Origin of the sequence: Caldibacillus thermoamylovorans, from assembly GCF_000751775.1 — a bacterium.
Lineage (GTDB): Bacteria > Bacillota > Bacilli > Bacillales > Caldibacillaceae > Caldifermentibacillus > Caldifermentibacillus hisashii.
The window spans coordinates 1-49,999 of record NZ_CCRF01000014.1 but is presented as its reverse complement, the minus strand read 5'-3'; the positions used below and the strand labels follow the sequence as shown (position 1 = coordinate 49,999).

Genomic DNA, 49,999 nt, shown 5'->3' with positions numbered 1-49,999 from the left:
GGACCTTATAAAGGGGTTTGCCACTGCATAAAATGTTTAAGACAAGGGCTTTAATCCTTGTTCCGGGTGAGAGATGACAACGAACAGAATCCCATTTGACTAAATCATTAATGGTCTTTTCGAGTTCTATTTCATCACACAGTTTGGATAAAAGCTGAGACGGACCCACATGTAAAGTTAAAATTTGATCTGACATGAATATTCCCTCGTTTTCTCCATAGTTTAGATAATCATTCAATTCTACAAAGAAGAGGAAAATTCCTTTAAAAAAATAAAAAATGTAAAAAATTTACGTGCGGAATATGCGTTAAATCAATATTTTCAGCCTTTGTTTTTTTTTGTAACTGTCAAAGTCGGGGAAAAGTAACCATTCTCAGCACCCCCTCTATCCCATTCCAATCAAGGAACCTAGTCCCTATAAAGTTCTACATTACAAAACAACCCCTATAATAGAAAATCTTTTATAGGAGGTTGTTTTTTATTTAGGCTTTGCCCGAAATTAGGTTTTCTATTAATTTATTTACAACTCTTGTTGCAATTGGGTGTTCCCCATAATTTTTTATTAACTTCCAAGTGGTTAATGTAAGTATACCACTTGAATTGTTTTGTACAATCATGGATGTCCCAAACTGCCCAATCCACCCTTGGAAATAACCTGATAAAATTCTGCTCACTTTTGGAGTATTTTCATTTCCGAACATATACACGATTCTTCCAACAGTTCCACCGAGTTTGTTATAATTACTAATCGGTATAATATAATCCGGAAATATCCCTTCAAGTTCCCATCCCATTTCTTTATTAATTGGTAAACCATCAAAGTAAGAACAATCAACATAATTGAAAGATGAAGTACGATCCCAACTTTCTCCCTCTGGAAGGCGTCTAAATGTAAATAGACCTTTATCAGTGAGTTGATCCCCCTCTTCAGCTAAGAATAGCACCTTACCACCACGTCTATTATAATGGTTAACAGCCGCATCCAATACATTCGTAATTACAACTTCTGCATCTTCAAATTGATTAGTTATCGACATACCATTTAATTTTAACTTTTCGATAAATTGGTTACCCATTTTGTAAGGAAAAACGGTAACCGGATTAACCTCTACCTTGGTGGAGAAGGTTAATTCTTCATAATTCTCCACTTCTACACCATTTTCTAATATTAATTTTAGTTTTAAGTGATAAAAAGAAGCATCCCCTACAACAGGAACAGCAAATTTAATCGCATCCTGAATTTGAATATACGCCTTATTTTCTTCATTTAACGCAATCACACCTGAAATGTTTGTACCCGATATTTGCCAAATCAACTCACCACTAATTGGAAGTAAATCATGGTTGGAAATAATCACATCACATGTAAATATTTCCTCACTCCAAAAGTTGTGTTTCAATACATTTGCCATAACGACTAAGTTACCGTTAAAGTTCTTTGCATTTTCAAACATTTGTTTTACGCTCCGAGTATAATCCATCCAGCCGTTTGTTTCCCACTCAACGTCAGTAAACTCAGTTATCACATAGCCATTAATTTGTGGTCTTTTTCTCATTTCCTCTATCAATGATTTAACAGAACGAAACATTCGTTTTTGGGAAAATTTAGATAAGTTTTCTAAATCTCCAAAGACCTTATTTACTTGATATTTTTTGAAATTTTCATAGGCCGTTAATGGTATTTTAAAATCTTCCCTATGGGTATCATCCCCTAAATTATGGAACCAAATTGGCTCTTCACCATAGTATTCTAACAAGCTCTTAATACTTGGCAGCCCCCAAACTCCAAATTCAGAAATGATAATTGGTTCATCTTTAGGAATATAGCCCGGTACATAATTATTTTCAGGATTATTAATAATATAGTAATCAAGATCGTCCTTCCATTCACTATTTTGCTCTGGTAACGTAAAATATCTATGATAATCATTTATGTCAGTCTTTACGTGGTTCCAACCGGAATTATCACAAATCAATCGGGTTGGGTCCAACTCTTTTAAGTAGGTATACATTTTTATCACATATTCTTGTTTTTCCTGATCGTTCGCTAAATCCCATTCAAGTCCCCACTCTTCATTAAAAATAGACCAAATAATAATCGAAGGATGGTTGAAATCTCGATTAATCATAAAAGACAATTCATTCTGGAATCGTTTCATACTTTGCTTTGACCATTTAATTACATTTGGGACTTCTGCCCAAATAAGCATCCCTAAACGATCCGCCCAATAAAGATATCTCGGTAATTCAACTTTAATATGTTTTCTTAGTAAGTTGAATCCAAATTCTTTAGCCGTTTTAATTTCTTTTTGAATCCACTCATCATCTGGAGCAACATAAATCGTTTTTGGATAATAGGACTGGTCCAATGCCCCTCGAATAAATAAAGGAGCCCCATTCAACAAAAGCTGACCATCTTTAAATTCAATTTTTCTCATGCCAAAATATGTTTTATATTCGTCAATCAATCTATTATTTCCATCTTTTAATTTTATATTTATATCGTACAAGTGAGGCTGATTCGGTGACCAAAGTTGAACATTTGGGATGTTTATTTTTTTTACTAAATCCTTTTCATCGAACTCATCTTCTAAGGTGAGGATATGATTAGTATCCATATGATTGGTTATACTATATTCTACTAATTTTATATTATTTGTATTCCCCGAAATGTTTACATGTACCTCCGCAGTTTCCTCTTCAATATTAGGATGGACATGGACATTATTGATAAAAATACCAGACCGAGATTCAATATAAACATCCTGCCAAATTCCACTTACTCTTGTATACCAGCTTCCTTGCTTTCCAATTGGAATTTCAGCATTATCAGCAGGATCATAAACACGAACAGTTAACCTATTTATCCCGTCAAAAGATATAGCATCCGTGATATCAAATTCAAATGGTGTAAAACCACCCTCATGTTCACCAATCAATTCTCCATTGATCCAGACAACTGAATGAAAGTCAACTGCTTCAAAACACAAAAACACTCTCTTACTTTTAAACGATTCCTGAAGTTCGAATTGCTTTTCGTACCAGGCAATTCCCGTGTAATTAACTAAATCTATTTCCCTTTGCCAAATATGTGGCACAGTAACTTCTTTTTCATAAGCTAGTGCACGGCTAAACCATTGATCTTTTTCACCGATGTCATGTTCATCTAATTTAAAATTCCAATGTCCGTTTAAGTTGTATTTTAATCTCATTTATAGTCCTCCATTATTTTATTCCAGTCATTGAAATGCCTTTAATAATATGTCGTTGGAAAATCAAAAAAACAATGATAGCGGGAATACTTGCCAGCACATTTGATGCCATAGGTACTGCTAAATCTGTCGAAAATGTACTTTGAAAAGTCGGGATTCCAACAGGTAAGGTCATCATTCTTGTTTCCTGTGCTACTAGCATTGGCCAGAGCAAATTATTCCAAGATTGGACAAATGTAAAAATTCCTACCGCTGCCATTGAGCTTCTTGATAAAGGTAATACAACAGTCCACCACATTTTGAACGTACAAGCTCCATCTAATTTTGCGGCCTCAAAAAGATCATTTGGTATTTGATCTATAAATTGTTTTAAAATAAAATATGCTAATGATAAATTCATACCCGGCCAAATCAAAGCGTTAAAAGTGTTCGTCCAATTTAATTCAACTATCATATCGAATAAAGGCACGACAATCGATTCAAATGGAATCATTAACCCTATTAAAAATAAAGCAGTAATAAATTTTTTTCCTTTAAAGGGAATTCTCGATACTGCATAAGCTGCAAGTGAGCTTACTATAACTGTTATAACAGTTTGCACTATAGCAACAAATAAACTATTAAAAGTCCACCTTCCCATCATCGCTGTTTCCCCGGGCATTAGAACCTTTTGAAAACTCTCCAACGTAAAAGGGGGCGTAAATAATTTCGATAATAAGGTTACCGTAGAGCCCGGTGCCTTAAACGCAGAAACAATCATCCACATTAACGGAGCCAACATTATAATGGCCAATAAGTATGCGAAAACATAAGTCCAAAATCTACCTACTAATTTTCTCTTACCCTTCATTTGTTATCCCTCCATCACTAAGGGCTTAATTTTTACTCATCACTTTATATTGAATAATGGAAATTACTGCGATAATCAAGAGTAATACAAATGATACTGCGGATGCGTACCCCATATCCCACTGTCTAAAAGCAATTTGATAAATATAATGAACAATGGGTGTTGTTGCTATTCCCGGACCGCCGTTTGTAATTAAATATGTTTGTCCAAACAGCTTAAAAGATGCAATTATTTGGAATAATACAACAAGGAAAGTAACTCCACGTAATGAAGGAAGTGTAATATAACGGAATTTTTCCCAAGCATTTGCACCATCCATGTCAGCCGCTTCATATAGTTCATCTGAAATTTCTTGTAAACCTGCCAAAAATAGAATCATATTGAAACCTACAGTCCACCAAATTGTTACAATAAGAATAGAGAGCCAACCCATTCCCCAACTACCAAGCCATGATATTTTTAAAGAAGAACCAAGTTGCTTAAATATTTCTGCGAATAAGCCGGTTTCATTTTGGAGCATAAACTTCCAAATACTAGCTATTACAGAAATTGAAAGCATATATGGGATAAAGTAAGCACTTCTTAGAAAAACAGTTCCTTTTAATTTGCTATTAACAATTAAAGCAAAAATTAAACCTAACATAACGATTGTAGGTGTTGATATAAGAATAAAATAAAGAGTATTAATTAATGCACTCCAAAATTTATCATCAGAAATCATTGTTTTAAAATTTTCGAGGCCTGCAAAATTGGAATCAACACCAAAACTCCCCGTTGTAAAGCTGATAAAAAATCCACTAATAATCGGATAGATCCAAAACCAAAGGTAGACAATGAGGAAAGGGAGCAAAAATAAAAATGCGGTAAGGTAATTATTAACCTTTCTTTTTTTTTCAAACACCATATTTGTTACTTTTTTACCTTTTGTAAGACTTATTTGGACCATGAAAAATCCCTCCTTTAAAAAATGGGATGGACAGAATATCCCTTTCCATCCCAGACACACAAATTCATTTTTTTCTATATTATTTTTTTAATAAATCTTCTACTTTCTTTTGAGCTTCTGCTAATCCCTCTTCTATCGTCATATGACCATAGTTAATTTCAACCAATGATTCTAAAATGGCATCATTTATAGAAGTTAATTTATCCGAATATGGCATATATGCAACAGATTTCATTACATCCGCATATTTCGGGCGATATTTCGTCGCTTTGAACTCTTCAGACTCAACAACAGTGGTTTTGGATGGAACATGCCCGGCTTTTGCCCACATGACACCATTTTCAGTAACCCAATTAGCAAATTTTGCAGCAGCTAATTGTTTATCTTTATTTTCTTGAGTAGGAATGACTAAAGTATGAGAATCTCCCCAAGCAGCAGGATGATCAAATAATTGTGGGAAGTCTACTGCCGAGAAATCAAGAGACGATTCTTTTTCAAAGTTACCAGTTGCCCATACACCAGTAAACGTGATTGCAGCCTTTTGTTCTTTGAAAATATCGTAGCTGTTATCACCAATATCAACAGGCATCAAACCTTCATCCAGCCAAGTTGTTAACAACTCCATTGCCTTTTTACCTTCTGGGGTATCAATGGTTGCTTTTCCATCTGTAATATACGAACCGCCTTGTTGGGCAACTAGTGCATGCCAAATCCAGAATGTAAATACGTTGTTACTACCAATTACCATCGGATGCACATCTTCAGGTAACTTTTGCTTCAATGTTCTCAATAAGTTTGTGAAACCTTCAGCACCAGGTTCCATTTTTATATTTCCGGCTTCGTTTAATACTCCCGCGTCACGCAAATATTTATTATTATAGAACATGATTACTGCATGTGTATCTAAAGGAATAGCATATGTCTTGCCGTCACGTTTGACCGATTCAAATTGATTTTTACCAAAAGTGGACCAATCAATACCTGCCTTTTTTGCTAAATCATCAATCTGTTGTAACTTACCAGTAGGAATGAGCTCACCTAATCTGGATACGTGTGCTACTGCTAAATCTGGAGATGTATTAGATACTATGGAAGTTTTTAATTTCGTGTAATAGTCGTCCCATACGTTATTCATGACTTCAACTTCGATTTCATCTTGGGACTCGTTAAATTTCTTCACCATTTCAGTCATAAATTCGCCATCTGTTCCACTAAAAGGTGTCCAAAATGTGACCTTTGTCTTTCCGTTTTTAGAACTTCCCTCTCCATCACCTGAACTTTCTCCAAATGAACAACCAGTAATTAATAAAGTCAGAATAAGTAGAAATGGTAAAAATACTCTTTTAAACTTCATATTTTTGACTCCTTCCTTTTATTAAGTTTCGTTAAATAAAGCGTTTACATTTAATAACTTGAAAATAGCCCGCTCAACCCCCTTCTTATATTTTAACTCTCTTACAAAAGTAGTTGTTCAACTCGCTGACTTTTGGAACTGTTCATATTAAACTGTCAACTTTCAAGTTTATTATAATATATTTTCTTGTAATACTTCAATAAAAATGATAATAATAAATAAAAAAAATATTATTCTTTATCTTTTATTCATATCGAACACTCAAGATAATCCCTTGTTTATAATCGCCAAACTTTGGTCCGAATAAGTTAATTCCTCCTACATTTTTCGAATCCTTTTTCACTTCAATACGCAATGATATAAAAGACGAATCAATTAAATCCAAATCATTAATAGATATATCGGACAATTGAACCCCATCTACGAAACAACCTTTATGTGTCACTTTAAAATTCTTTAATTGCCCATATTGCGTAAAGTGTCGAGACCACCACCTTGGTGTTAATAACCCTCTTCGGTCACCAAAATCGCCAGGGGAAGTCCATGTCCCAATTTCTCGACCATTTATCCAAAAAGTAATATCTGAAGGCCAGTCATTTTTATGATATGGTGCTTCTGAGCAAATTTCCATACTAAATTCAAGTTCTACAATATTTGAACCATATGGTACGCGGTTGGGAAAACGATATTCCACATAACCGGAACGAAAATAAAGTAATTGTGTATCTTTCCTATTTGGTTCGTAAAAAGAACTGGGATCATCCTGAAAACCTATGTAATTTGATTCACTAACTAAACCACAGCTCGGGTCAACAGAGCAATCGTAATATTGTCCGATTGGCATTTCGAAACTAATACAATTTCTCTCTTTTTCCATTTCCTCGGTTTCAAATAAGTCAATGATAATGCGGTCATAATTTTTTGTGTTTATTTTTTGTGTACCCCTGCCAGGTACTAGTTCGGTCGTAATTAAATTTGCATCCTCCAGCTTTTTCACATTTACTGCTGTTGTAGAAAACGGTAAATTTAGCTTTTCTGATAGTTCAATAACATTATGTGGACCAGTCGCTAGGATTTTTAAAATGTCTATCCTTACCTGATTCCCAATAATTTTCCCTATTTCTATAGCTTCATTAAAAGAAATATGTAACGTTTTTATAAAAATACCTCCTTCTTTCTTTGTGCATTACTCTATTTACTATCTTTAACTATTATTATATCACTCAACTTTTGCATACGGAAATATTTAAACAATTCCTCTACTTTCCTCACCAATAGAAAAATTTCCCTAAAATGCCACAAGATGAGGCAAGAGAAGAAAAACGAAAAGTTTTTCTCCTCTTGCCCTCATATTTTTTCCATTTTTCTCTGAAAGTAGCCGGCGGATACCGGCTACTTTCAGTATGTTGTGGGCTAAAGCCACGATTTCAAACTCTACATGAACTTTGTCGAGTCCCCTTATGCGAAATCTGCGGAACGACCGATTTATCTGTTTACCCCTTTTACACGCGGATTGGGATTTTCCAAAGGGTTGCTGCGCAAATGGTTACAGCGATGGGGGCTTGCAATGGACTGATTGACATCTTAGGAAGCTGGCCGGCCGTGTGGTAGGAATGTTCAAAAATAGTGCCATTCCAGTGGCTGGTTTTAAACCACATGGAGCTGGATGCATCAAAGTCCGGGGCCAATCAGAACTTTAAAATTGCAGCGGGCGTGGCAGGAGGCGAGTTGATTTTTTGAGTAAAACGGATGATGTACCTTGATCCCGGCTCAGTGTAAGCAGAAATCATCGGGACGACCGAAAGAATCCAATTTAGAAATTTAAAATAATAATGTGAACAATAAATTGCAAAAAAACACCCCCAACATTTGGTATAAAGGTGTCGAACAAAAACCGAAACCAAAATGGGGGTATCTATCATGCTTAAAGAAAAAGATAATCAATTAAGCATCTATTCCATTAGATACGATAAAATTTCTGAAAATCATACACTTAATTATTTTGAAATGAAATAGAGTTTAGTTTCATCAATAAAATAATTGAAAAACTGTATCATCTAATTATTTTTTCTTTTTATATAGTATATCAAATGTAACTGCTGCCAGTAAAACTAATCCTTTAATGGCTTGTTGCCAGTCAATGCCAATCCCCATGATTGACATACCATTGTTTAGTATACCCATAACCAGGGCACCAATTACAGCACCGAATACTGTACCTACACCACCTGTCATGGAAGCACCGCCGATGACAGCAGCAGCAATTGCATCAAGTTCAAAACCGGTACCTGCCTGCGGAGTTGCTGCGTTTAAACGACCTGCAAAGATTAATCCAGCTAAAGCAGAAAGTACACCCATATTAACAAATACCCAAAATTTTACTTTATTTGAATTGATACCTGACAATCTTGCAGCGTTCTCATTACCACCAACTGCATAAATATGTCTTCCAAGAACTGTCTTATTCATCATTGAAGCATAAATTAGATAGATAAAGAATATTAAAACTAATACGATTGCTATTCCTTCATATTGTGCCAAAACAAAGGTAAATGTATTAATTATTACAGCTGCTATAACAAGTTTGGCAATAAAAAGTGAATTAGATGAAGTATCTACGTTATACTTTTTATCATTTTGTCGATTTCGATATTCAAAGATAATATAAACAATCGTAAGTAATGCACCTACTAAAATTGTTAATATGTGAAGGTCTCCACCATTAAAAATATCTGGTATAAATGCAGTACTTAAACTTCTAAAGCTATCGGGAAAAGGGGCAATAGTTTGTCCATTTAATGCTACTAGGGTCAGACCTCTAAAAATTAACATCGAAGCTAAGGTTACAATAAATGCGGGTATACGAACATAAGCCACCCAAAAGCCATTAAATGCGCCTATTGCAGCACCAATTAATAGCGATAAAAAGATCCCGACAATAACTGGTAAATCTTGGTTGACAAGTAAAATACCTGATATCGCTCCTACAAAAGCAACTACCGAACCAACAGATAAGTCAATTTCACCAGTGATGATTACGATTAGCATACCAAAGGCTAAAAGAATAATATAGCTATTTTGCATGATAATATTGGTTATATTTAACGGTGTCAATAATACACCACCGGTTAAAAATTGGAATAATATTGCAATAACAACTAAAGCTATAACCATACCAAATTGCCTAACATTATTAGATATAATCTTTTTTAAAGTATTCATTTTTTACTACCTCCGGACCGGTTTGTCATATATGTCATTAAAATTTCTTGGTCAACGTCTTCTTTTTTATGTTCACCAGTAATGACACCTTCACACAGTGTATAGATTCGATCAGACATACCAATTAATTCTGGTAGTTCAGAAGATATGATGATAATACTTTTACCTTGTTCAGCCAACTCATTAATAATTTTATAAATTTCAAATTTTGCACCTACATCAATTCCTCTTGTCGGTTCATCTAATATTAAAATATCTGGTTCAGTAAAAATCCATTTGCCCAAAACTACTTTTTGTTGATTTCCTCCGCTTAAATTTACAGTGGTTTGTAAAATCGATGGAGCTTTAATTTTTAATCTATTTTTTATATTCTCCGTTTCAGTGAATTCCAAATTTTTATTTAGAATACTATTATTTGAGATTTTTTGGAGGTTAGCTAATGAAATATTATTTTTTATATTATCAATTAATATTAGTCCATACTCTTTCCTGTCCTCTGATACATAGGCAACGCCATTTTTTATTGCATCTTTGACTGTATGAAACTCTACTTCTTTACCATCTTTATATATTTTACCTGATATTTTTCTACCATATGTTTTACCGAAAATACTCATAGCAAGTTCGGTTCGTCCTGCTCCCATTAAACCTGCAATTCCTACGATTTCACCACGGTATAATTTTATATTAACATTGCGCAAGATTTGTCTTTCAGTGTCTTGGGGATGAAATACATTCCAATTTCTAATTTCAAATACGACTTCTTCTTTTATACTTTTATTTCTTACTGGATATAAATTGGTTATATCTCTTCCGACCATATCTTTAATAATCATATTTTCCGTTACTTTTTCTTCTTTTACTGAATAAGTTCGAATCGTTTTTCCATCTCTTAAAACCGTAATGCTATCAGAAACTTGGAATACTTCATTTAACTTATGGGAGATAAGAATGGTGGTAATGCCTTGTTTTTTAAATTGTAGTAATAATTTTAAGAGATTTTCACTGTCATCTTCATTTAATGCCGCAGTCGGTTCATCCAATATTAATAGCTTAACCTGCTTAGAAAATGCCTTTGCAATCTCAACTAGTTGTTGATGACCAACACCGATATCCTTTATTAAAGTATTTGGATCTATATCAAGCCCTACTTTTTCTAGCAATTCTCTTGATTTTGAAATTGTTCCATTCCAATTAATAAAACCTCGTTTTACTTGCTCATTTCCTAGAAAAATATTTTCAGCTATTGATAGCTCTGGTATTAAAGCAAACTCTTGGTGAACGATAACTATGCCACGTTTTTCACTATCATTTACATTTTTAAATTCACAGTTATTACCGTTATAGATAATATCACCCTCATAAGTTCCAAAAGGGTGCACTCCACTTAACACTTTCATTAATGTGGATTTACCTGCGCCATTTTCACCACAAAGTGCATGGATTTCGCCTTCTTTTATCTTAAAATTTACATTGTCGAGAGCTCTAACTCCAGGAAAAGTTTTCGTTATACCTTTCATTTCTAAGATAATATTACTCATTATCATACACCTGCCTTTAACTCCAAAATAGTGGATGATTTCAGTCTAAACTGAAATCATCCATCAATCTTTATTACTTCAATTCATCCTCAGAATAATATCCTGTATCAACAAGTTCTTGTTTATAGTTGTCTATATCAATAGATACAGGTTCCAGTAGAACTGAAGGAACAATTTTCTTTCCGTTATCGTATGTCTTAGTATCATTAACTTCTGGTTTTTTCTCATTCAAAACATCATCAACAATTTTTACTGCACTTTCTGCCAATTTCCTTGTATCTTTAAATACAGTTTGTGTTTGCTCCCCGGCAATAATTGATTTAATTGATGACAATTCAGCATCTTGACCGGTTACAATTGGCATCGGTTTATCTGCAGAACCATAACCTACTGATTTTAAGGACGAAATTACTCCACGGCTAATCCCATCAAATGGGGAGTATACAACATCAATCAAATCATTTGAATAATGCGCACTTAAAAGGTTATCCATTCTTTCTTGTGCTTTCATTCCATCCCAACGTAATGTTGCACCTTGTTTAAATTCTGTTTGTCCACTTTTTACCACTAGTTTGCCACTATCAATGTATGGTTTTAAAATAGACATCGCACCATCCCAGAAGAAATATGCATTGTTATCATCTGGTGAACCTGCAAAAAGTTCAATATTAAATGGTCCTTTTCCCTCTTTCAAGCCCAGTTTTTCTTCAATATATTGACCTTGTAAAACACCGACTTTAAAGTTATCAAACGTTACATAATAATCTACATTCTCGGTATTCATAATAAGACGATCATATGAGATTACAGGTATTCCTTGTTTTTTTGCTTGATCAACTACATCTGTAAGTGCTTCACCATCGATTGAAGCAATAACTAAGGCATCCACACCTTTTGTAATCATGTTTTCAATTTGTGAAACTTGATTCTCTACTACATCTTCCGCGTATTGTAAGTCGGTTTTGTATCCTAATTTTTCAAGCTGTTTAACCATGTTCTTCCCATCTTTAACCCATCTTTCGGAGGACTTGGTTGGCATTGCAATCCCTATCGTCTTTGTACCCTTACCACTACTTGATTGATTGCCGCCACACCCTGTAAGGACTAAGGCAATCATTAGAATAGCAACTAGGAAAATGCTAAATTTCTTCATTACATTCCCTCCAATGTTCTTTCTTTTAAAATATTGGGCACGCTTACAAAACTAGGCTCTATTTTTACCCCCTTTTATTTATAATGGAATAACAGATTATTAGTCATATTCTTAAGCCTAAAAATGAAAGCGCATACCATTTGTGCTTTATGTATTTAGTATAATTTACTTGTTCGGATATGTCAATCAAAAATTCAATTGATTTTAACAAGATTAAAATTAATTTATGTAATAGCAAAAATAGATATACGTATAATCTTGTTGATAAACTTTCCACGAGAACAACAATATGTGTTGTAAATGCTATTTAAGCAAGACGATCCCACATTTACATTATATATTTGTCTACTAAAACAGCAATTATATATCCGTACAAGTTTAGGCTTATTTATTAATAAATTATATCTCATTTCATATTTTACCTTAACTTCCCAAGGGCTAGTCTTACTTTTCTAGTTGAAATTAGCTTTAAACCTCACTTTGGTTGTCCATACGAGTAGTGAGGTGAGAGTTTGGACCGCTTTAAAGAAATGGTCAGTCAGTTTAAATCCATATTATTTGCTTAGTAAAGGATATATGATGGGGGCTCCTAGGTTAGAAAAAATATTGGGGCAACATTTATGGACCAGAGCTTGGGACTGTTATTATTTTTAATAGTATTAAATGATGAACTTATTTTGGGTGTGCATAAAGGAGCCTAATCAAAAAATAGGCTCCTTTAAACTTTCCTAAACGCCCCCCTGCATCCTACACTGTTACAACCGTATTGGCGTCTCTTTTATTTGATTTAATAAAAGCAATCCGGTACAACGGTCACGTAAATGGTAGGCCTCATTTAAACTTTCAATAACGACTTCTTGTGGAATGCCAAGCTCCTCAACTGTTGTTGGTCCCCCTACTTTTTCCAACAGTTTTTTCAATTCGTCCGGAGTAGGCAATTTTTCAATTACTGAAAAAATATACTCCCCGTATTGCTCAATGCCGTTTCCATAAACTGTGTTTTTAATTCTTTCTGAGCGTAGTAGTTTTTTCCAATTTTTCTTATACAATTCTACAATCATTGTTGTTGCTACCCCAACTTTTGCACCATGTAACAGTTGCTTTTGGTTCGTTTTTAACAGATACATTTCCCAATAATGAGATAGATGATGCTCGGCTCCGGAAGCAGGTCGAGAGTAATCTAATATTTGCATAACAAGTCCTGATTCTATTAATGCATTCATTAAAATCTTGATTCCTTTTTCATCTGCATTGCTTATTTCCTCAACATATTCCACACAAGTCTCAAGCGCTTTCCGTGTCAATGATGCCGCCCCTTCATGGAAAGGTTCATTGCCAACTAGCTTAGAAATTTCCCAATCTAATAGAGAAGTATATTTACCTAAAATATCCCCGAATCCGGCTGCTGCCATTTCTCTAGGGGCTGCTTTTATAACGTCTATATCAGCAAAAACGGCAATCGGTGCAGCGGTTTGAATGGTTTGTTTTACCCCACGCAAAATTAACGGGGCACCTTTTGATGTAAATCCGTCTACCGATGCAGCAGTTGGCACCGAAATAAAAGGAATATTCATTTTATGACCGACAAATCTGACAATATCATGAATGGTCCCGGATCCGACCGCTATCAACACATCAGCATCATTCGGAGTTTTAATAAAGACTTGGACTAAACTTTCTTCATTAGCGATTACTTGACCATGTTCATTTTCATTAATGTTAATTCCAATCACTTCTTCAAAGTCATTCATTAAAAATTTTATTAGTTTTTCTCCAGCAGCTAAATAAGTATTTTGATCATAAACGGCTACAATATTTTTCCACTGTTTTCTTTTTATTAACTCCCTAATATGTAATATTGCATTTTTTTCGACCCTTATTTCCGGAATGGAAAAATTACTTATTTTTAATTGTGAAGCTAATCTTTTTATGTCAGTATAAATATCCATCTTTTTACCTCCTATACAACTTAAAATAAAAATGTAACAGATAATCTATGTTCTACCTGTTACATTAAATAATGACCTAAACTATTTTTTCATCCTTATCAGAAACAATTTTCTTCGTAGAATATCTAACAATCAATTCTGGTTCAAATACATATGACTCCGAGTTTTCATCTTTTTGTTTTATGTTTCTTCCATTTTGAACTAAATTTAAAATCATTTTTGCAGCCATGATACCTAAGTCTGTTTTCGGATGTTCTATGGTTGTCAATTTTACTTCTGATACTTCTGACAAAAAGGAGTTATCAAAGCCGACAATTGATATGTCGGAAGGAACTTGTAAATTATTTTGCCTGATAACATCTAGTAATTTCATTGCAAGTTCATCATTATAACAAATGATCCCGGTCGGCCGGTCTGATGAACTTGTTAATATATCATTTAAATGTTCAACAGGTTTTGTATTTTTTTCTGAAGTAGTGTACGTAATAATATTTTTCGGGTTAATCGGTAAGTTATACTCACGATGAGCCTTGATAAAACCTTTCATTCTTTTCATACCTTGCATATCATCGGTTTTAAAGAAACCTAATATGTTCTTATGCCCGGATTTAATCAAATGTTCAGTTTGCAAAAATCCGCCTTTTTCATCATTAACCGTAACACTTATCGGCTCCAATTCATCATAATAAGCGTTAATCATGACATATGGTATATTTAAGGCCTCTAAATTCAGGTAATAGTTAATATTGGGGTTTGCTATCGCACTTTTTGTCGGCTCGATAATGGCTCCATCAAACCGTTGTTCGATAATCGTTTCCAAAATACGTTTTTCATTATCGTGATCGTTATTTGTACTGAACAAACTAACTTGATAGCCTTCTCTACTTAATATACTTTCTGCACCACGAATAATTGAAGGAAAGATATAGTCAGAAATATACGTGACTACGATAGCAATGTTTTTTTTATTGAATTGGGTAATAGGTTGAAGCTTTGATAATCGGTCAGAGACAAATGTACCTGATCCTTGTTCTTTATACAACAAGCCTTCATTTACTAAATCACCCAATGCCAACCGAACTGTGTGCCTACTCACATTAAATTGCTTCATTAATTCGCTTTCGGAACTAATTTTTTGATGCGGTTCGAAAGTCCCGTCTAATACTCTTGATTTAATCCAATTTTTAACCATACTGTATTTTGTTTCACTCATTATCATTGCACCTCCCTTTTCTAAACTTATATGCACATGTAGTAGCATAGCATATTTTGATTTGAGTTGTAAAAGTCCTTGCTAAATTTCCAACTGTTTGGATCTTCCTTGAGCCATATATTTAAATCCAACTATAATCGGCATCCCCTCTGAAAATATAATGTTTTTAATATTCGAAGTTGTATTAAAAAGATGTTACAGTCCCTTTTTATTTATTAAAAAAATATCTTAGACAAATAAAAATTGTACGGATATTTATAACCATTAATTTTATTTTAATATAATTTATACGTACAATCAATATTTTATTCTTTTCCCTGTTTTCTCAAAAATAAACACAGTTACCATTTTTGCAACTGTGTTGTTTTTCTTTTATTTTCTTTTTTCCTCAACATCCACCGTCCGAACGCCCAATACATCCAATAGAAATACAAAGATTGGTATGCCTAGAATCAGACCCCAAACACCAAAGAAATGCTCCCCAAAAATCAAGATGATAAAAGTGTAAAAAACCGGTAGATTGGTTTTTGATGACATGAGTTTTGGGTTTAAAATATAAGCTTCAATGGCATGGACGACGGCGACCATGATGAGCACATAAATGACTGTCATTACTCCGCCGATACTGTAGGCAATTATTGCTAGCGGAATTAATGAAATAATGACACCGGCTACCGGAATCAGTCCCAGAATAAATACCATAATGGCGAGCGCAAATAATTGTGGGAAATCGAATAGCCACAGACAGAACGTGGTGATCACTGTGTTAACAGTTGCGATCATAAATTGGGCTTCGATTACTTTTCCAAATGTCCCGATAAATCTCACACCGAAGTATTCCAATTCGTTATAAAAAGAGCTGATCTTACTTTCTTTAAAACGAATGGTAAAAGAAATGATTCTTTCTTTCTCCAACAGGAAAAATAAGCTCAAAATTAATGCCAACAGAACTTGCAGGCCGATTGTCCCAATATCATTCAAAGATTTTACTAAGAAAGAAACACCTACACCGATATAGTCCGTGATTTCGTACTTTTGAATGAGTGCGATCACATAGTTAAATACTTGGTTATCGGTCTCTATTGGTTTCGAATAAAATTCCGTAAGTTGATTGATCAATTGTGATATTTCACTAACTAAAATTGGTAAATATTTTACCGCTCCATATGTCAAACCTGAAACCACAAGCAAATAGAGCAACAAGACCGTAATTTTTCGATTCAATGGAATTCGCTTGGAGATGAAACGCTCCAAACCGTTTATTAGGAAGGAAAAAATAAACGTTAATAAAATAATATTGATTATACTCCGAAGCATATAAAAAACAAAAATCAGAATGGCAAAAATCAGAACTCTCCTAACACCTGTCTTCTGAAAAAAACGAAATACCTCTTCCACTTATCACTCTTCCTATCTAAAAATTTTTAATTTATCTACAATATTATTATTAATATTCTGATTATAACATTCATACATTCATACTCCATATTATTTTAGCATAAATTCCCCGGTATTTGTGACTTTTACCGGTATTTATTATCAGTAAAAAGAAAAGGTACCTGAAATGATTCAGGCACCTGGATGTACAACGAAAAATTACTGAAAACGATTATTTTAACCCTTCCCATTTCCAGTTTTCTACTTCAGGTAAATCTCTTCCTTCGTCGCGGATGTATTGGTTATGTTTGGCAATCATGCCGTTCATTTCTTGGACGATATGTGCATATTTTTCCGCATTTGGCAAGTTTTTCACGACCGATTTCACAAGATCAAAGCGGTCCATTTGGTTTAATACACGCATGTCAAACGGTGTGGTAATATCGCCGTTTTCACGATAACCATGCACATGCAGATTGTGGTTATGACGATCAAAGAATAAGTCTTTTACTAAACCTTCATACCCATGGAAGGCAAAAATAATCGGTTTATTTTTTGTGAAATACATATCAAACTCTTCATCCGTCAAGCCACGTGGATCCAATGTTTGACTTCTTAATTTTAAAATATCCACAACATTGATGTAACGAATTTTTAACTCCGGCATTTTTTTATGCAAAATGGAAATAGCAGCAAGACTTTCTATGGTCGGTTCGGTACCACTGGAAGCAATCACTACATCCGGTTCATCACCAAAATCCGTACTAGCCCAATCAATCATTTTCAATCCATTATCGACCAATTCTTTTGCTTCATCCATCGTGAACCATTGTGCCCGCGGATGTTTGGATGACACCACTAGGTTAATTTTTTGCCGGTCATTCAAAATTTTATGAAAGACTGCAAGTAATGTATTGGCATCTGCAGGTAAATATTCACGGATAAATTCCGGTTTTTTATCGGCTAAATGGCCAAGCATCCCCGGGTCTTGGTGGGTGTAGCCGTTATGGTCTTGTTGGAATACCGTTGAAGTTGCAACGACATTCAAGGAAGGAATAGCTGTCCGCCATGGTTGTTCCGAGGCTTTCCGCAACCATTTGAACTGTTGTGTTAACATGGAATCAACCACTCGTAAAAATGCTTCATAGCTGACAAAAATTCCGTGACGACCGGTTAGCACATACCCTTCCAACATCCCTTCCGCTTGGTGTTCGGAAAGCTGTGAGTCAATAACCCGGCCATGAGATTTTAAGTATTCATCTTGAGGTTCTTCAATTTCCCCCAACCATTGACGTTTCGTTTCTTCAAAAACAGGAGCCAACCGATTTGATGCAGTTTCATCCGGACCAAAAATACGGAAATTATGATTGTCGCGGTTTAATTTCACGACATCCTTCAAATATTCTCCTAACACAATCATATCTTGTTTTTCTACTTGTCCCGGAACAGAGTTGTCCACTGCATAGTCCCGAATATCCGGCAAACGCAGATCTCTAATTAATTTACCCGGGTTTGTGACAGGGTTCATGGCCATCCGTTTATCGCCTTTTGGTGTTGTTCCTGCGATTTCCGGTTTTAACCGCCCATTTTCATCAAATAATTCTTCCGGCTGATAACTCTTCATCCACTCTACCAACTCATCCGCATGTTCCATATGGTCTTGGTCGACTGGAATTGGCACTTGGTGAGCACGGAAAGAATTTTCTATCGGTACGCCACCCCATTCTTTCGGGCCTGTCCAGCCTTTTGGTGCACGAAAGACAATTATTGGCCATATCGGACGTGTTTGGTCCCTATTTTCACGTGCATTTGTTTGGATGGCTTTAATTTTTTCGACGACTTTATCAAGTGTTGCTGCCATTTTTACATGCATTTCTGCAGGGTCTTCACCTTCAACGAAATAAGGTTCCCAACCCATCCCTTCAAAGTATTTCGCTAATTCCTCATTGTCGATACGAGAAAGAATGGTCGGATTACTAATTTTAAATCCGTTCAAGTTTAAGATTGGTAAAACCGCACCGTCACGAATCGGGTTGATAAAACGGTTGGAGAACCAAGATGCTGCAAGTGGTCCGGTTTCTGCTTCCCCATCACCGACAACAACAGCCGCAATCAAATCCGGGTTATCAAGTACAGCCCCGGCACCGTGGGAAAGAGAATACCCTAATTCGCCGCCTTCATGAATCGATCCCGGTGTTTCCGGTGCTGCATGGGAAGCCACTCCACCCGGGAATGAAAATTGTTTGAACAGTTTTTTCATTCCTTCCACATCTTGCGTCATTTCCGGATAAATTTCCGTGTAACTGCCATCAAGATAGGAATTGGAAACCATGACTTGTCCGCCATGTCCGGGTCCTTCTATATAAAACATGTTTAAGTCATATTTATTAATGACTCGATTTAAATGGGCATAAATAAAGTTTTGTCCGGAAATGGTGCCCCAGTGACCGATTGGTTTTGCTTTAATATCAGAAGCCTTTAACGGTTCTTTTAACAGCGGGTTATCTTTCAAATAAAGTTGACCAACTGAAATATAATTTGCGGCACGCCAATATGCATCTACTTTTGCTAAATATTCTTTGGACGAGTAATCAATCGTCATTTTTGTTCACCCCTTCACAACCATTCAATATTTTTTACCCAAAACATCCTCCATGAACTACCCGCCATTAAACATAGCGAGTTTCGGAATCCCTAGAAAGTTGTAGGTACTTCACAGGTGTGCCCAATACCACTACTGATTGCGTGTTTAACTCTTTGAGATACTTTCTTCGGAATTTGCCTTTGCCCATCATATCTGACCGAGCTTTCATCTCCTCAATGAATAGAGGAGGATTCCTACTCGGGTGTCCTAAACTCTTTTCGATAATCTGTAGATACTTTTGAGGAGGAGTTTTGGGTACATCATCATTATACCATTTTTAATCTATTTACTATTATTAATTTTTTTACAGTTTATTTAATATTAACTACTTCCAACCCTACCATTTTCGCAAAATCTTCAATTTGTTCTGCAGTCACATTGAATGAAAGGACCGTATGGTGACCGCCGCCATTTTTAATCCATTCCTGAACGCCTTTTTCAAATCCACATTTTGGTGTCCACATTTGTCTTGCCACCGGTAAATGTGGTGCCGGTTCTTCCGGTTTTTTCCCTTCCACTTCATACATGACTAATTTAAAATGATCCCCAAAATCAGAAATGGTGAGATTAACTGCTTCTCCATCCAAACCATCAAATACTAGTCTGGCCGGATCTTCTTTACCGCCAATTCCCAGTGGATGAACTTCCACACGGATTTTTGAACCTGCAAGTGTTGGGTCAACTTCTAACATATGTGCACCCAAAATAGCTTCTCGACCTTTTACTAGATCATACGTATAATCTTCCATAAATCCTGTTTTTTCATTATGAGCCATGATTTTTAGCAAGCGATCGAGGGCAGCAGTTTTCCAGTCTCCTTCACCGGCAAAGCCATAACCTTCCGCGTTCAAACGTTGGACAGCCATACCGGGTAATTGTTTCATTCCCCATAAATCTTCAAAGTTAGTTGAAAATGCCGTATAACCTCCGCGTTCTAAAAATCTTCTTAACGCTATTTCGATTTTAATTTGTTCCTTCACATGTTCCTCGAAAAATTCCGGATCATTATTGCCAACGACAAAGTCATATGCTTCTTGACATTCTCGGTATGTTTTTTCGATTTCTTCCGGCGATACTTTTTCCATTTCGGCAACTAAGTCGCCAATCCCATAGTAGTCAACCGTCCAGCCAAATTGAATTTGCGCTTCAATTTTATCCCCGTCCGTAACAGCTACATTCCGCATGTTATCACCGAACCGGGCTACTTTAATATGGAAACTTTCATTATAAGCTACAGCCACATCCATCCATTTACGGATTTGTTCTTGTACATCGTGGTCTTTCCAGTGACCGACGACAATTTTATTATTTTTATTTAAACGTGCATTAATATAGCCGTATTCTCTGTCACCGTGGGCGCTTTGATGCAAGTTCATATAATCCATATCTATCGTTTGCCATGGAATATTATTTAAAAATTGTGTTGCTAAATGAAGTAACGGTTTTTGCAATAATTTTGTGCCGCGAATCCAGTTTTTCGCCGGTGAGAATGTATGCATCCATGTAATGACACCGGCTACATGATCGTTGTAGTTGACTTCTTTCATGACTTGGGTAATACTGTCAGCTGTTGTTGCGACGGTTTTAAAAACAACCGGGTATGGCAGGTTCCCGCTTTTATTTAATTCGTTAATAATTTCTTCTGTATCTTTTTGTACGGCTTGAAGCGCCTCTTCACCATATAAGTGCTGACTTCCAACAACAAACCAAAACTCGTAATCTCTAATTTTTAACACGTGTATCACTCCTGTAGGTTCTCATTTTTGTGTAAATTTTTATAGAAAAATTAAGTGAAACTTCCAGCCATAGGGGTTTCCCACGGATGGTTAGTTGAACTAATCAGACGCATGCTGGCAGCCCGTCCCCAGCTACCTTCTTTGTAAACTCGAAAATTTTGAGGTAGGGGTCTTGACTCGGCGTTAAGGTGGAATAAAGTGAAACTTCCAACAATGGGTGTCTCCCACGGATGATAGTTGAACCAATCGGGTACTTTTCTTCCTCCTTCAACATCGATGATTCCTCTTAAACCTCAGGAGGAAGATTTAGTGACCGTTTGTGCGGGGAAATGACCCTATTTCTTTTGACCATAGTAGGCGTTTTTGCCATGTTTACGTAAATAATGTTTGTCTAAAAGATATTGGTCCATATCAATTTGATACGGATTCAGCTGTAGCGTGTGATACGTCATTTTCGCCACTTCTTCCAAGACAACTGAATGATGAACCGCGTCTATTGCTGATTTCCCCCACGTAAAAGGTCCATGGTCATTGACTAAAACGGCCGGAACTTGATCGGGATCAATTTGGCGCTCCTTGAAAGTTTCAACAATGACGTCCCCGGTTTGTTTTTCATAATCTCGGATGACTTCCTCTTCTTTCATAGCACGGGTGACCGGAACAGGGCCATAGAACGTATCCGCATGGGTTGTCCCGGCTGCCGGAACATCTAATCCCGCTTGAGCAAATGTAACGGCCCACGGGGAATGCGTATGGACAATTCCTTTAATATTAGGAAACTCCTTATATAGGATAATGTGGGTCGCTGTATCGCTGGACGGGTTCAGGTCCCCTTCGACCACATTTCCGTTCAAATCCACAACAACCATTTGTTCCGGCTTCAATTCTTCATACGGGATACCGCTTGGTTTAATGACGATAAGATTACTATCCCTGTCAATTCCGCTGACATTGCCCCATGTAAATGTGACCAAGTTGTATTTGGGCAATAACATATTCGCTTCATAGACTTCTTGCTTTAATTTTTCCAGCATTGCTAAATCATTCCTTTGAGGCATTATTTTTGATTGCTTTCAGACGTTTCATGACATCATTTACACCGGTGCCGAAATAATCATGTAAAATCTTGTATTCTTCATAAATTGCAGTATATTTCTCTACATTTTCCGGAATTGGTTTCACTTTTTCTTTTCTTAATTTCGCCATTTTTTTGGAAGCTTCTTCAATTGAATCATAGCCGCCGTTTTCGGAACCGGCTGCAACCGCGGCAAACATGGCTGCACCGATGGCAGGCGTTTGCAGGTGCTCAGAGATTGTAATTTCTTTTCCGGTAATATCGGCGTAAATTTGGTTAAGTAATTGGTTTTTGTGTGGCAAGCCGCCGCAGACAGTGAGCCCATTAATTTCAATGCCACTGGATTCAAATTCTTCTATGATTCTGCGTTTCCCAAATGCGGTCGCTTCAATCAATGCACGATAAATTTCTTCCGGTGTTGTTTCCAAAGTCATTCCCAAAAGAAGTCCGGTCAAGTTCGTGTCAACAAGGATTGAACGGTTTCCATTCCACCAATCAAGAGCGAGAAGACCACTTTCCCCGATGTTTAATTGGCTCGCCTTTTCCTCTAATAATTGGTGAATGTTAAGGCCTCTTTCTTTCGCTTCGTCAAAATAGGCGCCCGGAACAGCATTGTCAACAAACCATGCAAAAATATCACCTACTGCATTTTGGCCCGATTCATAAGCATAGTATCCCGGAATGGCCCCATCTTTGACAACACCGCACATTCCTCTCACAGGAATCTTTTTATCTCCTAAAATAATGTCGCATGTGGATGTTCCCATAATATTAAGCATTGTACCCGGCTTAATTACACCTGTTGGCGCAGCAGAAACATGTGCATCCACATTTCCGACCGCAACCGCAATTCCCGGATTTAATCCGACTTTTGCCGCCATTTCCGCGGTAAGTTCACCCGCTTTTGATCCGGTTGGATGGAACTCTGTGCCAATTTTTTCCTCAATAACATTTTCCATTTTTGGATGAAGTTCTTTAAAGAAGTCTTTACTTGGGAATCCCGTTTCAGCATCCCACATCGCTTTATATCCTGCAGTTGTGGAATTTTTCACTTTGTTACCGGTTAATTGCCAAGTGACCCAGTCTGTTGCTTCCATAAATGTATCCATTGCATCATAAACTTCCGGTGCTTCGTCTACAATTTGCATCAATTTCGGAAATACCCATTCGGATGAAATTTTACCGCCATAGTATTTCAACCATGGTTCATTACGACGGCGGGCAATTTCATTTAACTTGTCCGCATGAGATTGTGCAGCATGATGTTTCCATAATTTTACCCAGGCATGCGGGTTATTTTTGAACTCGGGCAAGTTCATTAACGGTGTTCCGTCATTTTTTACCGGAAGTACGGTGCAAGAAGTAAAATCGATTGAAACACCAATGATGTCATTTACATCTACACCACTGTCCGCAACGGTTCTTTTTACAGTATCAATAAAACATTCGATATAATCATTTGCATTTTGCAGGGCCCAGTCAATTCCTAATTCAATATTCGTATTTGGTAAAAAGTCATCAATCACGCCATCCGGATAATCCTTCACAGCAGAAGATATGACATTGCCATTTGATACATCTACTAATACGGCCCTGGCTGATAATGAACCAAAATCAACACCAATGGTATATTTGGGCATAAGCGCACCTCCTATATTTTTAAACGCTTACAACTAACTGGTTTTATTGTAGTATAGATGTACGTATAAGTCAATAGAATATCGTTATTTATAATGAATTAATACTTACATGTTGGTTTTGCTTATTATAGGAATCTATTAGATACTTCAACACAAATAATGATTTTTAACAAAAATAAACTTGTTTTTATTCACATTAAAAATCTAATCGTTTTTTATACGAACAATTTTTATTTTCTTTTGTCTATATTCTAAATTTGTAAGTACATACTTAAATCAGTTGCTTATAGATGTATGTATATATGTAGCTGGAAGTCGAAAGGTTTTTATGTATATACAATTGGCACTAGTGGTCCTTAACTTCATTGTTTAAACGTAAAAAAATCGTCCTTTCAAAAAATTGTATGTTCAAAATGACTTACAATTTCTAAGAAAAAACGATTTAATAGGAATGATTTTAATTTGCTGAAAGAGGCGGTGAAAATTATCCAACTTTTCTAAATGAACATTTTTAAAACAAATAGTATCGTGCATGATACGACCGTCTCAAGAGGAATTACAACCCTAAATTTTATTTTGATGTTGTAAAGTATGAATTTTTTTAATTTCGCCTACATTATCGCCGTAAATCTTGTCATTCTCGTTAGTTTTTTGCCATTCCCTGTCCATAACTTCCCCTTCCATGTAGACAGCCACACCGGTTCATGCATAAATTTCCTGCATTAATTTTGGAAGCCGAATTTCTCCAACCTCTTCCTTTATTTTATCAAACCAAGCCTTGGTCAGTGCAATTGGTGCATTTACTACCTGATCATATACAGAGCGAAAGGCTTGGTGGAATTTCTTTGGGTCTAGGACGTTTCGAATTTTTTTGAGCACTCCCGGTGTTTTGGCAAGAAAAAGGAAGTCCTACTATGGGCTATATTCTTACAAAACCTCATATTTATGTGGGAAATAACGTTAGTGTAAAAAAATGAAAAGCTCATGCCAATCAAGATACTTCATAAAGAGTTTATTTTGGTTAAAAATTTCTCAACTAAATCTAAATATTCATGGTAGTCTTCTTGACATATAAAATCACCAATTTCTAAATTTTGCTTTATGTTCAATAGGATTTCGTTTAACGGTTCTATATACTCTCTAATTTTTTCTTCATCAACAGAATAAAGTAATTCTAATAACTGACCATCATAAACATCGCCTACCAAGGGATTAGTTTTCAGAACATCAATGGCTTTTTCTATTGCCAATTCTATTAAAATATTCTGCCTAATCATTCTACACAAATCAACAGTATTTAATTCTGAAATGTCCTTATTTATTAAGGAATTATACCACTCATCTAATGCATAGCCTTCTTGGGCTGCTTCCTGTTGTAATAGATAAATTTCCTTTATCTTCATTCTATATCCCTCCAAAGGGCTCAAATAAGTCCTCAATTTTTTTTATATATTTATTAGTCTTATCCGAGGCTTCCTGAAGTACTTTTCTTGTTTCTACATCTAAGTTTGGGTTATTTAATGACCCTTCTAATCCTTTTCTTATTTTAACCAGTCCTTTGTATGAATCTTTCATTTCTTGTAAATGGTTCCAAAATCCTCCGCCCGGTTTTGGTACAGGGTTGCCTTGTAGGTCTCTTAATGTACCAGAAAAATCTTTGTCTGTTAAATGATTATTTACTATATTTTCTAAAGTTTCAAGGTTTCTTTGTTGTGCTCTAGAGAGACTATTTGTACCCTTAGAAACACCATCAACTCCATGTAAATTTAACTCATTCAGTTTAGTATTTTTTACTTGTTGAATAAGGTATTTTGCATCACTAAACGCATCCTTAACGGTTCTTTCAGCTGCACCGATTCCTGCATAAACTTCTTGTGTTATTTGCGGAAGTCGAATTTCTCCAATCTTCTTCTTTATTGTATCAAACCAGACCTTGGTTAGGGCAATTGGTGCATTTACTACCTGATCATACACGGAGCGAAAGGCTTGCTGGACTTTCTTTGGGTCTAGGACATTTCGAATTTTCTTGAGCACTCCCGGTGTTTTGGCAAGGGCTGGGATTCTTGCATCGACACCTTTTATCAACGTTTTCCCGGCAATCCCTACTGCTTTTGCCGGTGGAAGTAACGAGAGAGCCAGAAAACCTCCTGCAAGTACACGATCGCCAAAAGAAAGCTTCTCTCCGGTAACCGGATCATATTCACTGACTATCCGTTTTGCGTCGTTCCATCCGACGAGTTCCAGTAAAAACTCGCTTACTTTGTTCCCCATCTTTTGTTCATCTTTTTCCATTTCGGCAGCCGTGAGCCTAATTAATCTTTGGGCCTCATCAAGCTTATTTTTGTATTCGTTAATCGAATACCTCAATTCATATTCTAAGGCATGGATCGAATCCGGAAGCATACCCGGGAAATTGGCCAAAAGCGAGGTGAAATGCCAGTTAAGGGCTTCCAAGGCTTCGTCACATTCCCGCTCCACTTTTCCTATTTTGCCCGCAAACTCCTCCAAATGATCGAATTTGACCTTAATTTTACTCATCGCAAGTCCTCTCTTTTGGCTAGCAATCTACATATCTCTTTATTGATGGCATATATGAGTCTCTCGCCTTGTTGATCAATTTTATTCCCGATATGATGAATCTCAGCTGCGATTTCGTAAAATTATAGCTTTTTATCTGTAACAATACTTCTTAAGCTTAAATTGTCATTTCTCCTAGTTATCATTCGTATTTATATTATTTGAAGAATCAGCCGTTGCTGTTAGATGTAGCTTTCTATGAGTACCATTATTCAGATTCATATAAGTTATCAAAGAACTCAGAAAAACTATCTGCTAGGATAAACATATTGTCCATTTCTTCTTCGGGTACTCTATCATGAATCCAAAAATATACTTTTCCTCGATACTCTCCACTAATTCCTAATAAAATCTCATTTCCAGCTGGATCATTAGCAATTGAAATAAAATCCTCTGGTATTTCACCTTCTAAAGTCTCAAAAACTTTGCCTAAATTACTTTTCATATCCCCAATTCCATAAAACTTATTTACTAAACTTTCTCCCTCATCATCTGAGATTTTGAAGCCAGATTCTTGTGGAAATCCTCCATTGTATTCAAGTAGAAATTCAACATATTGCTTAGGTAGCACAATATCATACTCTTGTTCAAATTGTTTTATATCCTGTAAAGAAATTTTTGGGTTTTCACTAAGCATTTTTGTCATACTCTCACTCCTATATCATTACTTATTTTTCCCATTAACTTTTGATTGACCACCAATGTGCCTAAACTCTCTGTGGATATCTTCATCTACTAACATCATAGTTTTTCCATCTTGATGATGATGCCATGTATATCCTTCTGGTGGCCTTCTAATATCTATTATGGGTGGATCGGTATCTTTTGTAAGTTTAGCCTCTTTATTTGCATTTTCAAAATCTTTCGGATTATTTTTAGGTGATTGAATTTCGATTTTTACTGGCTTAACATTTGGATGCATAAACGGTGTAAAATCTGGAAAACCATCTGGATATCTTACTGATACTCCAGACTTGTTAGTATAAGTCCAAGTTCCGTCACTATCAATGGAGATTTTCCCGCCCTTATCATACCACTTTTTAGGTAATGGCGAGTTCATCGGTTTTGTTTCTAGAATTTCTTTAGTGAAATCTTCCAATTTTAATAGGGTATTATTACCCGTACCCTATGTTGTAATCTTAAAAGCTAAAAATAAAAAAGTCAGCCATTTACCATACTATTAAACTACTTCTTTTCTTGCTCTATCGGCAATTCGTAGGCTGTTTTATGTTTCATCATGCCATAAACAATGTTCACAAGCCTTCTCATAATGCACACCAATGCTTGTCCCTTTGTTTTGCCTTCTTTCAGCTTACGTTGGTAATAAGCGTGGAACACTGGATTTCGTGGCAATTTACCTCCCTTTGCTACTTGCACTTGTTGTACTGCGAGGTTGTAAAATAAAGCGTGTAGCGCCCGATTTCCCTGTTTACTTTTTTGTTCCTTGCCTTTCCCACCAGACCCAAAGTAAACAGGCGCAATCCCCGCAAATCGTGCCAATTTGTTGGCATTTGGAAAACGTCTAACGTCACCAATCTCCGCAATTAAAGCGGAAGCTGTTACGAGGTCAATGCCTGGCATGGAGTCTAGTTGAAAGTCTAGTAAGCTCATTAACTCTTTTAATTCGCCTTCCACATAGTTCATTTCCTTCTTTTTAAACGTGATGTCTCGAACGATGCTTCTTACTAGAAAGTCTCGCGTTTCTTGATGTTCTTTTGTTGTGTTCCCATCTTCTATTACTAGCTTCAATATTTCATTCGCTTTTTTCACCGAACAAGTATTATGGCTCACTTCTAATAAGAAGGTGGTCAATTGTTTTATACTCACACCTTCTAAACAAGACGGTGATGGGTATCGTTCCCAAAATGCTAAAGCTGTTTTCCCATCCACCTCGGAGAAAAACTTCTTATAGCTTGGATAATGATGGCTCAATTGAATATGCAGTTGGTTTTTTAAAGCACCTTGAGCTTTCACCAATGCATTTCTTCTAGTGACCAATTGTTGTATCGACCAAAATAAATCATGTGGTTTAGCGTCAGGCAATTGGCTAAGTTGTCTTACCAATATTCTAGCCACACATTCCGCATCCCAGCTATCACTTTTTTGTACGGTCACATGGCTTTTTCGTTCAGCGTACGAAAGTGCTGGGTTAACCTCTTTTACAACTTGTCCATGGTCCGTTAGATATTGTGCCAGTGCTCGACCGTAACCGCCCACATCTTCTAAACCAAATACAGGTGTCAACCCTTCTTCTGTCAGTTTATCAATATCTAGTAAAAATGTTGAGAAAGCGGACGGTTTATTTTCAACCTTTATTTCATCTAGTTTTTCCTGCCAACAATTAATAATCACTGCCACATGGTGCTGTTTATGCAAGTCTACACCCACATAAATATGTTTCTGCTTTTCATGCATCGTTCATCCTCCTATTCAGTTGTCAATTATTGAATGAAAATGCCGGCAACCTTAGTTCGAGCGTTCACCTATCGGTGCGCATTGGTACGAAAGCCTATCCATTTTCAACCTTACAGAAGAATTTATAAGAAAATGAGTCCCTTTTTTAAGTAACCTTTTAAATTATTGCTTCATGTTTGCCATTTGCTTGTATTTGTCCGTAGGTATAGATCCCTTGATAAAAACTTTCTCGGTCTAATATTCGCTTCACTTGTACTTTCGTAAATGCTTTCCCTTGCGTTGTTTGATACCCTTCTTCATTCAATGCTTCTGCCAACCTAGACAGTGACCATTTCTTATGTAGCTCTTTTAACTCAAATAACCGTTTTACTACTTCTGCATGCTCGTTATGTATCTTTAATTCCTTTTCACCCTTTAGCTTTGTATAGCCAAATGTTGCCCTTCCCCCTGCATATCCACCTTCCTTCGCCTTTTTATTTCTGCCTTTCGTTAGTTTTAGTGCTATCTCAAGCCGTTGGTATTGGTCTAACAATTCCATTAAGCCATTCACCAAAAAGTCGTTAGGGTCTTTCTTATGGATACTGTAAAAGGGTTGTTCAATACTTTTAATGTCACAACCATATTTTTTCAGCTCTCGTTGAATCAGCACCTTCACAATATCTGACCGCCATAATCGGCTTGTGTTGAGCACCACCACATAATCAATTTGGACAGACGAAAGGTGAGCCAACATCTCCTGTAAGCCCACCCTGTCAATTTCTAATGCTTCTTCATTTAGTTTTGCGCCACTAATTCCTTCGTCTCTAAAAATATGAATCAAGTTTAAGCCTTGTTCCTTACAATATGCTTTAATTTCCTCTTCTTGATATTTCAAGCTATATCCATCTCTTGCCTGCCCTTGAGTGGAGACTCGTATATACCCAACAACGTTCAACTTTTCACCCTCCCGTTACATAAATTGTAATTTGTGTAACGCTTTTTAAACGAATAGCGAGTATTATACAACCGTCTCTTGTAAAAACACAACCCAATTTTTGTCTGCCTTGACGCTAAACTAGTTACCTTCTTACGTAACCTACCTTTTATCGCCACGAGCTTTGTCATTCTCGTTAGTTTTTTAGCCATTCCCTGTCATAACTACCCCTGCCATGTAAAATGTCATCTCGCCTAATTATCATACTTTTTTTACTATCCAAGTATTAAACCGATACTCCATGATGGTACAACCTTCATGAGTTATGAATTTCATACAGTCTTTTTAAATTACCTCTCATCTATTAATTATGGAAAAAACCTTGAAGGAACTCACTTCCATTCAAGGTCAACTTTATCGTCCAGAATATTTCGAAAGTTATAATACAATATCTTGATAACCTACTTCTTCTACCATTTCATCTTCGATTTTTATTCCCATCCCATTGTCAATATCCCAAGAAACATCACAAAGTAAACCTAATCTTCTTTTTCCATTCTTTCTTACTCTTCTTACAATTAATTCAACTGGCTTTACTATTCCTTTTAAATCTGAGATAGAATCAATCTTTGGTGCAAATTTATCTGCTTCTGATTCATTACCTAACATCTCTCTATACTCTTCATAGTTCTCAATATAGTAATCGTAGACTTGCTTTTCAGCCTCATGTATTATGTTATTCATTTCTTGATTAAAGTTAATAAATGCTTCTCTTTGCACATTTGAAAAATCAGCGTTTTCATGTGCATCAACACTTAAAAGTATTTCTCTTTCCAAATCAAACATTCTAATGGTTGTTTTTCCTCTCCAAAAATTGTTTTTATATTCAAGCTTTCCAAATAATTCATCATTGATTATAGCCATCCTAATTACTCTCCTAACTTAACTTTTATATTATATTCTCCAACTCCACCCAAATGTTTAAAAACACTATTGATTTTACTTGGCACCAATTGTATTGTTTCCAAGTCGTTAAGTTCATGCCAAGTATATTTATTATCTTCTCGCCAATCAGCTATATCTTCTGCTGTCCATTTTTGTTCTGGTGTACTCCACTTTTTAGCCAATTCTTCATCAGCAGTCGAAAAGTTTGATTTTCTATCATTAGTCATATTTTCTAATTTAATTTCACCTTTGGAAAATGGAGAAAAGTCTGGCATTCCGTTTTTATACTCAACTCCATCAACACCAGCTTCATCAAGGTATTTTTTTATTTCACCGGTCTTATCGGAGATAAATAACGATTCTGCTCGTTCGTTACTCCATTCACCTTTGTTAACAGGGGTAGTTTTTACCCTTTGTTCATAAGTACTGTATTTAGGGTCTACGTCAAAACCTCTTGTAAAGTCTATTTGCCTATAATTATCCGTACCCTATGTTGTAAAGCTGGTTTTATTAAGAAACCTTGAAAGAGTTTTTACTCAATCAAGGCATCCAATGTTTCAAAGTCCTATTTCGTTATTACTGCTTTTTTTAATTGCTCCACAACATTATTTAACCATTCAATTGGTTTTAATTCTATAGCCGGAAAGTAAATTTCAGCATTTGATTCTATAAACTCCTCTTTTTCATTGTCAGAAAGGTTACTATTTAAAAAACTTTCTGCACAGTAAATTAATATTTGAATCCAATCTTTACTTTGCCTATCAATATAATCTTGTAAGGCTTGTTCTGGAGACTCTATATCTTGATGGAAATTTCCACCTAAAAAATTGCTTAATTCATCCTCAATATTTACATTAAAAAATTCTTGCATTTTGTCCTCCCTATTTTGTTGGATAGCCAGTTAGGATAAAATTCGACGCTGAAGTATCTTTTTGTAAAATGATTTTAGCATTTGAGTAGTCTTCAACTTGAGTTGTACCTCTCTTAACACCTCTACCGATTGGTGTACCATCACCTTTATAATTTAACACTAAATTATCCTTTGAGGAGCTATTCATCCAATTTTCTATTTTCTTAGCATTGGTCGGATCATTAAAAGTTTTATTCACTACTTTTTCTGCAGTAGCTCTATCTTTAAATGCTGATGAAGCAGTTATCTTGGAATTCCTGCATATCTTGCTAGTTTGTCAGAGTTTGTGAACCAATGAATAACACTAATCTCTGCAATTAAAGCGGATGAAGTAACCGTATCAATTCCTGGCATGGTTTCAAGCTGCATCCCTAACGTTTTAATGGTGTTACAGGTACTAAATAATTTGATTAAACTTCATAAAGGGCTTACAATCCTTATCTCCGCTTCGAAAATAATAAGCAGTTCATTCGGCACTAGGCAGCGCCCACAAAAATTAAACCTTGAAAGACATTTTGCCAATCAAGGTTTATTAATAACTTCTCAATATAATCAATTATAATCAATATTTTCTATATATAATTCATCTCCATCTCCAGCTAATTTCCCCATCGGGATAAACCGCAGGTATATATATACCCTTTTTCCTATTTTCATTATCAATAATATACCAATTGCTATCATCTAACCATTCTTCGCTATAATTAGTTTCTTCAAAATCATTTTCCTCATCAACAATCGCCGAAAAAAAATCGTTGAATTTGTCTATATTTTTTGAAGGGATAATTTTAGCATTAATCCACATTCCTTCAACATTAATATTGACTATATCTCCTAAAAATTCGTTTAAATAGTATAGTTTCAAAATTCTCACTCCTTAGGCAAAACCTTAATATATTGGCTAGGAACTTCCCCTTTAATCAAATATTCATTGTCCCTTTTAGTCCAGTTAATCGCTCTATTCTTCCAAAAATCAGAAGAAACAGTATCTCTCTCAATTAACTTTTGAATTTGCTTTGGAGAGAGTATAACAACGTCTTTTACCTTTCCAGACTGTATATCTTTCCGTAAGGCTGATATATCTAGTTCAATTGCATTTTCTCCATAATTTCCAATCACATTTTTATTATTTGTAAAACTAGTATAAGGACTATTAGATTTAGCTCCTTTTCTGTAACCTCCAAGTATATGCTCTGTAACAGTCACTTGTCGCCCTTTATATAAACCTTCCTTACTCGCTGGAACTAAATCACCTGAACTCGATATATGAGGTTTACCAGTTCCATTTGGTCTAGTTGGAGAGTGAAGTAAACTATCACCTCTATATAAATTACTTCTTTTGTTAGTAACAGTAGCATTATCTATACCCTTAGTAGCCCCACCTGCCTCACCAACATCCAACTCATCTAGCTTTGTGTTTTTGATTCGTTGGATCAGGTCCTTTGCATCACTAAACGCATCCTTAACGGTTCTTTCAGTAGCACCGATTCCTGCGTAGGCTTCTTGTGCTATTTGCGGAAGCCGAATTTCTCCAATCTCCTTCTTTATTGTATCAAACCAAGCCTTGGTCAGGGCAATTGGAGCGTTTACTACCTGATCATACACGGAGCGAAAGGCTTGCATGATTTTCTTTGGTTCTAGGACGTTTCGAATTTTCTTGAGCACTCCCGGTGTTTTGGCAAGGGCCGGAATTCCTGCATCGACACCTTTTATCACAGTTTTCCCGCCAACCCCTACTGCTTTTACCGGTGGAAGTAACGAGAGAGCCAGAAAACCTCCTGCAAGTACACGATCGCCAAAAGAAAGCTTCTCTCCGGTAACCGGATCATATTCACTAAATACCCGTTGTGCGTCGTTCCATCCGACGAGTTCCAGTAAAAACTCGCTTACTTTGTTCCCCATCTTTTGTTCATCTTTTTCCATTTCGGCAGCCGTGAGCCTAATTAATCTTTGGGCCTCATCAAGCTTATTTTTGTATTCGTTAATCGAATACCTCAATTCATATTCTAAGGCATGGATCGAATCCGGAAGCATACCCGGGAAGTTGGCCAAAAGCGAGGTGAAATGCCAGTTAAGGGCTTCCAGGGCTTCGTCACATTCCCGCTCCACTTTTCCTATTTTGTCCGCAAACTCCTCCAAATCATCGAACTTTACCTTAATTTTACTCATCGCAAGGCCTCACATTTGGCTAGCAAACTACGTATCTCTTTGTATATGGCGTTTATGAGTCGATCGCCTTGTTGATCTATTTTATTCCCGATATGCTGAATCTCAGCTGCGATTTCTTCATACTTGTTCCTTGTCTCCCCTTCCCAATGATTTGCGTAAGAGCTATCTGCGGATCGATACATCTGTAAACTGCCATCGATTCTGTTTACTGCCTGATGAACATTGGAACGGTAGCCTTCTAAAATTTCCACCATCAGTAAAAACTTCCCGCGCTGCACTTTCTTTTCAATTTCGTCTAAAAGCTCCATAATTCCTACCCCTTTAGCAAATTTTTTATAATGTAAATTTTACCAATAGGGTAAAAATATTAAAATGGTCAAAAAGTCATAAAGCTAAGTTGTAAATCAGGAAAAAAGTGCTATTTTCTACTACCCATAGTTTAAAAGGCTCCCCCTATATTATGAATATGTCCACTTGCCCATATTTATTGGATGCGAACGAACTGAATGGTCACAATCGTGAATGACATAGACATGAAAAAAGTACTATTCCAATTTAAGCATAGCAATTTTTCACAAAACAGCATATTCCATTCAAACATTACCAAGGTCTTCGTTTTCTTTTTTCACAACCAAGTCAGTTTGAATCTATTACTTGTGAATTCATATTCATTTCGTCACTCCCCGGGAAGGTAATTAGCTTCTGCTCGCATGTCTTTACATTGTTTGTATATAGTGAGTTAAACATTGTAGTTACAGGGCCCTATACTTCTGATAAAATTTCCAATTAATCTAAATCTTAACTTTATGTATAATACTATATTCAGTAAACGAATTTTCCATATTAGGCCCTAACCCATACTAATATTGAAAATTTTTTCAATTTAGTATATGATTATAGTATATTTTTTAACGGAAAATAAGGAAAACCACGTGTATCGAATCTATTGCGATATGCCCTTAAGGAGGTAAAAAATGGTGCGTTCCATTTCGGTAGATCCTGCAAAACTTGAATCAACAGCAGCAAAATTCGATCGACATTCTTTTGAATATGAAAGAATCTATGTATCCCTATACAGCGAGGTTGATCGAATGGGTGTTGCATGGCAAGGACAAGATAACTTAGATTTTGTTAACCAAATTAAAGGATTTATGGACGATCTTCAAGAAATGACACAAAGTATGAAGCAGTACTCAGAGATTTTGAAAAAAACTGCAAAAACATACCGGAATACCCAAAAGGAAATTATTTCGGCTGCAAAACTAGGTTAGTTTAGGGTGGGCTTCATTCCCCCAGATTTAACAGGGTGCCTATTGCTTCTTGCATAGAATCGTGATTAGCCGCTATGAATAGTTATTAGGTCCTTTGCATTTATAAACACAGCCTTAACTTTTTTTCATAGCACCGGTTCCTGCATAAAAAAGGAGGCTATTATCTCCTATTTCCTTCTTTATTTACTAAACCCAATTTTGCGCAATTGGACCATTCACTACCTGATCGTAAGGGGCAAATGGTGCTGCTGTTTTTGTTCTAATTAATTCTGAATTTTATTAAAATTATTTTGCAAAATAAGAATCCTACAACCGCTCCTTTTATCATCACCTTCCCACCAACCCCTACTGCTTTTACCATGCATAAAAAAAGCAGAAGAATTTCCGGAAAAAATTTTCTTCTGCTAACATTCGAATGGATTCTTTTTCTATTTACTATTTATAATCTGGTGATGTTTCGGCCACATTCCCCAATTCCAAATCAATTTCCCTTGGATCGGTATGTCCGGCCATTAATTCGGCTTGCTTCATGACGATTTCGAGGGCCGTTTTTGCTTGTTTTGGCGGGTAGTCGTACTTTTTCAATAATCTTTTAATAATTCTTCTCATCCCGGCTTGTGCGCTTTTTCGGACGCTCCAGTCAATCGTGATGTTTTGTTTAATGGCATTCGTCAGTTCTTGAGCTATTTTCTTTAATGTTTCATCATCCATAAATTGTTTGACAATATTGTCTGCAGTTAAGGCATCATAGAAAGCAATTTCGTCTTCATTTAAGCCTAAATCTTTTTCTTCTTCCCGGGCCTTCTTAAATTCTTTTGCCATTTTAATTAATTCTTCAATGACTTCCGCATTGGTGATGGCTTGATTGCGATACTTATTAATCGCCTTTTTCAGTTTCTCGGAAAACTTTTCGGACTTAACAAGATTGCGTTTTTCCATCACTTTTAAATTACCTTCAAGAAGCTTTTTCAACATTTCAACGGCTAAGTTTTTATATTTTAGCCCGCGAACTTCTTGTAAAAATTCTTCAGATAATAAGGAAACATTTTCCGGTCGTTCTAGTCCTAACGCATCGAATACATCAATAACATCTTCTGATAAAATCGACCGTTGCAGCATTTGATTCACTCTTGTTTCGATTTCTTTTTTGGAATTTTTCTGGACTTTTCTCTCGCCCAGTTTGGCTAAACTTGCTTTTACAGCTTTAAAATAACTGACTTCAAGGGCCGCTGCTTTTCCTTCTTCGGTTGCGGCACAGAGGGCATGGGCTTTCGCTGCTTCTAAAGCAAATTGTTTAAATTCTTTCTGTTCCTTTTCGGGTAATCCAAGGACAAAGTTCATCCCACCCGTAATTGCCCGCATTCGATCTTTTTGGGAGTTCCCCATAAAATCAGAGTAATCAAAGCCATGAAACATTGCACGTAATATTTCCAGTTTTTCTTGCATGACCTGAACCGCTGCACTCGTATCGATCCCGGTATTTTCTTTATCACTGTCGGTATACTGTTTCAATGCTTTTTTCAGACTTTCTAAAATTCCAATATAGTCAACCACAACGCCACCCGGTTTGTCTTTAAATACCCGATTCACGCGGGCAATGGCTTGCATTAATGTGTGACCTTTCATCGGTTTATCAATATACATCGTGTGCATAGATGGCACGTCAAATCCGGTTAGCCACATATCCCGAACAATAACAAGTTTCAATTCATCATTCGGGTCTTTCATCCGTTTTGCCAATGTATCACGGCGTTGCTTTCCACCAATATGTTCTTGCAAACGTTCTTCATCGGCGGCACTACCGGTCATAACGACTTTAATAACCCCTTTATTCACATCATCATTATGCCAACTAGGCCGGAGTTTAATAATTTCATCATAGAGATCAACGCAAATCCGACGACTCATACAGACAATCATCGCTTTTCCGTCAATCGTCTTCTGTTTTTCTTCAAAATGTTCAACGATATCCTTTGCAAGCTGCTTGATGCGATTAGGCGAACCAACGACGGTTTCAAGCCGGGACCATTTCGTTTTATATTTTTCCCGAACGGTTTCTTCTTGCCCTTCCGTGATTTCTTCAAATTCATCGTCAATTTTTTTCAATTCTTCATCATCAGTTTCAACTTTAATGACGCGGTTTTCATAATAAATTTTTACCGTTGCTTCATCTTCCACCGCTCTTGTCATATCATAAATGTCAATGTAGTTCCCGAAAACAGCCGGTGTAGATTTATCATCAAATTCAATCGGTGTTCCGGTAAAACCAATAAACGAAGCATTGGGGAGTGCATCCCGTAAATATTTGGCATACCCGTATTTCAAATCACCGGTTTTGCTGTTAGTTTTTGCTTCAAATCCGTACTGGCTACGGTGGGCTTCATCGGCAATAATAATCACATTCCGCCGATCAGTTAAAACCGGCATTTCCCCTTCTTCAGGTTGGAATTTTTGAATCGTTGTAAAAATAATCCCGCCCGATTCCCGTTCATTTAATAGATCGTATAAGCCATTGAGTTCTTTTGCATTACTTTTCGCTTGTTGTTTCTTTTGTTCTTCTGTGAGTCTACGAACATCCGCTTGTTTCGGTGTTTGCCTTAATATATCTACGGATTTGGCAAATGTTGAATAGAGTTGATCATCCAGGTCATTACGGTCTGTAATTACAACGATGGTCGGATTATTTAATTCTTTAACAAGATATGCTGTATAAAAAACCATCGTAAAACTTTTTCCAGATCCTTGTGTATGCCAAACGACCCCGATTTTCCGGTCACCTTTTGTGGATGTCGCAATTTTTGTATTTTCAACCGCTTTTTTGACGGCAAAATATTGATGGTAGGCAGCCATAATTTTAATAATCGTTTTCTTGTCACCTATTTTATTTCCAGCTGCATCGTACTCGGTTTCTTTTGATTCTTGGAAAAGGATAAAGTTTTGGATAATATCAAGGAATCGGCTTTTTTCTAACATTCCGCGAATCATAACCTCATATTGCGGAACATCTAGAGATGCCACATTAACCCCGTCAACACTCCGCCAATTCATAAACCGTTCTTCGTTCGATGTAATCGTTCCAGTTTTCGCATTAATCCCATCAGATAAAATACAAAACGCATTATAATAGAAAAGCGACGGGATATCTTGCTTGTACGTTTGAATTTGATTGTAGGCTTGTTCAATCCCAACATTTTCATCAGTGGTTGATTTCAGTTCAATAACGACAAGCGGCAAACCGTTAACAAAGATTAATACATCCGGCCGGCGATTTTCATTTTCGATAATGGTAAATTGATTAACTACGAGAAAGTCATTACGTTCCGGATGTTCAAAGTCAATAATGATCGCTTTTTCGGTTTTGATCCCACCATTCTTATGAAAAGACACATCTACGCCTTCTGTTAAAAGTTTATGGAAATGCCGGTTGTTTTCGATAAGAGAAGGGCTATTAAAAGTAATGACCCGCCGATATACATCTTCAATGGCATCCGGCGGCAAATCCCGATTTAGTTTGTAAAGCGTATCACGAAGTCTCCCATCAAGGACTACTTCCCGAAAATCGTTCCGCTCAGGTCTTGGCCCATCCACACTAAGATCCGGACCAAAGGCATATTTATAGTCCATTTCCTGTAAAGTTTCGATAACTGCTTTCTCTAGCGAATCTTCGGTAAAATTTTCAAAATGTGTCAACGGGGAATCCCCCTTTCCATTATTTTTCCTCCTCAACAGGTACACGAATCTCGCCGGACATGAGTTTTGGGAGGAGAGTGTCGCGGATTGTTTTCAAATTTTCATTCTCCATATAATTCTTTTCATACTTCAAAAATAAACTACCAACTAATTCTTCATATTTTAATAAGTAGTCTCTATCTGGAATTATTATTTTGTAATTTTTTATATCAGATTGAGTTATTAATGGCTGTGTAGATCCTCTATTTAATGCTTTATAATCTATAATATTAAGAATTTGATTAACATACTCATAATATTTTGATTTTATTACCAAAGTGTTATCTGACGCCCAAATCTTTGTATTAAATCTTTGAACAATACCATGAGTTCCGACTCTACCAATTACAAGAACAGGTTCATTATAATTAAATTCATTAGTGTATCCCATAATTGAACTGGCCCCCACAAGAGGAATAGACAACTCTTCATTAATAACTTGAGCTTTTATAGAAGGCCGTTTTCCGCTACTAATCTCAATCAATTCATCCAGTACTCCTATATTCCACCCCTTAGGAATCATCCCCAGTTCACTTTCTACCATTTCCCCGCCACTGGATTTATACGGTTCACCATTTTCATTTGGAAATTCAAAATCAACAAACCAATGTTTAAAAATTGCCTGAGCCAGTTCTTCTAGCTTTTTGTTAATTTCGTTGTTGATTTCGATTTTTTCATCAAGTGACGATAAAATGTTTGCAATTTGTCTTTGTTCCTCAATTGGAGGAAGTTTTATAATTGAATTTTTAATTACATCCACCTGAGCTCTTTGTCTACCACTAGTACCTGTCATAGATTTAATTGCAATATCTCTAAGCTTAGGAGAAATACTTAGGTAATATATAAAATTTCTATCTGATATTCCTGGCTTTTCTCTTAAAACAATGAATTCAGTAGATCCGAAACCTACTTCTCCCTCTTCAAGAATAGAAACTTGTGCTGTTTTCCCATTTTCTAAACAAGGTGTAATTCTGGCTAACAAAGTATCACCATTCCGAAATTTAGTACCACTCGTATACTTTGTTACTACAAACCCTTCTATTTTTCTTTGAAAGGGCATCAATTTATCCATTCCGATCTTTTTGACAACTTTTCCTCTTTTTATTGTTTCACTGGGGTTAAATTCAATAACATCCTCAAGCTTTTCCTCTCTCCACTCATTAAAACTCAAACCCAATCCCCCCTAGGTTCTTCCGGATTTCTTCTTCTAATCGGCGGGATTCTTTAAATAGTTCACTTAGTTCACTTGTCAATTGTTCCATTTTTTCTTCAAACGGGATGCCATCGTCTTCCGCCTCTTCAATGCCGACATAGCGGCCCGGTGTGAGGACATAGTCATTTTCGCGGACTTCATCAATGCTAGCGGCTTTACAGAAACCTTGGATATCTTCATATTTTCCGTCACGATTACGCCAATTATGGTAAGTCTCCGCAATTTTGGCAATATCTTTGTCGCTTAATTCCCGGTGGCGGCGGTCGACCATTTCGCCAAGATTTCGTGCGTCAATGAACAAGATTTCTTTTGCCCGTTTGCGATATTGTCCATGTTCTTTTTTATTTCGGTTGAGAATCCAGAGAGAAACCGGAATCCCTGTCGAATAAAATAACCGATCCGGCATGGCGACAATACAATCCACCAAATCTGCATTGATAATATTTTTTCGAATTTCTCCTTCATTAGAAGTGTTCGAACTTAAGGACCCGTTGGCAAGGACCGTTCCTGCCACGCCATTTGGGGCTAAGTGATAAATCATATGCTCGAGCCAAGCAAAGTTCGCATTGCCTTCCGGTGGGATACCAAAAGCCCAACGAACATCATCGGTTAATTTATCGCCACCCCAGTCACTCACATTAAACGGTGGATTGGCTAAAATGTAATCGGCTTTCAACGTCCGGTGTAAGTCATTATGGAATGTATCCGCATGGCTTTCTCCAAGATCCGCTTCTAATCCGCGAATGGCTAAATTCATCCGGCACAGTTTCCAAGTCGTTGAATTCAGTTCTTGACCATATATGGACAAATTATTGATTTTCCCGCGATGTTCTTCCACAAATTTTTGACTTTGGACAAACATCCCGCCGCTTCCACAAGCCGGGTCATAGATGCGACCTTCATACGGTTCGATCATTTCAACCAATGTTTTAACCACACTTGTCGGTGTATAGAATTCCCCGCCGCCTTTTCCTTCTGCGCTGGCAAATTTGCCTAAAAAATATTCGTATACTCGACCGAGTAAATCTTGTTCATTTTGATCATGTAATTTAATCGTAGAAATCAGGTCAATGAGCTCACCTAACCGGCGTTTATCAAGTTCCGGGCGGGCGTACCGTTTATCAAGCACCCCTTTTAAGGTCGGATTTTCTTTTTCAATTAAAATCATCGCATCATCAATGAATTGCCCGATTTTCACATCTTTCGCATGGTCTTTAATGAAATCCCAACGTGCTTCTTTCGGGACCCAGAAAATATTTTCTGCTTCATACTCGTCGCGATCCTCTTCAAAGCCCGCTCCTTCATCTACTAGTTCTTGATACTTTGTTTCAAATTTATCTGATATGTATTTTAAGAAAAGCAGACCTAAAACCACATGCTTATATTCAGCGGAATCCATGCTGCCACGTAATTTGTCTGCTGCTTTCCATAATGTCTCTTCAAATCCTACGTTTGCGGTTGTTGCCATATTTGTCCGTTCCCTCCAACATTCAATGATTGTAGTCATCAAAAACTTCAAAAATCTCACTTTCAAATTCTTCTTGCTCCGGATCACTATTAATCCACTCCGGTAACACTTCTAAATAATGGGCTAAAGCTTCAATCGTTTTATGGAAAATCGCTTCATGTTGTGCTTTCTCCAGTAGTTCAACAATTAAAGCGTACGTATCCATATACGGATTTTCATCAATAATATCAATGACCTGCTTAAATCGTTCTACTAGTTTCGCTTTTTCAATGGCACGCTCGATCGTGTTTAGCTCTTCTTTATCATAAACAGGTACTTTCACTAAGTAATCGGACTCTTCATCAACGCGAAACTCTTCTTTTTGTCGTTCAACAATTGGCTTTAAGTCTTGTTTTAACTTTTCTTTTTGGATTTCTAGTTTATCAATATCCGTTAATTCTTTTGTAAAATAGCTTCGATTGATGCCGAATAACCCTTCTAGTACCGGTAAATATTTTTTGGGAATGTTTTGCTTTCCTTTAATCCATAAATTGATGTTTTGTTTTTTGATTCCTAACTTTTCCGCTAATTCAATATGTTGGACTTGATATAAGCTGAGAATATATTCGAGGCCATTCAATCTTTCACCCCACAAACTATTGTCCTAGTCAATATGTCTTTATTATACAAGCTTTAAATAGGCTTTACAATGTGGGGGGATGAATATTTTGGGTAATTAAGAGGAAATGGCTAGGGGCGATTATGCCCCTCATTGTATCTTTATTTAAGTTGAATCGTTTCATAATCACCGCCAGCAAAACCAAAGCCACTGGAAACTTCTAAAAAGAAACTGGTTGCATCACTTGGCAGTTCAAATACAAGTTTTCCAGTTTTTGAGATTCCCGGATTAATATCTTGTAAGAAAAAGTCGGCAAAATCTCCCAATGCCATCATGACTTCTGTCTCGACTGTCGGCTCAAATTCTCTTCCTTGATTGTCTTTGATTTTAAACATGCTGCTATCGACCATTCTTGTTTCTTTATCGTTATTAAATGCTTCAATATCAATGACAACAAACTGTCCGTCCGTTGTTGCAGGTTCAATATATTCATTATCAGATTTTAATTCATTCGTTGTTTCAACGTTTGAAACGGTGTAAGCAAGTTTACCAACTTCAACTTTTTCACCAATCGCATGGACTTTCTTTTCCTCTTTCTGATCAGTATTTTTCACCTCAGAATCTACTTTTGATGAGGCGGTAGTTGAATTATTGCCTTTCGTAGAGTCTCCATCATCACCCATCAAAGCCCCAATGACACCAAGTATAATGAATATACCAACTACCCACAAAATGAATTTTCCTATTTTTTTCATAAGTTCTCCTCCTAATTCACTTTTTAATTTATTGTCCTAGACAATATTTACTTTACACAATTTTATTGTCTCAGTCAATATTTTTTCATTTATTAAGGACGCTCTATAGTTGCATAAATTAATCCCTCGAATATTATTGGAATTAAAATTAGGCAAATTTTATCTTATGTTCATTTTTAAAAGGGATGGTCCAGCCGGAAAGTGATACCAGTTGTAGATAAGTCGGTTTTTTACTTAACATACCCGGGAAAATGATATATTTTCTTTTGTCAGTTACTAATATTTATGCCCTATTGCGAATTCATCTTTTTCCACGTAATATAAATAAGAGTGACGATAATTTTTAGCGCTCCATTTTTATTTTTTTACTTACCCAAAAAAAGGAATGACTCGATGATGAAGACTGGAATTTACAATCGTTTATTAAATATCCTTGATGAAAAACATATTGCTTGTGACGAATATTTGCGAAAACATACGTATACAAAATTAGGTGGCAAGGCAGATTTTTTTGTAACCCCGGATCAATATGAACAAGTACAAAAGGTTGTTAGGCTATGCCATGGTGAAAATATCCCGTTAACTTTGATCGGGAATGGCTCAAATTTAATTGTTCGCGACGGCGGGATCCGTGGTGTTGTTCTTTCTTTGGCAAACTTAAATAAAATTACGGCAACAGGTAAAAAGATCATCGCTCAAAGTGGCGCTTCAATCATTGATACTTCAAGAAAAGCTTTGGAAGCACACTTAACCGGTTTGGAATTTGCCTGTGGGATCCCCGGAACGGTTGGCGGTGCGGTGTTTATGAATGCCGGTGCATATGGCGGGGAAATGAAAGACGTTCTCGAAAGTTGTCTTGTTGTGGATAAACATGGTGAGATAGTTAAACGGGACGCCAAGGACTTGGATCTCAGCTATCGTCACAGTAATATTGCTGAAAATGGTGATTTTGTTTTAGAGGCGACTTTTCAATTAAAAGAAGGAAATTATGAAGAAATTAAAGCCGTTATGGATGATTTAACATTTAAGCGTGAGTCGAAGCAGCCGCTCGAGTATCCATCTTGTGGCAGTGTCTTTAAACGGCCGCCGGGGTATTTTGCCGGAAAGTTAATCCAAGACAGTGGTTTACAAGGAACGCGAATTGGCGGTGCAGAAGTATCGAAAAAACATGCCGGTTTTATTGTTAATATTAATAATGCAACGGCAACTGAGTATATTTCGTTAATCGAACATGTTCAAAAAACCGTGAAGGAAAAATTCGGCGTTTCTTTGGAACGAGAAGTGCGTATTATTGGGGAAGATTTAAAGAAATAAACTTTTTCACCATATCTGAGAAAAAAACCGGATGCATAAGTTGCTGTCCGGTTTTTTATTTGCAATATGACACATGTCATTAAAACAGTCCTGATTCCTGTGAATACCGCTACTTTCCTTTCGCATCTATAATAAAAGCAACTTATGACGAAAGGGGACTGAACGGACATATGTCAGCAAAAAGAATTCGCTTACTGGATATACTGAGAGGTTTTGCAGTGCTTGGTACACTTGGAACAAATATTTGGATTTTTGCTCACTTAGGGGATTTGTCCTATATATTTACATTTGATCACTATTGGTGGACTTCCTTTCAAGATTTTATTAGAATTTTAGTATTATTTTTCGTGAATGGAAAAATGCTCGGTTTATTAACGATAATGTTTGGTGTAGGACTTGAATTAAAATACCGGCAATCATTAAAAAATAACACAGCTTGGCCAGGGTTGTATATTTGGACTTCTATAATTTTAATAACAGAAGGCTTCATCCATTTTATATTGGTGATGGAATACGATATTTTAATGAGTTATGGTATTGCTGCGATTATTGTTGCATGGATTGTAAAACGAGGAGACCGGGTAATTTCGAAAGCGATGAAAATGATTGGCGGTTTTCATGCAACAATCATGCTATCTCTTTTAATCATCGGGGTTTATTTTGGTTCATCTGCGAATATATCATTAGGTGAAATGAGTGGTATCGTGTCACTTTATAAAGATGGAAGCTGGTTCGAGCAGATACAATATCGGTTCATGAATTTTATTTTGCTTAGAATTGAGGTTTTATTTGTGATTCCTATGAATATTTTTCTTTTCTTATTAGGCGTACGGCTAATGAGAGCAGGTTTCTTTGCGCCAGATGACCAAGGGAAGAAAAAACGGGAGAAATTATTTAAACTCGGTTTTTATATAGGATTGCCATTGAATTTACTTTATTTTGTTCCAGGTGGTGTGTTTGATTTTCCAATTCGTTATTTATTTGCTCCTATCTTGTCTTTAGGATATTTAGCACTCATTTCAAAAGTCTTTGAAAGAACAGCACAGTTTTGGTTATGGAATAAACTCGAAAAGGTCGGAAGAATGTCATTAAGCTGTTATGTGATGCAAAATTTAATTTGTTCGATTCTATTTTACGGATGGGGATTTGGATTAGGAAATAAAGTTGACTCAGTAACGATTGTTTTAATATGGTTCCTTATTACGTCTTTCCAAATTGGATTTGCTTCCTTGTGGTTGCAAAAATTTAAACTAGGACCGATGGAAACAACAAGAAAAAATATAGTAAGTTTTATTCGGCAGTAATTATAGCAGAGATAGAGGAAACCCTACATTTAGTAAGGGATGGGAAAACTACACAGGTTTACAGACAATCAAAAACCCCCGAAAGACAAAAAAGGATTAGCATCCAAATAGATTTTATCAGATATCTACAATAACTTCATTTGGTGAACCACAAAAATTGTATATGATGGTTATTTTATATAAAAAAAGACTTTTTCAGTGCGAACGAGAAGAGGTGTTTTGCATGACTTTTAAAAAGCTATACCCTATTGATCAAGTAGAAAAATATCTACTTATTGATATAGTTGCAATTGTTTTCTTAATCTATAAAGTTATAAAAACAGAAAGCAGCCTTGGTCTTTCGGGAAAGCTTTTGCTCATCTCCATTGTGTTATTATCTCACTATGTTTGTTTATGGTATCGAGATTGGCGTTTGCTTGTAGGTTGTTTTTCCGGGTTCGGTAGTCTTGTCATTTTAGGAGTTTTCCTACAAAAGTGGCTGCTTTTATATGGGTTTATTTATGCCGATCTGTTAGGAAGGGCAAAACGCAAAATCTATATTGGTATAGGGATGGTTGGAATTGTCATGGTGTATTGCTTATTTAATTGGCTGACTGATGGACATCCCTTCCTTTTTGCCAACTCGATGTTACTTCCTTTTATGATTGTCCAACTATTTATTCCATTTGTCGTTTATACAAAGGAAAAGGCAAAGGCTCTTCAAGGAAAGCTCGATACAGCAAATGCTCAGCTGGAACGTTATATACAAGAAGAGGAAAGGCATCGGATTGCCAGAGACCTTCATGATACACTTGGTCAAACATTAACAATGATTAAGCTTAAAAGCGAACTGACGATAAAATTAGTAGAAACAGATGCAAAACAAGCGAAGGAAGAGATGAAAGATATTCTGAACTCTTCTCGATTTGCGCTAAAACAAATAAGAGAACTGGTGACAGATATGAATTTTGTTTCACTGGAGAAGGAGATTGAAGAATCAAAAAAGATTTTACAAACAGTCGGGATCGAATTAACGATTGTGGAGAAAGAAAAACTTCCTTTATTATCAAGTGTCACGGAAACGATGCTGGCACTTTCTCTACGGGAATCAATTACAAATATAATAAAACATAGTCAAGCAAAGCATTGTATGATTACAAAATATTATCAAGATAAAATGTATCATATTCAAATATGGGATGATGGAAACGGTGATTTAAAAAAGGGATATGGGAATGGCATCCGGTCGATACAAGAACGAATGGAAAAGCTGAACGGTACGGCTGAAGTGAATGGTTCTTTGAATAAAGGTGTTTCCATCACTTTAAAAGTTCCGGTTCATACAAATGAAGGAGGAAATGCCATATGATACGAGTGATCATTGCAGAAGATCAGAAAATGCTTCGTGGTGCACTCACTTCTTTATTAAAATTGGAAAATGACATTGAAGTCCTAGCAGAAGTATCCGATGGGAAAGCAGCTTGGGAGGCAATTCAGAGATATGAACCAGACGTCTGTTTACTTGATATTGAAATTCCATCAATAACGGGTCTTGAATTAGCTGAAAAACTTAGACATGCGGGAAGCACATGCAAAATTATTATTGTAACAACTTTTGCGCGCCCAGGCTATTTACAAAAGGCGATGGATGCAAAAGTGGAAGGCTATTTGTTAAAAGATGAACCGATTGATTATTTAATCGAAGCTATTCGGAAAGTAATGAATGGCGAACGTGTAATCAGTACAGACTTAGCTGCGACCCTTTTTATAAAACAAGAAAACCCTTTAACCGATCGTGAAATTGAAGTATTAAGAATGGCTAAGGAAGGAAAGACGACGCATGACATTGGTAAAACGCTATTTCTAACAAATGGAACCGTTAGAAACTATTTTTCTTCCGCCATTCAAAAGCTTGAAGTCGAATCAAGACAGCAAGCAATTGAAAAAGCACGTGAAAATGGGTGGATATAATTTTTAGCACTAAAAAGCCGATTTTTTATAATCCGAGCGCTCAAAGTATAATATTTTGTACCGTAGTAATGCGATATCTATCAGGGTCCTAATAATCTTTTTTTAATGAAGTGAAGTTTCAAGGTCCTGTCCTTCGATGCCAAAACCGGAAAACCCGTGAATGTAAAACATTAACATTCTCAGGGTTTTCGTTTGGTGAACTTTTTTATCTGCTGTGTCTAATCAACCTGCTTTAATGGCTTGTACACAATTTTTTTATCTGTAAAAATACTGGCAACAACAAAGGTGATTAGTGACAGTACGACCGGCATGACAACTGTATGCATACCGAATGCGTTCGGGTAATACGTATGAAATAAAATATAAGAACTAACGCCGACAATCATGGACCAAATGGCACCGTAGCGATTGCCTTTTTTCCAATATAGCCCTAAAATCACCGGCCAAATAAACGCTGCCTCCAATCCCCCAAAGGAAAATAAGTTCAGCCAAATAAGAAAGTCCGGTGGTGATAATGCCATAAAGAAAACGATAACTCCCAGCACAGCCGTTACGGTATAGCTGATTTTCCGAATTGTCCGTTCTTGCGCATCCCGGTTGATGTAGCTTAAGTATATATCTTTAACAACTGCAGAGCTGACCATAATTAGGAGCGCATTCACCGTTGAGATAATCGCTGCCATTGGTGCGGCAAGAACAACACCGGCTAATAAGGGCGGTAAAACTTCCATCGCAATTGTAGGCATCACCGTATCACCTACAGCAATATTCGGATTAATGGCACGTGCAAACACTCCAATTAAATGCATTCCGAGCATAATAATACCGACAAAAACAGTACTGATGATGATGGCTTGATGCATCGCTTTTGCATTTTTATACGACATTGCCCGGACAACAATTTGTGGCAAGCCAACGACCCCGACACCAACCAATATCCAATAGGAAGACACATATAACGGACTTAACTCCCCATTCGCGCCAAACGGACTAATCAGGTCCGGATCAATGACAACGAGTTTTTCCATAATATTCGTTACCCCACCACCTGCAATAATCGTCGCCATCAGTAAAATCAACGTTCCAAAAAACATCACCGCACCTAAAATCGTGTCTGTTAAGGCAACCGCACGGAATCCCCCGACAACAACATAAATCATGACGGAAAGGGCAAAAATCAATAATGCTAACCAGTACGGTATATCGAGCAGTGATTCTATCAATCTTGCACCACCGACCCATTGCGCTGCCATTGATGAAAACAGGAAAATAATAATGTTAAGTGCAGCCAATAGTCCGACAAGTTCACTTTGATAACGACTTTTTAAAAAATCAATTAAAGTTACTGAATGATATTGCCTGGCAACGATGGCAAATTTTTTCCCGAGAATCATCAGGACAAAATAGCCTGCAGGAAGTTGGGCCATCGATAAAAGAACCCAACCGAGGCCGGTGGAATATGCTACGCCCGGACCGCCGATAAAGCTGCTGGCACTTCCGTAAGTTGCCATCATCGTCATGGCTAGAATAAATCCGCCCATATTACGGCTGCCGAGAAAATATTCGTGGAGAAACGAATCAGATTGGCTGACATATTTATTCGTCCACATTCCAACAAAGAATATGATAAAAAGAAAAAATAATAGCGGTAGCAAAATCCCCAAACTCATTATAATCCCCCTTTATTTGCTTCCTCAGCTGATTGTTCCTCTTCATCAAAGGAGACTTCTTTAAAAAGTACTTTTACGACAAATGTAATAAGAATGGACATTATGATTAAGCCGCCAATGCAACTGTAGAAAAACCAGGCCGGGAATCCAAGTATGTATGTATATTCGGTTGGTGAACCTTTCGAAAGACCATAAGCGGAACCAAACCACCAAAGAAAATTAATAACTACGAGTCCCACACCTATCCATGCTTCTCTTTTCGCTACTTTAAAACGTGGATCTTTTGAAAACATTTTATCTTCCATGCAATGCACCTTCCAAATTAATTCAATTTGCCGTTCACGCTATAGTTTACCTCTATCATAAGCGTCGGGCAACAAGTTTATCAACCTTGTTGCCCGACGTGTTTGGCGATATTTTTTTGAAGCTGGTTTTGTTCTTGTGAGATGGTGCTTCTGGGGTCTCGTTTTGGGAGGACGGTTCACCTTATTTTTCTGTTGCTGCTTTATCCGCTAGAGATATGGGACACTTTTCCCTAATTTTTCTCTCATATTGGCTTTTCTATGGGACATTTTCATTAATTTTCAGATGGGTTTTGTCCTATAGATAGCTGATTGTTCGTTTCTATGAGACAGTTTGGCTTACCTTTCAACCAAATTTGTCCCATATAGCCGGGCTATGAGACATTTTTGTTCCATTTTTTGATGGTTTTGTCCCATAGAACGCAAATCAAGCAAGCCTATGGGACAGTTTGGCTTGTTTTCCAACTAATTTTGTCCCATATAGCCGCTCTATGAGACAGTTCTGTTCCATTTTTTGATGGTTTTGTCCCATAGACAGCTATTTGGACAATCCTATGGGACAGTTCAGACTATTTTCCAACTAA

Annotated in this window: 42 protein-coding genes and 1 pseudogene; 5 read left to right on the top strand and 38 right to left on the bottom strand. The window is 36.5% G+C overall.

Annotation, left to right across the window (positions count from 1 at the left end; all coding sequences use genetic code 11):
- The 31 genes and pseudogenes from BT1A1_RS17675 to BT1A1_RS02155 form a co-directional block, all read right to left on the bottom strand.
- On the bottom strand, window positions 1–196 hold a 196-nt coding region (locus BT1A1_RS17675; RefSeq protein WP_156103147.1), incomplete at its 3' end, for a DUF4277 domain-containing protein.
- A gap of 286 nt (window positions 197–482) precedes the next feature.
- Window positions 483–3,212 (bottom strand): glycoside hydrolase family 2 protein, encoded by a 2,730-nt coding sequence (locus tag BT1A1_RS02290; protein ID WP_034767669.1) that lies wholly within the window; start codon window positions 3,210–3,212, stop codon window positions 483–485.
- A 13-nt stretch (window positions 3,213–3,225) separates the two neighbouring features.
- Window positions 3,226–4,062 carry a carbohydrate ABC transporter permease gene (locus BT1A1_RS02285; RefSeq protein WP_034767664.1) on the bottom strand — a complete coding sequence of 279 codons (837 nt, stop codon included), beginning with the start codon at window positions 4,060–4,062 and terminating at the stop codon, window positions 3,226–3,228.
- Between the two features lie 25 nt (window positions 4,063–4,087).
- Window positions 4,088–5,008, bottom strand: a complete 921-nt coding sequence (locus tag BT1A1_RS02280) for a carbohydrate ABC transporter permease (RefSeq protein ID WP_051988966.1) — start codon at window positions 5,006–5,008, stop codon at window positions 4,088–4,090.
- 79 nt (window positions 5,009–5,087) lie between these two features.
- Complete coding sequence (locus tag BT1A1_RS02275) at window positions 5,088–6,362, bottom strand: ABC transporter substrate-binding protein (RefSeq protein ID WP_051988965.1); 1,275 nt, start codon at window positions 6,360–6,362, stop codon at window positions 5,088–5,090.
- Between the two features lie 244 nt (window positions 6,363–6,606).
- Window positions 6,607–7,470: an ArsR/SmtB family transcription factor gene (locus BT1A1_RS02270; protein ID WP_231553264.1), complete on the bottom strand. Its 864-nt coding sequence runs from the start codon at window positions 7,468–7,470 to the stop codon at window positions 6,607–6,609.
- Between the two features lie 180 nt (window positions 7,471–7,650).
- Window positions 7,651–7,851, bottom strand: a complete 201-nt coding sequence (locus tag BT1A1_RS19200) for a transposase (protein ID WP_269147477.1) — start codon at window positions 7,849–7,851, stop codon at window positions 7,651–7,653.
- A gap of 572 nt (window positions 7,852–8,423) precedes the next feature.
- Complete coding sequence (gene mmsB / locus BT1A1_RS02265) at window positions 8,424–9,584, bottom strand: multiple monosaccharide ABC transporter permease (protein ID WP_034767661.1); 1,161 nt, start codon at window positions 9,582–9,584, stop codon at window positions 8,424–8,426.
- Window positions 9,581–11,125: a multiple monosaccharide ABC transporter ATP-binding protein gene (gene mmsA, locus BT1A1_RS02260; RefSeq protein WP_034767657.1), complete on the bottom strand. Its 1,545-nt coding sequence runs from the start codon at window positions 11,123–11,125 to the stop codon at window positions 9,581–9,583. Before mmsA ends, mmsB begins: the two co-directional genes overlap by 4 nt.
- 73 nt (window positions 11,126–11,198) lie before the next feature.
- Window positions 11,199–12,278, bottom strand: coding sequence for a multiple monosaccharide ABC transporter substrate-binding protein (gene chvE, locus BT1A1_RS02255; protein ID WP_034767656.1), 1,080 nt, complete (start codon window positions 12,276–12,278; stop codon window positions 11,199–11,201).
- A gap of 755 nt (window positions 12,279–13,033) precedes the next feature.
- A complete protein-coding gene (locus BT1A1_RS02250; RefSeq protein ID WP_034767655.1) occupies window positions 13,034–14,227 on the bottom strand; it encodes a sn-glycerol-1-phosphate dehydrogenase in 1,194 nt (397 codons plus the stop codon).
- 76 nt (window positions 14,228–14,303) lie between these two features.
- Entirely contained in the window at window positions 14,304–15,440 is a 1,137-nt protein-coding gene (locus BT1A1_RS02245; RefSeq protein WP_034767654.1) for a GntR family transcriptional regulator, read from the bottom strand.
- A gap of 372 nt (window positions 15,441–15,812) precedes the next feature.
- Window positions 15,813–16,838, bottom strand: a complete 1,026-nt coding sequence (locus BT1A1_RS02240) for an AI-2E family transporter (RefSeq protein ID WP_034767653.1) — start codon at window positions 16,836–16,838, stop codon at window positions 15,813–15,815.
- Between the two features lie 211 nt (window positions 16,839–17,049).
- A complete protein-coding gene (locus tag BT1A1_RS02235) occupies window positions 17,050–19,419 on the bottom strand; it encodes a phosphoketolase family protein (RefSeq protein WP_034767651.1) in 2,370 nt (789 codons plus the stop codon).
- Between the two features lie 353 nt (window positions 19,420–19,772).
- Window positions 19,773–21,197 carry an L-arabinose isomerase gene (gene araA / locus BT1A1_RS02230; protein ID WP_034767649.1) on the bottom strand — a complete coding sequence of 475 codons (1,425 nt, stop codon included), beginning with the start codon at window positions 21,195–21,197 and terminating at the stop codon, window positions 19,773–19,775.
- Window positions 21,198–21,532: 335 nt separating this feature from the next.
- The gene (locus BT1A1_RS02225) at window positions 21,533–22,231 is read right to left on the bottom strand and encodes an L-ribulose-5-phosphate 4-epimerase (RefSeq protein ID WP_034767647.1); all 699 of its coding nucleotides are present in this window, start codon (window positions 22,229–22,231) and stop codon (window positions 21,533–21,535) included.
- Window positions 22,232–22,238: 7 nt separating this feature from the next.
- Complete coding sequence (locus tag BT1A1_RS02220) at window positions 22,239–23,912, bottom strand: ribulokinase (protein WP_034767646.1); 1,674 nt, start codon at window positions 23,910–23,912, stop codon at window positions 22,239–22,241.
- 1,001 nt (window positions 23,913–24,913) lie between these two features.
- Window positions 24,914–25,315 (bottom strand): contact-dependent growth inhibition system immunity protein, encoded by a 402-nt coding sequence (locus BT1A1_RS02215; RefSeq protein WP_051988963.1) that lies wholly within the window; start codon window positions 25,313–25,315, stop codon window positions 24,914–24,916.
- 1 nt (window position 25,316) lies between these two features.
- Window positions 25,317–26,450, bottom strand: coding sequence for a pre-toxin TG domain-containing protein (locus BT1A1_RS19195; RefSeq protein WP_051988962.1), 1,134 nt, complete (start codon window positions 26,448–26,450; stop codon window positions 25,317–25,319).
- A 247-nt stretch (window positions 26,451–26,697) separates the two neighbouring features.
- Window positions 26,698–27,135 (bottom strand): SMI1/KNR4 family protein, encoded by a 438-nt coding sequence (locus BT1A1_RS02205; RefSeq protein ID WP_034767644.1) that lies wholly within the window; start codon window positions 27,133–27,135, stop codon window positions 26,698–26,700.
- 18 nt (window positions 27,136–27,153) lie between these two features.
- The gene (locus BT1A1_RS02200; protein ID WP_231553262.1) at window positions 27,154–27,549 is read right to left on the bottom strand and encodes an HNH endonuclease; all 396 of its coding nucleotides are present in this window, start codon (window positions 27,547–27,549) and stop codon (window positions 27,154–27,156) included.
- A gap of 125 nt (window positions 27,550–27,674) precedes the next feature.
- The gene (locus BT1A1_RS02195) at window positions 27,675–28,904 is read right to left on the bottom strand and encodes an IS110 family RNA-guided transposase (protein WP_034767642.1); all 1,230 of its coding nucleotides are present in this window, start codon (window positions 28,902–28,904) and stop codon (window positions 27,675–27,677) included.
- Window positions 28,905–29,061: 157 nt separating this feature from the next.
- Entirely contained in the window at window positions 29,062–29,838 is a 777-nt protein-coding gene (locus BT1A1_RS02190) for a recombinase family protein (protein ID WP_034767640.1), read from the bottom strand.
- Between the two features lie 417 nt (window positions 29,839–30,255).
- Window positions 30,256–30,741, bottom strand: coding sequence for a DUF6985 domain-containing protein (locus BT1A1_RS02185; RefSeq protein WP_034767638.1), 486 nt, complete (start codon window positions 30,739–30,741; stop codon window positions 30,256–30,258).
- Between the two features lie 5 nt (window positions 30,742–30,746).
- A complete protein-coding gene (locus tag BT1A1_RS19190; RefSeq protein ID WP_269147476.1) occupies window positions 30,747–31,091 on the bottom strand; it encodes an HNH endonuclease in 345 nt (114 codons plus the stop codon).
- 236 nt (window positions 31,092–31,327) lie between these two features.
- Window positions 31,328–31,633 (bottom strand): contact-dependent growth inhibition system immunity protein, encoded by a 306-nt coding sequence (locus tag BT1A1_RS02175; RefSeq protein WP_034767636.1) that lies wholly within the window; start codon window positions 31,631–31,633, stop codon window positions 31,328–31,330.
- Between the two features lie 10 nt (window positions 31,634–31,643).
- Complete coding sequence (locus tag BT1A1_RS02170; RefSeq protein WP_034767634.1) at window positions 31,644–31,871, bottom strand: RNase A-like domain-containing protein; 228 nt, start codon at window positions 31,869–31,871, stop codon at window positions 31,644–31,646.
- 53 nt (window positions 31,872–31,924) lie between these two features.
- Window positions 31,925–32,056 (bottom strand): annotated as a pseudogene (locus tag BT1A1_RS17665) (transposase); the annotation flags it as partial.
- Between the two features lie 199 nt (window positions 32,057–32,255).
- On the bottom strand, window positions 32,256–32,546 hold the full coding sequence (locus tag BT1A1_RS02165; protein WP_231553261.1) for a hypothetical protein: 291 nt from the start codon (window positions 32,544–32,546) through the stop codon (window positions 32,256–32,258).
- On the bottom strand, window positions 32,543–33,841 hold the full coding sequence (locus BT1A1_RS17660; protein WP_231553260.1) for a pre-toxin TG domain-containing protein: 1,299 nt from the start codon (window positions 33,839–33,841) through the stop codon (window positions 32,543–32,545). Before BT1A1_RS17660 ends, BT1A1_RS02165 begins: the two co-directional genes overlap by 4 nt.
- The gene (locus BT1A1_RS02155) at window positions 33,838–34,149 is read right to left on the bottom strand and encodes a hypothetical protein (RefSeq protein WP_034767632.1); all 312 of its coding nucleotides are present in this window, start codon (window positions 34,147–34,149) and stop codon (window positions 33,838–33,840) included. The genes BT1A1_RS17660 and BT1A1_RS02155 overlap by 4 nt, the downstream gene beginning before the upstream one ends.
- 666 nt (window positions 34,150–34,815) lie before the next feature.
- Between BT1A1_RS02155 and BT1A1_RS02150 the strand changes: the two genes are divergently transcribed.
- Window positions 34,816–35,112 carry a WXG100 family type VII secretion target gene (locus BT1A1_RS02150; protein WP_034767631.1) on the top strand — a complete coding sequence of 99 codons (297 nt, stop codon included), beginning with the start codon at window positions 34,816–34,818 and terminating at the stop codon, window positions 35,110–35,112.
- Between the two features lie 435 nt (window positions 35,113–35,547).
- Here BT1A1_RS02150 and BT1A1_RS02145 read toward each other — a convergent pair whose 3' ends face one another.
- From BT1A1_RS02145 to BT1A1_RS02125, 5 genes are all read right to left on the bottom strand, one after another.
- Window positions 35,548–38,802: a type I restriction endonuclease subunit R gene (locus BT1A1_RS02145; protein WP_034767630.1), complete on the bottom strand. Its 3,255-nt coding sequence runs from the start codon at window positions 38,800–38,802 to the stop codon at window positions 35,548–35,550.
- Between the two features lie 19 nt (window positions 38,803–38,821).
- Window positions 38,822–40,012, bottom strand: coding sequence for a restriction endonuclease subunit S (locus tag BT1A1_RS02140; RefSeq protein WP_034767628.1), 1,191 nt, complete (start codon window positions 40,010–40,012; stop codon window positions 38,822–38,824).
- On the bottom strand, window positions 40,002–41,522 hold the full coding sequence (locus BT1A1_RS02135; protein ID WP_034767626.1) for a class I SAM-dependent DNA methyltransferase: 1,521 nt from the start codon (window positions 41,520–41,522) through the stop codon (window positions 40,002–40,004). The genes BT1A1_RS02140 and BT1A1_RS02135 overlap by 11 nt, the downstream gene beginning before the upstream one ends.
- 22 nt (window positions 41,523–41,544) lie before the next feature.
- Window positions 41,545–42,141 (bottom strand): helix-turn-helix domain-containing protein, encoded by a 597-nt coding sequence (locus BT1A1_RS02130; RefSeq protein WP_034767624.1) that lies wholly within the window; start codon window positions 42,139–42,141, stop codon window positions 41,545–41,547.
- A gap of 140 nt (window positions 42,142–42,281) precedes the next feature.
- Entirely contained in the window at window positions 42,282–42,875 is a 594-nt protein-coding gene (locus tag BT1A1_RS02125; protein ID WP_051988960.1) for a DUF4352 domain-containing protein, read from the bottom strand.
- Between the two features lie 393 nt (window positions 42,876–43,268).
- On the opposite strand from BT1A1_RS02125, the gene murB reads away from it, so the two are divergent.
- The 4 genes from murB to BT1A1_RS02105 all read left to right on the top strand — a co-directional run bounded on the left by murB (window position 43,269) and on the right by BT1A1_RS02105 (window position 47,443).
- The gene (gene murB / locus BT1A1_RS02120) at window positions 43,269–44,189 is read left to right on the top strand and encodes a UDP-N-acetylmuramate dehydrogenase (RefSeq protein ID WP_034767622.1); all 921 of its coding nucleotides are present in this window, start codon (window positions 43,269–43,271) and stop codon (window positions 44,187–44,189) included.
- A gap of 170 nt (window positions 44,190–44,359) precedes the next feature.
- Window positions 44,360–45,493, top strand: coding sequence for a DUF418 domain-containing protein (locus BT1A1_RS02115; RefSeq protein ID WP_034767619.1), 1,134 nt, complete (start codon window positions 44,360–44,362; stop codon window positions 45,491–45,493).
- A 223-nt stretch (window positions 45,494–45,716) separates the two neighbouring features.
- The gene (locus tag BT1A1_RS02110; RefSeq protein ID WP_034767618.1) at window positions 45,717–46,841 is read left to right on the top strand and encodes a sensor histidine kinase; all 1,125 of its coding nucleotides are present in this window, start codon (window positions 45,717–45,719) and stop codon (window positions 46,839–46,841) included.
- Window positions 46,838–47,443, top strand: a complete 606-nt coding sequence (locus BT1A1_RS02105) for a response regulator transcription factor (RefSeq protein ID WP_034767617.1) — start codon at window positions 46,838–46,840, stop codon at window positions 47,441–47,443. Before BT1A1_RS02110 ends, BT1A1_RS02105 begins: the two co-directional genes overlap by 4 nt.
- Window positions 47,444–47,661: 218 nt before the next feature.
- Here BT1A1_RS02105 and panF read toward each other — a convergent pair whose 3' ends face one another.
- Both panF and BT1A1_RS02095 read right to left on the bottom strand, forming a co-directional pair.
- Entirely contained in the window at window positions 47,662–49,113 is a 1,452-nt protein-coding gene (gene panF, locus BT1A1_RS02100; RefSeq protein ID WP_034767616.1) for a sodium/pantothenate symporter, read from the bottom strand.
- The gene (locus BT1A1_RS02095; RefSeq protein ID WP_034767615.1) at window positions 49,113–49,418 is read right to left on the bottom strand and encodes a YhdT family protein; all 306 of its coding nucleotides are present in this window, start codon (window positions 49,416–49,418) and stop codon (window positions 49,113–49,115) included. The genes panF and BT1A1_RS02095 overlap by 1 nt, the downstream gene beginning before the upstream one ends.
- Window positions 49,419–49,999: the final 581 nt, after the last annotated feature.

What these genes read in the sequence shown, in the direction of transcription:
- BT1A1_RS02135 (WP_034767626.1), bottom strand. Translation starts at nt 41,522, where the DNA reads ATGGCAACAACCGCAAACGTAGGATTTGAAGAGACATTATGGAAAGCA.
- BT1A1_RS02225 (WP_034767647.1), bottom strand. Translation starts at nt 22,231, where the DNA reads ATGCTGGAAAAATTAAAGCAAGAAGTCTATGAAGCGAATATGTTATTG.
- BT1A1_RS02095 (WP_034767615.1), bottom strand. Translation starts at nt 49,418, where the DNA reads ATGGAAGATAAAATGTTTTCAAAAGATCCACGTTTTAAAGTAGCGAAA.
- mmsB (WP_034767661.1), bottom strand. Translation starts at nt 9,584, where the DNA reads ATGAATACTTTAAAAAAGATTATATCTAATAATGTTAGGCAATTTGGT.
- BT1A1_RS02110 (WP_034767618.1), top strand. Translation starts at nt 45,717, where the DNA reads ATGACTTTTAAAAAGCTATACCCTATTGATCAAGTAGAAAAATATCTA.
- BT1A1_RS02290 (WP_034767669.1), bottom strand. Translation starts at nt 3,212, where the DNA reads ATGAGATTAAAATACAACTTAAACGGACATTGGAATTTTAAATTAGAT.
- BT1A1_RS19195 (WP_051988962.1), bottom strand. Translation starts at nt 26,450, where the DNA reads ATGAGTAAAATTAAGGTCAAATTCGATCATTTGGAGGAGTTTGCGGGC.
- BT1A1_RS02250 (WP_034767655.1), bottom strand. Translation starts at nt 14,227, where the DNA reads ATGGATATTTATACTGACATAAAAAGATTAGCTTCACAATTAAAAATA.
- chvE (WP_034767656.1), bottom strand. Translation starts at nt 12,278, where the DNA reads ATGAAGAAATTTAGCATTTTCCTAGTTGCTATTCTAATGATTGCCTTA.
- BT1A1_RS02125 (WP_051988960.1), bottom strand. Translation starts at nt 42,875, where the DNA reads ATGAAAAAAATAGGAAAATTCATTTTGTGGGTAGTTGGTATATTCATT.
- murB (WP_034767622.1), top strand. Translation starts at nt 43,269, where the DNA reads ATGATGAAGACTGGAATTTACAATCGTTTATTAAATATCCTTGATGAA.
- BT1A1_RS02285 (WP_034767664.1), bottom strand. Translation starts at nt 4,062, where the DNA reads ATGAAGGGTAAGAGAAAATTAGTAGGTAGATTTTGGACTTATGTTTTC.
- BT1A1_RS02195 (WP_034767642.1), bottom strand. Translation starts at nt 28,904, where the DNA reads ATGCATGAAAAGCAGAAACATATTTATGTGGGTGTAGACTTGCATAAA.
- BT1A1_RS02205 (WP_034767644.1), bottom strand. Translation starts at nt 27,135, where the DNA reads ATGACAAAAATGCTTAGTGAAAACCCAAAAATTTCTTTACAGGATATA.
- BT1A1_RS02155 (WP_034767632.1), bottom strand. Translation starts at nt 34,149, where the DNA reads ATGGAGCTTTTAGACGAAATTGAAAAGAAAGTGCAGCGCGGGAAGTTT.
- BT1A1_RS02185 (WP_034767638.1), bottom strand. Translation starts at nt 30,741, where the DNA reads ATGGCTATAATCAATGATGAATTATTTGGAAAGCTTGAATATAAAAAC.
- BT1A1_RS02200 (WP_231553262.1), bottom strand. Translation starts at nt 27,549, where the DNA reads ATGAACTCGCCATTACCTAAAAAGTGGTATGATAAGGGCGGGAAAATC.
- BT1A1_RS02235 (WP_034767651.1), bottom strand. Translation starts at nt 19,419, where the DNA reads ATGACGATTGATTACTCGTCCAAAGAATATTTAGCAAAAGTAGATGCA.
- BT1A1_RS02280 (WP_051988966.1), bottom strand. Translation starts at nt 5,008, where the DNA reads ATGGTCCAAATAAGTCTTACAAAAGGTAAAAAAGTAACAAATATGGTG.
- BT1A1_RS02115 (WP_034767619.1), top strand. Translation starts at nt 44,360, where the DNA reads ATGTCAGCAAAAAGAATTCGCTTACTGGATATACTGAGAGGTTTTGCA.
- BT1A1_RS02220 (WP_034767646.1), bottom strand. Translation starts at nt 23,912, where the DNA reads ATGCCCAAATATACCATTGGTGTTGATTTTGGTTCATTATCAGCCAGG.
- BT1A1_RS17660 (WP_231553260.1), bottom strand. Translation starts at nt 33,841, where the DNA reads ATGAGTAAAATTAAGGTAAAGTTCGATGATTTGGAGGAGTTTGCGGAC.
- BT1A1_RS02275 (WP_051988965.1), bottom strand. Translation starts at nt 6,362, where the DNA reads ATGAAGTTTAAAAGAGTATTTTTACCATTTCTACTTATTCTGACTTTA.
- panF (WP_034767616.1), bottom strand. Translation starts at nt 49,113, where the DNA reads ATGAGTTTGGGGATTTTGCTACCGCTATTATTTTTTCTTTTTATCATA.
- BT1A1_RS02245 (WP_034767654.1), bottom strand. Translation starts at nt 15,440, where the DNA reads ATGAGTGAAACAAAATACAGTATGGTTAAAAATTGGATTAAATCAAGA.
- BT1A1_RS02105 (WP_034767617.1), top strand. Translation starts at nt 46,838, where the DNA reads ATGATACGAGTGATCATTGCAGAAGATCAGAAAATGCTTCGTGGTGCA.
- mmsA (WP_034767657.1), bottom strand. Translation starts at nt 11,125, where the DNA reads ATGAGTAATATTATCTTAGAAATGAAAGGTATAACGAAAACTTTTCCT.
- BT1A1_RS02150 (WP_034767631.1), top strand. Translation starts at nt 34,816, where the DNA reads ATGGTGCGTTCCATTTCGGTAGATCCTGCAAAACTTGAATCAACAGCA.
- BT1A1_RS02175 (WP_034767636.1), bottom strand. Translation starts at nt 31,633, where the DNA reads ATGCAAGAATTTTTTAATGTAAATATTGAGGATGAATTAAGCAATTTT.
- BT1A1_RS02215 (WP_051988963.1), bottom strand. Translation starts at nt 25,315, where the DNA reads ATGAAGATAAAGGAAATTTATCTATTACAACAGGAAGCAGCCCAAGAA.